The following is a 55596-nucleotide window of genomic DNA, read 5'->3' as shown; positions in this document are numbered from 1 at the left end:
TAAAATGGTTCAACACCACCAAGGGTTTCGGCTTTATCGCACCTGACGGCGGCGGCAAGGACGTTTTCGTCCACATTTCCGCAGTCGAGCGCGCGGGCCTCACCGGCCTCGCAGACAACCAGAAGGTGACCTTCGAAATCGAATCGGGCCGCGACGGGCGTCAGTCCGCCAGCGACATCGCCCTCGCCTGAACGGCGCTTCCGCCCTTGGCGAGACGGTTGAACCGGGCCCCCTTGTGGGGCCCGTTCTCATTTCACGGCCTCGATCAGCGCCGCCACGTGCGGCCCCAGCCCATCGACGATGCGCGCCACGCCCTCTGCGTTGGGATGGATGCCGTCACCCTGAAAGAAACGTTGCAGCGCCGCAGGGTCGCCCTCGCCCAGCCCGGCAAAGAAATCGGGGGCGAGCAGCGTGCCGTGCTTTTCCGCGAGATCGGGGTAGATCGCGTCGAAACCGGCCTTGTAGTCAGCGCCGTAATTGCCCGGCGCGCGCATCCCCACCAGCAGCACCTCCACGTCGCGTTCCGCCGCCTCGGCCAGAATGGTATCGAGATTGGCGCGGCTCACCGCCGGGTCGATCCCGCGCAACAGGTCGTTGCCGCCCAGCGCCACGATCATCGCGTCCACCTCTGGCGTCAGGCTCCAGCCTGCGCGCGCGGCACCGCCCGCCGTGGTGTCGCCCGACACACCGCCATTGATCACCTCCGCGTCGATGTCACGTTCCGCCAGCCACCGCCGCAATTGCGGCACCAGACCGTCCTGCTGCGGCAGGCCATAGCCTTGGGTGAGGCTATCACCCAGCGCCAGCACGGTGACGGGCGCGTCCGCCGCCGCCTCCTCGCCCGCCTGCGCGGGCACGGCCATCCACAGAAAGAGCACGAGCGCCTTGCCCAGGTGCCGGGCCACCCCATATGACAGAAAACACTGGCGAAACAGGCGCAACTCCATGAGCTCTCCCCTTCTTTCCCTGGCCGATGTCGAGCTCTCGCTCGAAGGCAATGCCGGCCCTGTCGAGATACTTCACGGGATCACGCTCGATGTCCACAGCGGCGAGACGATCGGGCTCGTCGGCCCGTCGGGATCGGGCAAGTCCTCGCTGCTCATGCTGATGGGCGGATTGGAGCGCGCGACGGGAGGCACCGTGCGTGCCTTCGGCCACGACCTCGGTGCTATGAACGAGGACGCGCTGGCGCGGCTGAGGCGCGCGCATGTGGGCGTGGTGTTCCAGTCATTCCACCTCATCCCCACGATGACCGCGCTGGAAAACGTGGCAACCCCGCTCGAGCTTGCCGGGCGCCGCGACGCGCGGGCGCGCGCGATGGAAGAGCTTGCCGCCGTTGGGCTCGAGGCGCGGGCGGGCCACTATCCCTCGCAGCTCTCGGGCGGCGAGCAGCAGCGCGTGGCGCTCGCCCGCGCTGCCGCGCCGCGCCCCGCGCTCATCCTCGCCGATGAGCCCACCGGCAACCTCGACAGCACCACCGGTACGGCGATCATCGACCTGCTCTTCGGGTTGCGCGACCGCGACGGGGCGACGCTGGTTCTGGTCACCCACGACCCGGCGCTGGCGGCACGCTGCGACCGGGTGATTTCGCTGGGTGACGGGCGCATTGCCCCGGCAGCCGCAGCATGAGCCTGAGGGTTGCGGCCCGGCTGGCGGGGCGGGAGTTGCGCGGGGGGTTGCGGGGTTTTCGCATCTTTCTCGGCTGCGTAATCCTCGGGGTGGCCGCCATCGCCGCCGTCGGCACCCTGCGCGAGAGCGTGCAGGCCGGGCTCGCCACGCAGGGCGCAGAGCTTTTGGGCGGCGATGCCGAGATCGAGCTAACCTACAGGTTCGCCTCGCGAACCGAGAGGTTGTGGATGGAGGACGCCGCTGCCCGCGTCTCGGAAATCGCCGATTTCCGGTCGATGGCGGTGGCCGGCGAGGCACGCGAACTCACGCAGGTCAAGGCGGTCGACGCGGCCTATCCGCTGGTGGGTCGCGTGGCCCTCGACCCCGATATGCCGCTGGACAAGGCGCTCGCGGGCACGCACGACCTGCCCGGCGCGGTGATGGAGCCGGTGCTGGCCACCCGGCTGGGCATCGGGGTCGGTGACAGTTTTCGGCTTGGAGAACAACGGTTTACATTAACGGCTGAAATCGTGCGCGAGCCCGACCCGTCGCGCGCCGGCTTTGGCCTCGGGCCGCGAACCATCGTGGCGCGGACGGCGCTCGATGGCTCGGGGCTTCTGGCGCCCGGCTCGCTCTTCACCTCTCGCTACCGGCTCGACCTGGCCGATGACGCCGATCTCGACGCCCTCGCCGCCCGCGCCGAGGCCGAGCTTTCCGCCAGCGGCGCGCGCTGGACCGACGCCCGCAACGCCAGCCCGCAGGTGGCCGAATTCGTCACGCGGCTGGGCGCGTTCCTCGTGCTGGTGGGGCTGTCGGGCCTCGCGGTGGGCGGCGTCGGCATCTCGGCGGCGCTGCGGGCCTACCTCGCGGGCAAGGTGCAGGTGATCGCCACGCTGCGCACGTTGGGCGCCGACCAAAGAACTGTTTTTCTGATATATTTCCTTCAGGTCGCGGTGCTGGCACTGCTCGGGATCGCGGGCGGGCTCATCCTCGGCGTAGGGCTGCCGGTGGCGCTGGGCCCGGTGATCGCGGCGCAATTGCCGGTGCCGGCGGTCTTTGCCCCCTACCCCGCGCCGATGATCGAGGCCACGCTCTATTCGGTGCTGAGCGTGCTCATCTTTACGCTGTGGCCGCTGGCACGGGCACGCGAGGTGCGCGCCGCTGCGCTCTACCGCGACGCGGGGATCGGCGGGGCGCGCTGGCCGGGCTGGCCGTGGGTGCTGATCACCGCCGTGCTCTTCGCGCTCCTGGTGATCGCGGCGGCATTGTTTTCCGGCAATGCCCCGCTAACACTCTGGACCGCCGGCGGCATCCTCGGGGCGCTGGCGCTGTTGTGGCTGGCGGCAGCGGCAACCACCCGTGCGGCGCGCGCCCTGCGCCCGCGCCTGCGGGGGCGGCCCGCGCTGGGCTGGGCGCTGGGGGCGATCGGCGGGCCGGGCAATACGGCGGGGCCGGTGATGCTGGCGCTGGGGCTAGGGCTGTCAGTGCTGGCCGCCGTGGGGCAGATCGATGGCAACCTGCGCCGCGCCATCGCCTCCGACCTGCCCGAGCGCGCGCCGTCCTTCTTCTTCGTCGATCTGCAAAAGGACCAGATGGAGTGGTTCCTCGACCGGCTGGAGGGCGACCCGGGCGTCGCCCGCGTCGATCACGCGCCGATGCTGCGCGGAATCATATCCCGCATCAACGACCGCCCCGCGCGCGAGGTTGCCCCCGGCCACTGGGTGGTCGAGGGCGACCGCGCGGTGAGCTATGCCGATAGCTTGCCCGCGCGCACCACGCTCACTGCCGGGGACTGGTGGGGCGAGGGCTATACCGGGCCGCCGCAGCTCAGCTTTGCCGCCGAGGAGGCGGCGGAAATGGGGATCGGCATCGGAGACGATATCACCGTCAACATCCTCGGGCGCGACATCACGGCGCCGATCACCTCGCTGCGCGAAGTGGATTTCTCCAGCGTTGGCATGGGCTTCGTCATGCTGATGAACCCTTCGGCGCTGGCGGGCGCGCCGCACAGCTTCATCGCCACGGTCTATGCCGATAGCGAGGCGACCGAGGAGGCGATCCTGCGCGACGTGACCGACCGCCACCCCAACGTCACCGCGATCAACGTGCGCGACGCGCTGATGCGGGTGACGGACCTGCTGGCCAGCCTCGCGTCGGCCACCTCGTGGGGGGCGTCGGTGACGCTTCTGACCGGGTTCCTGGTGCTGATCGGCGCGGCGGCGGCGGATGCGCGCGCGCGCAGCGTCGAGGCGGCGATCCTCAAGGTTCTGGGTGCCACGCGCGCGCGTATATTGGCGGGGCTGGCCCTGAGGTCGCTGATCCTCGGGGCCGCCGCGGGCATCGTGGCGCTGGGCGCAGGCATCGGCGGTGGCTGGGCGGTGAGCCGGTTCGTGATGGAAACGCCATTCACCGTGATCTGGCCCTCCGCGCTTGCCATCGTCGCGGGCGGCACGGCGATCATGCTGCTGGCCGGGCTGGTCTTTGCCCTCGGCCCGCTGCGCGCCCGCCCCGCAAGGGTGCTGCGCGCCCGCGAATGACACCGCCCCGCTTCATCTTGCCCCAAATATTCGATCCGCACCCGACGACCAAAGCGCCGCGTTGAATTCGTCACGTCCGGCTGGCAATCAACCCCGGCACTCACAGGGAGAGACCATGACCGATTCGTTGCCCATCGCCCTCTCCGCGCCCCTCAGCCCCGCGCAGCAGACCGCGCTGGTCAACCTCGTGCGGCGCGCCGCGCGCACCGAGATCCTGCCGCGCTTTCGCTCGATCACGCGCGCGGAGGCCACGGCCAAGACCGGCCCCCGCGATCTGGTGACCGAAGCCGACCGCGCGACCGAGGCGATGATCGCGCGGGGGCTGCAAAGGCTGTTTCCCCATGCGCTGATCGTCGGCGAGGAGGCCGTCGCCGACCGGCCAGAGCTGCGCGACGAGGTCAGCGAGGCGGAGTTCGCGATCATCATCGACCCGGTGGACGGGACGTGGAATTTCGTTCACGGCCTGCCGCTCTTTGGCGTGATCATAGCTGTCACGCGGTTTGGGCGCCCGGTGCTGGGGCTGCTCTACGATCCCGTGGGCGACGACTGGATCCTCGCCGACGAGACCACCTCCGCAAGGCTCGTCGCGGCCAGCGGGGTCGAGCACGCGGCCACCACGGCGGCGGGCGGTGCGCTGGGCGATCTGCATGGGTATGTGCATGTGTCGCTGATGGGGCAGGCACGGCAGGAGGCGTTCTATCCCCGCCTCGCCGCGCTGGGGCAAGCCACGGCGCTGCGCTGTTCGTGCCACGAATACCGGCTGCTGGCGCAGGGTGCGGTCGATTTCGTCCTGTCGGACCGGCTCAACCCGTGGGATCACGCGGCGGGCGTGCTGATCTGTCAGCGCGCGGGCGGGGTGGCGCGGATGCTCGACGGGCGAGACTATAACACCTCGCTCGGCGAGGGCCTGCTGCTCTGCGCGGGCAGCGAGGCGACATGGACCGCCCTGCGCGATCATTTCGCCGATCTCGCCTGACGTGGAGCCCCACTTGCCTTGAAATTGACACCAGCGGTGTCAATACTGCGCACGATTGGCTGTCAGGATTCAAGGCCCTCGATGACATCACGGCACAACGACGGTCCGGACGCGGCGGGGACGGGCGGCGGCACGACAGTAACGCTGTCCGATGTGGACCGTGCCGAGACCATCGAGAGGCTCTATGACGTGGCGCTCGATCCCGAGCGGTTCGAGGCTCTTCTCGATCATTGGGAGAGCACCGTCGCCCCCTTGCGCGCGCATGTCGATCTCAGCGCGCCGCGCCTGCTCGACGATCCGCAGATTGCCGCGCATTTCAGGCGGGCCACCGCGTTTCTCGACCGCGCCGCGATCGGCGAGGCGGGCACCGGGAGGGACGGGCTCGACGCCATGCTCGCCCCGTTCGAGCGGGTGGCCGCCCTGGTGCTCGACCGTGGTGGCGTGGTGCGCGCCGCCAACCCGGCGGCGCGGCGGTTGATGGGCATCGCCGAGCGGGCAACGATCAGCGATCTGCCGCTGCATGACGACGACCGCCCTGCCCTTGTCGCCGCGCTCTCCATGCTGTTCGCCGACTTAGGCAAGGACACGGCGATGCTGCGTCTGCGCGGTGACGGGCCCGGGCACCTGATGGTGCTGCGGCTGCAACGCTGCAACGCGTCGGACGGCACCGATCTGGTGCTCGCCGCGTCCAACGGGCTACACCTGCCCGAAGGGTTTTGCGATATCCTGCGGCAGGCCTTCGATCTCACGCGGGCGGAGGGCGACATCCTGTGCCACCTCGTCGATTGCCGTTCGATCGCCGAGATCGCGGCGGAACGCGGGCGCTCTCCCGACACGATCCGCGCGCAGATCAAGTCGATCCTCGCCAAGACCGAGACCCATTCGCAGCTGGAACTGGTGCGGCTGGCCCTGTCGATGATCGACATGACGACGGCCACGGTGACATCACCCCCCGCGCGGCAGGGCGTGACCTGCGCGCATCCTGACCACGAGGCATCCGCCGACAGGACGCTTGTCGCGCCGGACGGGCGGCGGGTTGCGTGGACGGTGCTGGGGGACATGGCGGGGCGACCGCTGCTGTACCTGCCGCTGGATTTCGGGCTGGTGCGCTGGCCCGCGAGCGCCGAGGCCGAGGCGCGGGCACGGGGATTACGGGTGATCGTGCCGCTGAGGCCGGGCTACGGGTCATCGGACATGGTGGCGCACGGGGCGGATTACGACGCCGCCCTGCTCGAAGATACCGAGAGGGTGCTGCGTGCCGAGGGCGTGCGGCGCTGTCCCGTGCTGAGCCTCGGAGGCGATGTCTACTACGCCGCGCGGCTGGCCCGGCGCGACCCGGCGCGGATCACCGGCATCCTCGCCTGCGCCGGGATGCTGCCGCTCACCCGACGGGCGCAGTTCGAGCGGATGGACAAGTGGCACCGCTTTATCCTCGCCGGGGCGAAGTATACGCCGCACCTTCTGCCATTCATGGTCAAGGCCGGCTTCCTTCTCGCGCGCCGGATCGGCAAGGGCGGGTTCGCCCGCGCGATCTATGGCGAGTCCGGGGCCGACATCGCCACCTTCGAGGACCCGGAGGTGTACGAGGCAATCGTGGGTGGCTCGGAGGTGGCGCTGTCGGCCACGCATTCGGCGCACGAGGCGTTTGCGCGCCAGCTTGTCGGCGGGCAGCTCGAGGATTGGAGCGGCGATCTGGTGGCGTTGAAGGGGGCGCTGCCGGTGATCCTGATGAACGGCGCGCAGGATCCCCAGGTGCCGCGCGCCACCTACGAGGAATTCCGCCGCGATCACCCGTGGATCGAGTATCACCTGTTCGAGGATGCCGGGCAGCTCGTGTTCTTCCGGCACTGGCGTGCCGCGCTCGACCGGCTGGCGCCGCTTGTCGCGGAGGCGGACGCGAAATAGCCCAATCAGGGTATGACAGACCCGTCTTTTCGCGCTAGCGTGATCTTGCGTGAGGGGACGGTGATCATAGTGAGTGATGGTGCAGCCTCTTCCGACGCGGCCGCGGCCCTTCCGGGGTCCGGTCAATAAAAACAAGGTAATTTCCATCACGGGAGGGGCGGCCAGAATGGCCGTCCCAATTCTTTTTGGCCCGCCCTATTCCGCCGCGTCGGCGTAGTCCTCGAGCGGCGGGCAGGTGCAGACGAGGTGACGGTCGCCATAGGCGTTGTCCACCCGGTTCACCGGCGGCCAGTACTTGTCCACCCGGAACGCGCCGGGCGGGAAGCAGCCCTGCTCGCGGCTATAGGGGCGGTCCCAGTCGCGCACGAGGTCTTCCATCGTGTGCGGGGCATTCTTGAGCGGGTTGTTCTCGCGGTCCATCCGCCCCTCTTCGATGGCGCGGATTTCCTCGCGGATGGCGAGCATCGCGTCGCAGAACCGGTCAAGCTCGGCCTTGGTCTCGCTCTCGGTGGGCTCGACCATCAGCGTGCCGGCCACCGGCCAGCTCATCGTCGGCGCGTGAAAGCCGCAATCCATCAAGCGCTTGGCAATGTCGTCCACGGTGACGCCCGCGCTGTCGGCGAAGGGGCGCACGTCGAGGATGCATTCATGCGCCACGCGGTTGTTGCGGCCCTTGTAGAGCACGTCGTAGGCCCCTTGCAGCCGCCTTGCGATGTAGTTGGCATTGAGGATCGCCACCCGTGTCGCCTGTGTCAGGCCCGCGCCGCCCATCATCAGGCAATAGGCCCACGAGATCGGCAGAAGCGAGGGCGAGCCATACGGCGCGGCGCTGACCGGCCCCTCGGTGCCGCCGGTTGCCGGATGGCCGGGCAGGTGCGGCACGAGGTGTTCCTTCACGCCGATCGGTCCCATGCCGGGCCCGCCGCCGCCATGCGGGATGCAGAAGGTCTTGTGCAGGTTGAGGTGGCTGACGTCGCCGCCCAGATCGCCGGGCCGCGAGAGGCCCACCATCGCGTTAAGGTTGGCCCCGTCGATATAGACCTGCCCGCCGTGGGAGTGGGTGATCTCGCAGACCTCGCGCACCGTTTCCTCGAACACGCCATGCGTCGAAGGATAGGTGATCATGCACCCGGCAAGGTTTTCCGAATGTTTCTCGGCCTTGGCGCGGAAATCGTCGAGATCGATATCGCCGTTCTCCGCCGATTTCACGACTACCACGTCCCAGCCGACCATATGCGCGCTCGCCGGGTTGGTGCCATGCGCGCTCGTCGGGATGAGACAGACGCGGCGGTGCCCCTGCCCTTGCGCGCGGTGCCATGCAGCGATGGTCAAGAGCCCCGCATACTCGCCCTGTGCACCGGAATTGGGCTGCATGGAAATGGCGGCATAGCCGGTGATCTCGCACAGCTTGGCGTTGAGATCGCCGATCATCTCGGCGTATCCCTCGGCCTGATCGGCGGGGGCGAAGGGGTGCAAGAGCGAGAACTCGCGCCAGCTTACCGGCATCATCTCGGCCGCCGAGTTGAGCTTCATCGTGCAGCTTCCCAGCGGGATCATCGCCCGGTCCAATGCCAGATCGCGGTCTGCCAACCGTCGCATGTAGCGCATCATCTCGGTCTCGGCGCGGTTCATGTGAAAGATCGGGTGGGCGAGATACGCGCTTTGCCGCGCAAGGGCCTCGGGCAGGCGGTACTCGGGCGAGAAATCGCGATCCTCCATCACGATACCGAAGGCGCGCCAGACCGCCTCGACCGTCGCCCGGCGCGTGCGTTCATCGAGCGTGATGCCGATCTTCGTGTCACCGACACGGCGCAGGTTCACCCCCTCGCGCACCGCCGATTGCAGCACGCCGCGCTGCAACAGGCCCACGTCCACGGTGATCGTGTCGAAGAACTCGCCGGGCTCGACGTGGAATCCGGCGGCCTCTAGCCCGCGGGCCAGCCGCACCGTCTTGCGGTGGATGCGCTGGGCGATGGCCTTGAGGCCCTTTGGCCCGTGAAACACCGCGTACATCGACGCCATCACCGCCAAGAGCGCCTGCGCGGTGCAGACGTTCGACGTGGCCTTTTCGCGGCGGATATGCTGCTCGCGGGTCTGCAGGCTGAGGCGGTAGGCGCGGTTGCCGTGGCTGTCGACACTCACCCCCACGATGCGCCCCGGCATGGCGCGTTTATAGGCGTCGCGGCAGGCCATGTAGGCGGCGTGCGGACCGCCATAGCCCACCGGCACGCCAAAGCGCTGCGTGGAGCCCACGGCGATATCGGCGCCCATCGCACCCGGCTCCTTGAGCAGGGTCAGCGCCAGCGGATCGGCGATCACGATGCCGATGGCCTTGTGTTCGTGCAGCGCCGCGATCTCATCCGAGAAATCGCGCAGGTGCCCATGCGTGCCGGGATACTGGAAGATCGCGCCAAAGACCTTGTCGGCCTCCATCTCGTCGGGGGCGCCGACGATCACCTCGATGCCCAGCGGCGCGGCGCGCGTGCGCATCACCGCGATGTTCTGCGGGTGGCAGCTTTCGTCCACGAAGAAGCTGGTTGCCTTCGATTTCGACACGCGCTGCGCCATGGTCATCGCCTCGGCTGCCGCCGTCGCCTCGTCGAGCAGCGAGGCATTGGCGATCTCGAGGCCCGTCAGGTCGCTCACCATGGTCTGGAAATTCAACAGCGCCTCGAGCCGCCCCTGGCTGATTTCCGGCTGGTAGGGGGTATAGGCGGTATACCAGGCGGGGTTTTCGAGGATGTTGCGCTGAATTGCCGGAGGCGTGACCGTACCGTGATAGCCCTGCCCGATGAGCGATGTTAGCACCTTGTTCTTGGAGGCGGTCCTGCGCATGTGGTGCAGCAATTCGCGCTCGGACTTTGGCTTGCCGAAATCGAGCGGAGCCTCCTGCCGGATGGATTTCGGCACCGTCTCGTCGATGAGCTGATCGAGGCTGTCGACCCCCAGCACCGCGAACATCTCGTCCATTTCCGAGGGCGAGGGGCCGATATGGCGGCGGTTGGCGAAATCGTAAGGCAGGTAGTCGGTCGGGGTGAAGGGCATCGCTTGGTCCTCGCTATACCGGGCGGCGGCGCGCGCGGCCCCGGTTTCTCCTTGGAAAAATACTCCCGCCGGAGGCGTCCCCGACGGGGAGCGGCTCAGCCGATGAACTTGTTATAGGCCCCCTCGTCCATGTACTCGTCCATCTGGCCGGGCTCCGACGGTTTCATCTTGAAGAACCACGCATCGCCCAGCGGGTCCTCGTTGACCTTGCCGGGTTCATCCACCAGCGCCTCGTTGACCTCGACGATTTCGCCGTCGATGGGGGCGCGGATGTCCGATGCGGCCTTGACGCTCTCGATCACCACGACCTCGTCGTCGCGGGTGACTGTCGTGCCCACTTCGGGCAGTTCGACGAACACCACGTCGCCCAGTTGTTCAGCGGCGTGGCCGGTGATTCCGACGGTGACGACATCGTCTTCGGCACGGAGCCATTCATGTTCCTCGGTGAATTTCATGGTGGGTCTCTCCCTGTTGCTCAGCGTTTGAAATTGGCCGGGGTGAAGGGCAGCGCGACGACCGTAGCCGCCATCCGCCTGCCGCGCACCTCACCGTAAACCGTGGTGCCCTTGGTGGCGCGATCACGCGGGACGTAGCCCATCGACACCGGCCCCTGGATCGTGGGCCCAAAGGCGCCGGAGGTGACGTGACCGACGGCCTCGCCGCCCTCGGGCGCGGCAAAAATCGGCGTGCCCTCGCGCATTGGCGCGCGCCCCTCGGGGCGCAGGCCGACGCGGGCGCGGGGTGCGCCGTCTGTCAGTTCCCGCAGGATGCGCGCGGCGCCGGGAAATCCGCCTGCCCGCGCGCCACCCGCGCGGCGCACCTTCTGAATGGCCCAGGCGAGGCGCGCCTCGACCGGGCTTGTCGTGGTGTCGATATCGTGACCGTAGAGGCACAGCCCCGCCTCCAGCCGCAGGCTGTCGCGCGCACCGAGGCCGATGGGCTCTACCTCCGCGTGCGCGAGCAGCGCGCGGGCAAGCGGTTCTGCCTGATCCGCGGGCACGGAAATCTCGAACCCGTCCTCGCCGGTATAGCCCGAGCGCGAAATCCACAGCTCGCCATGATCCGATGGCAGGACGGCCACATCCATGAACCGCATCTGCGCCACCCCCGGCAGCATTGCCGCCAGCACGCCCTCGGCGGCGGGCCCTTGCAGCGCCAGCAGCGCGCGGTCGGTGATTTCCTCGATCTCGACGCCGGAAAGATGCGCGCGCATATGCGCGATGTCATCCGCCTTGCAGGCGGCGTTGACCACGGCGAACATGTGATCGCCGCGATTGGCCAGCATCAGGTCATCGAGGATGCCGCCGTCGTCGTTGGTGAAAAAGCCATAGCGCTGGCGCATCGTGCCAAGGTCCAGCAGATCCACGGGCACCAGCCCCTCCATCGCGCGGGCCACCTCGGCATGCCCGCCCGGCGCGCGCAGGATCACCTGTCCCATGTGGCTCACGTCGAAGAGCCCGGCGCGGGCGCGACAATGCAGGTGTTCCTTCATGACACCGAGCGGGTACTGCACCGGCATCTCGTAGCCCGCGAAGGGCACCATCCGGGCGCCAAGTTCATGGTGCAGCGCGTTGAGCGGCGTGACGTTCAGATCAGACACCGGACCCTCCTCATGACGACGGGCCGGAGGCTTCGATACGTCCCGGCACCAGTGATGCACGCGCCCGGACCGGGTCGTGCCACGATGCCCCCTCTGTCCTTTCGCCTGAGATCGCTATCCCTTCGGCGCCCCGCGTGCGGGGTCTCTCCAGAGTTGTGTCGGTCGCGCAGGTCCTTGAGCCTGAGAGTTTCCGGGGCGGTTGCTCCTTCGGCACTGGCGTGGCCAGTTCTCCCTGCCGCGACGTGGTGGACGCTAGTATACCGCGCGAGCGCGATCAAGCCCGTTTGGCGCAAGGCGGCGCTGAAAAGATCGCGAGCAGGGTGTCGTTGTCGCAGACCAGCGCATCGAGCGTCACGTCGTCGAGCCGCCGGTAGAACGCCTCGACCGCGTCGGTCAGCGCCGCGCGCAGGCGGCACCCGGCCTTGAGCGGGCAGGTATTGTCGACATCGGCAAAGCATTCCGCGACCGGCACGTTCTCCTCGAGCTTGCGAAACACCTCGCCCACGGATATCTCGGCCATCGGGCGGCCCAGCGCCACCCCGCCGGTGCGCCCACGCTGCGTGTGCAGGAAGCCCAGTTGTCCCAGCCGGTTGACGATCTGCGCCAGGTGGCTCTCGGAGATGTTGCACCGTTCCGCGATCTCGGTCTTGGTCACCAGCCGGTCGGGATTGAATGCGCAGAACATCAGGAGCCTGATAGCGATATTGGTGCGTTTCGTGATCCGCATGAGCCTGCCTTCGGTTGCAATTGCCCGAGTTTCGCCAGACTGTGAGCGCGGACCTTGATGCAAATCAAGCGGAGGCAAAAAAACCTTGGTTCGACATGCATATTTCTTTGGCTATGGCAGCCTCGTGAACCGCACGACCCACGGCTTTGGGGGGGCGCGCCCCGCGCGCCTGTCGGGGTGGCGGCGGGTGTGGCGGCACACCACGCTGCGCCCGGTGGCCTATCTGACGGTGGTCCCTGACGACGATGCCGAGATCGACGGGCTGATCGCGCCGGTGCCGGGTGCGGACTGGCCCGCGCTCGACGCGCGCGAGGCCGCGTATGTGCGCGCACCGGCCGCCGATCAGGTGCGCCATGACCTGCCCCACTCCCCCGAAATCGCCGTCTACACCATCCCCGAGGGCCATCACGGCGCGCCGACGGCGGCGCACCCGATCCTACTGAGCTATATCGACGTGGTGGTGCAGGGCTATCTGCACGAGTTCGGCGAAGATGGGGTGGCGCGGTTCTTTGACACGACAGGGGGCTGGGACGCGCCGGTGCTCGACGACCGCGCCGCGCCGCGCTATCCGCGCCACCGGGGGCTGAGCGATGCCGAGCGCGCGCTCACCGATGCGCACCTTGCCTGCGTCGGTGCCCCGCGCATCGCGGCGACGGGCTGAGAAAAGGCGAATGATCCAGGGCGGAGGCTAATGGGCGGCCTGGCCCTCGCTCAGACCAGTTCGACCGCGTAGCTTTCGATCACGGTGTTGGCGAGCAGCTTCTCGCACATCTGAGTCACCGTCTCGCGGGCCTTGTCGGCGTCGGTCTCGGCGAGGTCGAGCTCGATCACCTTGCCCTGCCGCACGCCTTCGACACCGTCGAATCCGAGCGACCCGAGGGCGTGGCGCACCGCCTCGCCCTGCGGGTCGAGCACGCCGGTTTTCAGCATCACGTGAACGCGGGCCTTCATCCTCGCACTCCTTCAGTTGATGAGCGTGGGGCGCGTCATGGGCGTCGCGCCCTTGGGCATGACGCCGAGGCGGTTGGCCACCTCGGTATAGGCGTCGGTGAGCGAGCCCAGATCGCGGCGGAACACGTCCTTGTCGAGCTTCTGCCCGGTCTTGATGTCCCACAACCGGCAGCTATCGGGGCTGATCTCGTCGGCAACGATCAGGCGCTGGAAATCGCCCTCGTAGACGCGGCCAACCTCGATCTTGAAATCCACCAGACGGATGCCCACGCCATACATCACGCCGGACATGAAATCGTTGACCCGCAGCGCGAGGCTGAGGATGTCGTCCATGTCCTGCTGCGTGGCCCAGCCAAAGGCGGCGATATGTTCCTCGGTCACCAGCGGATCGCCAAGCGCATCGTCCTTGAGGCAGTATTCGACGATCGGGCGCGGAAGCTGCGTGCCTTCGTCCATGCCCAGCCGTTTGGCCATCGTGCCGGCGGCATAGTTGCGCACGATCACTTCGAGCGGGACAATCTCGCAGGCGCGCACGAGCTGTTCGCGCATGTTCACGCGGCGGATGAAATGCGTGGGCACGCCGACGGCATTGAGCCCGGCCATGAAGTATTCCGACAGCATGTTGTTCAGCACGCCCTTGCCCTCGATCACCGCCTTCTTCTCGGCGTTGAAGGCGGTGGCGTCATCCTTGAAATACTGGATGATGGTGCCCGGCTCGGGGCCTTCGTAGAGAATCTTGGCCTTGCCTTCGTAGATTTTCTTGCGCCGTGCCATGCAGTCTCCGTCGCTGGGCTGGGGGGCGTGGGGAAGTCACGCCGATGCGTTCTCATAGTGCAAGCCCCGCGCGGTCGCAAGGTGTCGCATCGGGGCAGAGCCTCTTGCCCTTGCGGGGCGCAGAGGGCATATCGGACACGAATGCAATCAGTGCAAGGGGACCGGCCCGATGACCACCTTCGACGAACGTGAAAGCGCCTTCGAGAACAAGTTCGCCCATGACGAGGAAATGAAATTCCGTGCCGAAGCGCGGCGCAACAAGCTCCTGGGTCTGTGGGCGGCCGAGTTGCTGGGCAAGACCGGCGAAGCAGCCAACGAATATGCCATCACGGTGGTCAAGGCCGATTTCGAGGAGGCCGGGCACGAGGACGTGGTGCGCAAGGTGGCCGCCGACCTGGGCGACATCGCCGATGCCGACACGATCCGCGCCAAGATGGACGAGCTGCTCAAGGTGGCCAAGGATCAGCTCGTCAAGGAACACTGAGCGGGCGCGATTCAAGCGCGCCTCACGTTCTTGATGAGGATTTCTGGTTTGCATTCCGGAGCGGGCAATGGCATCGCTTCCGGTCTTAGAGTTTGCGGGAAGCGCGATATGACCGACGCCCTCACCAAGATGCTCGCCGGGCGCGAGTGGATTCTCGCAGACGGTGCCACGGGCACAAACCTGTTCAACATGGGCCTGCAATCCGGCGATGCGCCGGAACTGTGGAACGAGGATCACCCGGACCGTATCCGCGCACTTTATCAAAGCGCGGTGGACGCGGGCAGCGACCTGTTTCTGACCAATTCCTTTGGCGGCAACGCCGCGCGGCTCAAGCTGCACGGTGCCGAGAAGCGCGCGCGACAGCTCTCGCAGATCGCCGCAGAGATCGGGCGCGACGTGGCCGACCGCTGCGACCGCCCGCTGGTGGTGGCGGGCTCGGTCGGGCCGACGGGCGAGATCATGGCGCCGATGGGGGCGCTGACGCATTCGCTCGCGGTGGAGATATTCCACGAGCAGGCCGAGGGTCTCAAGGAAGGCGGGGCCGACGTGCTCTGGCTCGAGACGATCAGCGCGCCCGAGGAATACAAGGCCGCGGCGGAGGCATTCGCGCTCGCCGGGATGCCGTGGTGCGGAACCATGAGCTTTGACACGGCGGGGCGCACCATGATGGGGCTGACCTCGGAAGACATGGCGAAAATGGTGGAAAAGCTGCCCAACCCGCCCATCGCCTATGGTGCGAATTGCGGCGTGGGGGCATCGGACCTGTTGCGCACGGTGCTGGGATTCGTGGCGCAGGGATCGGAACGGCCGATCATCGCCAAGGGCAACGCCGGCATCCCCAAATACCATGACGGGCACATCCATTACGATGGCACGCCGGAACTGATGGCCGAATACGCGGTGCTGGCGCGCGACGCGGGTGCGCGCATCATCGGCGGCTGCTGCGGCACGATGGGCGATCACCTGCGCCTGATGCGTGCCGCGCTGGAAGAGCGCCCCTTGGGGCCGCGCCCCACGCCCGAGCAGATTACCGACAAGATCGGGCCGTTCTCATCGCCCTCCGACGGGACCGGCGAGGATGCGGCACAACCCCGCCGCACGCGCCGCCGCCGCGCCTGAACCGGGCTCAGACCCCCAGCGCGCGCAGCACCTGCGGCATGGTCTCGGGCAGATCCTCGGCGATGAGGCCGGGACCGAACCTGCGGGCAGCCTCGACATGGAGCCAGGCGGCGGCCTCTGCTGCCTGTGCCGGGCCGATGCCCCGCGCTATCATTCCGGTCACAAGCCCCGCCAGCACATCACCCGATCCGGCGGTTGCCAGCCACGGGGCCGCGCGGTCGTAGTGCGCGGCGTGGATGCAGCACCGCCCGCCGGGCGCGGCAATCACGGTGTCCGGCCCCTTGAGCAGCACCACGCAGCCTGCCCGTTCCGCTGCTGCGCGCGTGGCATCCACTCTGGAACAGGCGGGGCCCTTGGTGGCGGGCGCGTTCAGCGTCTCTGCAATATCCGGGAACAGCCGCGCGAATTCGCCCGCGTGCGGTGTCAGGATGCAGCCGGCATGCAGCATCTCGAAGAGGGTCTCCGGCGCGTCTTCAAAGGCCGTCAACGCATCGGCATCGAGCACCACGCCGGGCGCGTGTGCAGCCCTTAGCGCCACCGGCACCAGCGCCCGCGCCCGCGCGATCCCCAGCCCCGGCCCGAGGCAGAGCGCGGTAAGGCGCCGGTCCTCCAGCGCGGCGGCCAGCCCCTCGGCCCCATCCACGCGGGCCAGCATCAGCGCGGTGATCTGCGCGGCGACCTCCATCTGTGCCGATCCCGGCACGCCCAGCGTCACCAGCCCCGCCCCGACCCGGAGCGCCGCCCGCGCGGCGAGCCGCGCGGCCCCCGTGCGTCCGGCCCCGCCGGTCAGCACCAGCGCATGACCGTGGCCGTATTTGTGCGCCCCTGCCCCCTTGGCAAGTCGCGCCGCGCCGGGGGCGGGGCACAGCGTGATCGCACCCGCCACGTCGCCGTCGCGCAGGCCGATATCCGCAACCGCGAGAGCGCCGCAATGGCCGGGGCCGTCCGCCAGGTAATGACCCTGCTTGGCGGAGTGAAAGGTCACGGTGAGATCGGCGCGCATCGCCGCACCGAGCACGCGCCCGCTATCGGCGCAGAGCCCCGAGGGAATATCGACGGCCACGCAGCGCGACGCGGGACGCGCGACCAGATCGGCCCAAACCCCCTCGAGCGGGCGCGTGAGCCCGGTGCCGAACAGCGCATCGACCACCAGCGCGGCATCCCCGGCCGCCGCAGCCGCGCGCGCGTCGTCGATCGGGCGGGTGGTGCCGAGCGCAGACCACCGCCGTTGGTTGGCCCGCGCATCGGGCGGCAGCCGCTCGGGATCGCCCAGGAGGAACGCCTGCACGTCCCAGCCCCACTCCTTCAGGAGCCGCGCCACGACAAAGCCGTCGCCGCCGTTGTTGCCCGGTCCGCACAGCACCAATGCGCGCTGCGGCGCGCGCGAGAGATCGGGCCAGTGTGCGAACGCGGCCTCTACCACACCGCGCCCCGCGCGCTCCATCAGCTCCAGCCCCGTCACCGCGCCCGACTCGATGGCGGCGGTTTCCTCGGCCCGCATCTGCGCAGCGGTGAGCAGATTGTTCATCGGCATCGGCCCTCCTGTCCCCGGCGCGATTCAATTTCGCCCGGTTTTGTGGCATTTTGCACATTTTTTAGGCATAAGCATCAAAACCGGCGGCGCGAACGCCCAAATTCCAGCCTATCCGATTGTCGGTGCCCGCGGGAAGTGGTCTGAGCGGGGTCGAACACGGTCAGGGAGCTCTTTTGCCATGAAAAAGATCGAGGCGATCATCAAGCCATTCAAGCTGGACGAGGTGAAAGAAGCCTTGCAGGAGGCCGGTATCCAGGGTCTCTCGGTGATCGAGGTCAAGGGATTTGGCCGCCAGAAAGGGCATACCGAACTGTATCGCGGGGCGGAATACGTCGTCGACTTCCTGCCCAAGGTCAAGATCGACGTGGTCGTCGATGACGATCAGGTCGAGGGCGCGATCGAGGCCATTGTGGACGCGGCGCGCACCGACAAGATCGGGGACGGCAAGATCTTCGTCAGCCCCATCGAGCACGCCATCCGCATCCGCACCGGCGAGACCGGGCCGGACGCGCTCTGACCCGCCCTCGTCACCCACATCTCTTCACAGCAACGAACACATCAACGAAAGGGACCAGCGCATGAGCACAGACGCGCTTCTCAAGCAGATCAAGGACGAGGATATCGAGTATGTCGATATCCGCTTCACCGACCCGCGCGGCAAGCTGCAGCACGTGACCGTGATGGCCGATCAGGTCGATGAGGATTTCCTCGAGGAAGGGTTCATGTTCGACGGCTCGTCGATCCAGGGCTGGAAATCCATCGAGGCCTCGGACATGAAGCTCATGCCCGACACCGAAAGCGCCTATGTCGATCCGTTCTACGCCGAGAAGACGCTTTGCGTGCACTGCTCGGTGGTCGAGCCCGACACCGGCGAGCCCTATAATCGCGACCCGCGCGGCACCGCGGAAAAGGCCGAGGCCTACCTGAAATCGAGCGGCATCGGCGACACGGCCTTCTTCGGGCCGGAGGCGGAGTTTTTCATCTTCGACGATGTCCGCATCAGCAACAAGATCAACAAGGTGTCCTACGAGGTCGATGCGATCGACGCCTCCTGGAACACCGATACCGAATACGAGATGGGCAACACCGGCCACCGCCCCGGCGTCAAGGGCGGCTACTTCCCGGTCAACCCGATTGATGACGGGCAGGACATCCGCTCGGAAATGCTCTCGACCATGAAACGCCTCGGCATGAAGGTGGACAAGCACCACCACGAGGTGGCGTCGTGTCAGCACGAGCTGGGCCTGATCTTCGACAGCCTGACCAAGCAGGCCGACGAGCTTCAGAAATACAAGTATGTCATCCACAACGTCGCGCAAGCCTATGGCAAGTCGGCCACCTTCATGCCCAAGCCGATCTATGGCGACAACGGCACCGGCATGCATGTCAACATGTCGATCTGGAAGGACGGCAAACCGCTTTTCGCGGGCGACAAGTATGCCGATCTGAGCCAGGAGGCGCTGTGGTTCATCGGCGGTCTGCTCAAGCATGCCAAGACGCTCAACGCCTTTACCAACCCCTCGACCAACAGCTACAAGCGGCTGATCCCCGGCTTCGAGGCACCGGTGCTGCGGGCCTATTCGGCGCGCAACCGTTCGGGTTGTATTCGTATCCCGTGGACCGAGAGCCCCAAGGCCAAGCGCGTCGAGGCCCGTTTCCCCGACCCGTCGGCCAACCCCTACCTGTGCTTTGCCGCACTGCTGATGGCCGGGCTCGACGGGATCAAGTCGCGCATCGACCCGGGCGAGGCGATGGACAAGAACCTCTACGACCTGCCGGCCGAGGAGCTCGAAGGCATCCCCACGGTCTGCGGCAGCCTTCGCGAGGCAGTGGACGCGCTCGCGGCCGATCACGAATTCCTGCTCGCGGGTGACGTGTTCACCAAGGATCAGATCGATGGCTATATCGAGCTCAAGATGGACGAGATCGAGCTCTACGAGCACACGCCGCACCCGGTTGAATTCCTGATGTACTACAGCTGCTGAGGCAGCGGCGGCACAATCCCGCCAGACTTGCAACCATGAGGCGTCCCGCTTGCGGGGCGCCTTTCTCTTTGCGTGCGGGTCGTTTCGTGTAGCGCGCCAATATGCCCATTCCAGACACTTTGCCTAAATGTATCCGCATTTGAAACAAACTGGTTGCCATATTTCCTGCCAGTTAGATGGCTGAACAGCAACCGACGGGTGCCACCATGACCGATACAATGCAAAAGGTTCAGGCAGGACTAGTGTTCTTGGGTAAGAAGTCCTTTGATATTGCCGCGATCACCTGCGGCATTGCCGACGCGCTTGACCGTCTGGGCGAGCGGGTAGAGGAACGGCGCTGCGAAAGCGACACGCAGGCAACGGTGCGCGCGCGCGGACTTGTCTGCCGGGTGCGGATCACCGAGGGTCGGCCACTGCCGCGAATCGACACCAACCCGGCGCATATCCTCGAGCTGAGCCTTGGGCGCGGGGCGGACGAAGAAGCGCGCGCGCAGACGTCCTCCGAGACGCTGATCGCGCATCTGCTCGCCGGGCTTCAGGCGACGCTTGTGCCCGATTACGTGCAATGGACCGACCCACGTGCAGTGCTGACGCGGGCCGAGTTCCGCACAGCCGTGGCCAACACCGCCGCGATGCCCGCGCCGGTGCGCCCCGCGCCCGCAGCGACCGACCGCCGCCGCAAGCGGCTGCCCGATGTCGAGACAGCCTATGCACAATTGCGCGCACAGATGCCCGGCTTTGGCCGCGACCGGAGCGAAGAAGAGCGACTCGATGCGCTGCGCGCCGCGTTTCGCGACCCCGACCCGGCAGAGGTCGAGGCCATATCGCAACCCGACGATATCCGCGAACCGACCGCGCCGTTGCGGCTCAGCGTCTGGATGTTGACCTTTGCCATCGGTCTCTTCGCCCTGCCGGTCGCCGCGGCGCTCACGGTCGTCAACCTGCTGCGTGGCGAGAATATGCGCCTCGCCTCGCAGACGGCAGCGCTGACCGGCACGTTCATGGTGCTGGCCACGCATGGGCAGATCGCACAGGCGGCCAACCTGATCGTGGCCCTGGGCGGATGACACGCGCGCGCCCCGCAGCCGCACCCGCGAGGGGCCTTGTCCCACCGCAGTGGCGCGGTATGGCGGCACCGTGTGTGCACCGAGGGGGAGAGTGACGATGCAAGGCAAGCCGACAGCCGCCGCGCCGCGCCTCGCGGCCTTGGGCCTTTGGACTGCCACGCTGCTAATCGGCACCGGGGCGGCATGGGCTGCCGAATGCGGCAACAGTGCGCAGGGCTTCGAGGCGTGGAAACGCGATTTCGCACGACAAGCCGCCAACGCGGGTGTCGATCAGCGCGGGATAGAGGCGCTGCGCGGGGCCACCTATGCGCGATCCACCATCGCCGCCGACCGCAATCAGAAGAGCTTTCGCTACAGCTTCGACAAGTTCATGGAAATCCGCGGCGCGTCGGTCATCGTGGCGCAGGGCCGCAAGCGGCTGGCACGCAACGCGGCCTTCTACCAATCGCTCGAGCGGCATTATGGCGTGCCCGCCGGCGTGCTGATCGCGATCCACGGGATGGAGACGGGATTCGGCCGCTTCATGGGCGACAGTTCGGTGGTCTCGGCCATCGTCACGCTGACCTATGATTGCCGCCGGTCGGATTTCTTCCGTCCCCATGCCATCGGTGCCCTGAAACTGGTGGACCGGGGCGCGATCACCCCCGAGACGCGGGGGGCCCGGCATGGCGAACTGGGTCATACCCAGTTCCTGCCCGGAAACGCGCTGCGTTATGGCGTGGATGGCGATGGTGACGGGCGGGTGGATTTCTATGACCTCGCCGACGCCATGGCCTCGACCGCCAATTACCTGCGCGCCAAGGGCTGGCAGCGGGGCAAGGGCTATCAGGAGGGCGAGCCGAATTTCGCGGTGATCCAGGAATGGAACGCCGCCGGTGTGTATCAGAAGGCGATCGCCATCATGGCGGCACAGATCGACCGGGACTGAGACGGCCCGCGGCCCGGAACGGGGCCAAGCGTGACGGGCGGGATGTGTGCGAAGAGACGGAGAGATAGGTGTAAACGGTGCATATGGTTTCCATCCGCTTCAAGACAGGAGCAAGCCGAGAGGCAAATCATGAGCAGGCAGACATACGGCGAAATCGCCGCACTGGAATATCACGGCCCGCCGGGGATGGAATTTCCCGACATCGTCGAGGAGTTTGACATCGCCTCGCACGGGTTGGCCACGCAGGTGCGCCGCCTGACATGGGACGGCGAAGACATCGCGCTCATCGACCGTGAATGCGTGCGCATCGCGCTTGGCTGGCTGCCGCCGGAGCGCAAGGATCGACCGCATTACCTCGTCATCGCCATCGGCCCGCCGCCGCGGAAAAAGCGCCTTGGCACCGGCTTCGACCCGGGCGCCTACGGCGTGCTGCTGGAGCGCGCGCTGGAGCGGGTGGGCAGCTACCTGCCCTATGATGCGCTTTTGCGCGGCCCGTCCGCGCAGGCGGTCGGCACGGCGCTCCTGGACCGGACATTTGACCTGCTGGGCGCGACCGCGCCTCGGCTGCGGCCCGAGGACATCGAGACCGGCCACCGCAAGCGTGTCGAGGCGCGCGAGGGCGGGTGGCAGCGCGACGCGGTCGAGCCCGAGGCCCTGCCCGCGATCCCGTCGCAGCCGCTGCGCCTGACGGTGGTGACGCTGGGAATGACTCTGTTCCTGCACGCACCACCCGTGGGGGCCGCCCTGCTCGCCTACACCGCCCTGCGCGAGGCTCAGCCGCTTATCAGCGGCTGAGGCCCCGGCTCTCTGATACGAAGCTGTTGCACCCCGTTGACAGCGCGGGTGCCAGTCCCTACTTCGCACCATCATGGGACGCAGGCCCCCGCCGTTCGCGAGGCCGCGCGCCCTTGGTGAAGTCCTGTGAGATATTTTCCCGTTTTCTGACCTTGGGTCACGAACCGGATGACAATGCGAACATCGTCCCGTCGACGCGACCCGCAGGACAGAAACCATGACCAACACGACACTTCCGAATCGAGGCGCACTCAAGGATCACGCCAGGCGCCTGCGTGCCACTCTGGCCGATCAGGGCACCGCCCTCAGTCACAGCGCAGCGCTTGAAACGATCTCGCGGCAATGGGGCTTTCGCGACTGGAATACGCTCTCGGCAGCGCTTGGCAATGCGCCAGCGCCGCGCTGGCAGGTGGGACAGGCCGTCTCGGGCCGCTATCTGGGCCAGGGCTTTACCGGGCGGATCAAGGCGGTGCGTGAGGCCATCGGTGGCCATCAGCATCTGACCATCGTCTTCGACCGGCCCGTCGATGTGGTGCGCTCCGACTGGTTCAGTTCGTACCGGCGGCAAATCAACTGCATCGTGAATGACGCTGGACGCACACTGGCCAAGACGTCCGACGGGCAGCCCCACGTGGTGCTCGACGCAGCCTGAATCATGAAAGGGGGCGTGATCGCGCCCCCTACCGCGCCAAGACGTAGGTGTGGATCGAGAACACGCAGGCGCGCGTGCGCGGCAGGCGCAGCACGCATTGCCGCTCGGAGCGCAGGTAGGGCAGGTCCGCGGTCTCGCTCGGCTGCACGCGCGAGCGCGGCTGGTGCAGCACCGGATCGACATAGTTGAGCGCGTTGAACCGCCACAGGGGCCGCCCCGGCTGCACCCCGTCAAAGAGCCGCTGCACGCGCCGCGCGAGGCCGGCGTCATACTCGGGCACCGGGACGTGGATCGCGGTGAGCGGGCGGCCAATCTTTTCCGCCAACCGCCAGCTTGCCGGAAAGCACAGCACCGCGGCGGTGAGCACATGCTCCTCCCCGCGCTTTTCCATCAGGCATAGGTCCTCCTGCACCAGGTGGCCCAGCGTGCCCATCGGGTCGGCGCGATCGAGGGGCACGGTGACGCCATCGGGCCGCCGCACCTCTTTCTCGGAAATGTCGTAGCCATCGCCGTGCGCGGCCAACCAATCCAGCACGAACTGCAACAGCTCGTCCACCGCCGGACCGGCCCCCTCGGTGACGGCGATCACATCGTCGCGCTGCCCGGCCAGAAGCCGAGCACGCTCCGCCATCTGCGCGGCGAATGCCTCGTCCACGCGAAGCCATGTCGCCGGGTCGAGCGGCGCGATACCGGGTAGCGGGCGGCGCTCCGCCATTTCACGAGGCAGGCTCTGTTGCAGGATCGCGGTCATCTGTCCTCCGGGGTGTAGATCGTCATCATGCGATAGTCCTTGCGCGGGCCGCGCACCGCCCAAGTGACGGTGAATCCCGGCCAGCGACTGAAATCATAGGCCCCGTCATACTGATCGGGGTCGCACCAATGAGCGGTTTCCCCTCCCTCGGGAGGAACGTGGTGAAAGAACCGGCCATCCGCGAAATACACGCGCGGTCCCTCCTCCCAGCGATAGCGCCGCTCCACCCGCATCGGGGCCGCACCCGTCAGGCGCATCTCGCCGGTTTCGACATATTCGAACCCGGTTCCATCCCGCATCCAGATGGCACGGCCCGTCACCACGGCCTCTTGCCCCCCGGCATGGGTGATCCGGCGCTCGAACGCCCACGCCCCCTCGAAATCCTGCAATCGCCTTGCCGTCATCGCGCCCCTCCTTGCCGCGCCCTGCCCATGGCTCTACAAGCGCGCCGAGACCGATACCACCCCATCCGATTGAGGACGACAAGATGATCCCGCGATATTCCCGCCCCGAGATGACCGCCATCTGGGAACCCGCCACCAAATTCCGCATCTGGTACGAGATCGAGGCCCATGCCTGCGACGCAATGGCAAATCTCGGCGTGATCCCGCGCGAGAATGCCGAGGCCGTGTGGAAGGCGAAGGACGTGGAATTCGACGTCGCCCGCATCGACGAGATCGAGGCCGAGACACGCCACGACGTGATCGCGTTTCTCACCCACCTCGCGGAACATGTGGGTAGCGACGAGGCGCGCTTCGTACACCAGGGCATGACAAGCTCGGACGTGCTCGATACCTGCTTCAACATCCAGCTCACCCGCGCCGCCGATATCCTGATCGCGGACACGGAGGCGCTGCTCGGCGCGCTCAAGCGCCGCGCTTTTGAGCACAAGGACACGATTCGCATCGGGCGCAGCCACGGCATCCATGCCGAGCCGACGACGATGGGCCTGACCTTTGCCCGCTTCTACGCCGAGATGGACCGCAACCTCGCCCGCCTGCGTACCGCGCGCGACGAGATCGCCACCGGCGCGATTTCGGGCGCGGTCGGCACCTTCGCCAATATCGACCCGGCGGTCGAGGAGCATGTCTGCGCGCAGCTTGGCCTGAGCCCTGAACCGATCAGCACGCAGGTGATCCCGCGTGACCGGCACGCGGCGTTCTTTGCCGCGCTCGGCGTGGTGGCCTCCTCGGTCGAGAACGTGGCCGTGGAAATCCGCCACATGCAGCGCACCGAGGTGCTGGAGGCGGCCGAGTTCTTCTCGATGGGGCAGAAGGGCTCTTCGGCCATGCCGCACAAGAAGAACCCGGTGCTGACCGAGAACCTGACGGGGCTTGCGCGCATGGTGCGCTCGATGGTCATCCCGGCGATGGAAAACGTGGCGCTCTGGCACGAGCGCGACATTTCGCATTCTTCGGTCGAACGCATGATCGGGCCTGATGCCACCGTGACCCTCGATTTCGCCCTCGCCCGTCTGACCAATGTCATCGACAAGCTGATCGTCTATCCCGAGAACATGATCCGCAACATGAACCGCTTCCCCGGCCTGGTGATGAGCCAGCGCGTCCTCTTGGCCCTCACGCAGGCCGGTGTCAGCCGCGAGGACGCCTATCGCCTCGTGCAGCGCAACGCGCTCAAGGTCTGGGAGACGGGCGTCGATTTCAAGGCCGAGCTGCTCAATGACCCCGAGGTAACCGCTGCTCTCAGCCCCGGCGAAATCGAGGAGAAATTCGACCTCGGCTATCACACCAAGCACGTGGACACGATCTTTGCCCGGGTTTTCGGCGACTGAACGCGACCGGGCGGGAGAATCCCCCGCCCCGGCTTCATCTTTCCATAAATACTCGGTCCCGGTTTCGCCCGCTCAGGCCGGCATCCGCTCCTCAACGATGCCCGCCCACCAGCTACAGCCAGCGGGAATGGCCTCGTCGTTGAAATTGTACTCGGGGTTGTGAACCATCGCCGTATCGCCGTTGCCCACGAGGATATAGGCGCCGGGGCGTTCCTCTAGCATGAAGGCGAAATCCTCGCCGCCCATCACCAGCGGGGCCTCGTCGCAATTGCCCGCGACCCTCGCCGCCACAGAGGCGGCGAAATCGGTCTGGTCCTCGTGGTTGACCATGACCGGGTAGCCGCGGTGATAGGTCACCTCGGCGCTGCCGCCAAAGCCCGCCGTCACATGCTCGCACAGCGCGCGGATGCGCGTCTCGGCCAGGTCGCGCATGGCGGTGCTCATGGTGCGCACCGTGCCCCTGAGATGCACCGAGGCGGGGATCACGTTGAACGCGTTCGAAGAGGTCTGAAACGAGGTGACCGACACCACCACCTGGTCCACCGGGTCGGCGTTGCGGCTGGCGATGGTCTGCAGCATCGTGACCAGATGCGCGGTCATCACCGTGGGGTCCACCGTCTCGTGCGGCTTGGCGGCGTGACCGCCGCGGCCCGTCACCTCGATGTCGAACTGGTCGGTGGCGGCAAAGAAGGCACCGGGACGTATCGCGAAGCTGCCCACCGGTTTGCCCGGCCAGTTGTGCATCCCGTAGACCTCCTGGATGCCAAAGCGTTCCATCATCCCGTCGTCGCACATTTCCTTGCCGCCGCCGCCGCCCTCTTCGGCGGGCTGGAAGATCACCACGGCGGTGCCGTCGAAATTGCGCGTCTCGGCAAGGTAGCGCGCCGCGCCGAGCAGCATCGCGGTGTGCCCGTCGTGGCCGCAGGCATGCATCGCACCGGGGGTTTTGCTGGCATATTCCACCCCGGTGGCCTCGTGGATAGGCAGCGCGTCCATGTCAGCGCGCAGGCCGATCACCTTGCCCGATCCGGTGGATTTGCCGCGAATCACGCCGACCACGCCGGTGCGGCCGATGCCGGTTACCACCTCGTCGCAGCCGAACTCCTTGAGCTTGTCGGCCACCAGCGCGCTGGTGCGATGGGTTTCGTAGAGAATCTCGGGGTTCTGGTGGATGTCGCGTCGCCAGGCGGTGATTTCGTCGTGCAACTCGGCAAAGCGGTTCCTGATGGGCATGAGCCTCTCCTGTTCGCGGGTTCGGGAATGCGCGGAGGTTGGACTAAAGCGCGGGCGGCGGCAAGGGGCCGCGACCTCACCCCGCCGCGAGCCGGTCCACGAGGCTGCGCATGAAGCCATGTCCGGCCTCGAATTGCGCGCGCGTGATGAACTCGTCCGGCTGGTGCGCCTGCGCGATGTCACCCGGCCCGCAGATCGCCGCCGAGTAGCCTGCCGCCTGGAACTGTCCCGCCTCGGTGCCATAGCTGACGACATGGGCCGCGTTGTCACCGGTGACCTGCCGGATCAACGCCTCGGCGGCACCGCCCTCCTCTGGGCGCAGCCCCGGTACGGTGAAGCGGCGCGTGGCGTCGATGCCCGTGTCGGAGCGCACCGTCTGCATTTCGGCCTCGATCTTGCGCACCTCTTCGAGGAACCGCGCGCCCCACTCCTCGGGATCTTCGCCCGGCACCACGCGGAAATCCATGCCGAAACGGCAGTTTCTGGCTGTGATGTTATGCGCGGTGCCGCCCTCGATCTGGCCCACGTGCAGTGTTGTCCAGGGGGGCTCGAACATGGCGGCGAGGTTCGAGGGCTCCCTGGCGCGATTCTCGGCATTCATCCGGTTGGCCCAGTCGATCAGCGGGGCGGCGGCCATGATCGCATTGACGCCCCGGTGCATGAGCGAGGAATGCACCTCGTAGCCGCGCACCTGCACGTCATAGCCCAGCCCCCCCTTGTGGCCGGTCACCGCCTGCATGGTTGTAGGCTCGCCGATGATGGCCAGATCGGCGCGCGGCACCACCCCCTGCATCGCGTCGATCATCGGCGGCGCGCCAAGGCAGCCCACCTCCTCGTCATAGCTGAGTGCCAGTTGCAACGGGCGGACGACGCCGCGGCGGTGCGCCTCGACCAGCGCCCAGATGGCCAGCGCGTCGAATCCCTTCATGTCGGCGCAGCCGCGCCCGAAATACTTGCCCTCGCGCTCGGTCACGGTGAAGGGGTCGGTGCTCCACGCCTGCCCGTCCACCGGCACCACGTCGGTGTGCCCCGACAGCACCACGCCGCCTTCGACCGGCGGCCCGGCATGGGCAAAGAGCGCGGCCTTCTGCCCGGTCTCGTCGGGGTGGCGATGCGCCGTGATGCCATGCCCGGCGAGGTAGTCCTCGACCCAGTCCACGAGGTCGAGATTGCTGTCGCGGCTGACCGTGGGAAAACCCACCAGCCGGGCCATGATCGTCTCGGGCGAAAGGTGTTCCATGCTCAGTACCCGCTGTCGGAGGTCAGCACGAAATGGCCAGGATCGACCTCTTTGTAAACCGACGGCCCGGGCTCGTGCCCGACGGGGTGGATGGGCGAGGGGATCGGTTTGAAATTGAGGTCTTTTTCCGACTTGCGCTTGCGCGGATCGGCGATCGGCACGGCCTTCATCAGCGCTTGCGTATAGGGGTGTTGCGGGTTTTCGAACACGGCGGCACGCGGCCCTAGCTCGACGATGCGGCCCAGGTACATCACGCCCACATCGTGGCTGACGCGCTCGACCACCGCCATGTCGTGGCTGATGAACAGGTACCCGAGGCCGAGATCGGCCTGCAATTCCATCATCAGGTTGATCACCTGCGCCTGCACGCTCACGTCGAGCGCACTCACCGCCTCGTCGGAAACTATCAGCTTGGGATTGAGCGCCAGCGCCCGGGCGATGGCCACGCGCTGCCGCTGGCCGCCCGACAGCTCGTGCGGGAAGCGACGCAGGAACGAGCGCGGCAGTTCCACCCGGTCGAACAGCATCGCCACCCGATCCTCCATCTCCGACTGGCTGACGAGGCCATAATTCTTCATCGGCTCAGCCACTTGCGCGGCGAGCTTCATCTGCGGGTTGAGGCTGGCGAACGGGTCCTGGAAAATCATCTGCATGTCCACCCGTGCGCGGCGCAGGTCGCGGGAACGGAGCGACATGATGTCGGTGCCATCCAAGACCACCTCGCCCGCCATCGGCTCGACCAGCCGCAGGATCGAGCGCCCGGCGGTGGACTTTCCGCAGCCCGACTCGCCCACGAGGCTGAGCGTGCGCCCCTTCTTGAGCGTGAACGACAGGTCCTCGACCGCGTGGACATTGGCCACCGTGCGGCGAAAGAAGCCGCCGGTGACGGGAAAGCGCGTGGTCAGTCCCTTGACCGTGAGCAGCGTCTCGTCGCTGCCCTTGATCGGCTTGATCTCCTGCCCCTCGGTGCCCAAGAGCTTCATCGGCTCGGGCCAGGCCTTGCCGCGCATCTCGCCAAGCTTCGGGACAGCGGCCAGCAGCGCGCGGGTGTACTCGTGCTGGGGTGCTTCGAAAATCTCCTCGACCGGGCCCTCCTCGACCTTGTTGCCGCGGAACATCACGACCACGCGATCGGCCATCTGCGCGACCACGGACATGTCGTGGGTGATGAAGATGACGGCGGTGCCGGTCTCGCGCTTCAAGCGGTCCATGAGGGCCAAGATTTCCGCCTGGATGGTGACATCGAGCGCGGTGGTGGGCTCGTCCGCGATCAAGAGCCGTGGCTTGCAGGCCAGCGCCATGGCAATCACAACCCGCTGCCGCATGCCCCCCGACAGTTCGTGCGGATACTGGTTGAGCCGCCGTTCCGGCTCGGGGATGCGGACCTCGCGCAGCAATTCCAGCGCGCGGGCACGGGCCTTGGCCTTGTCCATGCCGCGATGCACGCGCAGCCCCTCGGAGAGCTGCCGACCCACGGTAAAGACCGGGTTGAGCGCGGTCATCGGCTCCTGAAAGATCATGCCGATCTCGTTGCCGCGGATGGTCCGCATCAGGCTCTGGTCGGTTTTCGCGAGGTCGATCTCGCCACCTTCCTTGCGGTCGAACAGCATCCGCCCACCCGCGATGGTGCCGCCGTCATATTCGATGAGTCGCATCAGCGACAGCGACGAGACCGACTTGCCCGATCCCGATTCGCCCACGATGCAGACCGTCTCGCCCGGATCGACGGAAAAGGACACGTCCTCGACGCCCACGACGCGACCGTCGCGGGTCTCGAATTCGACGCGGAGATTCTCGATCCTCGCCAGCGGTTTGTCGAGCATGACGCGCCTCGCTTTGCATATCGCCCAAGCCCAAACGCTACGCACAAGCGCGGCAGGCTGTCAAACGCCGAACGAAAGCGAACCGCAAGTGCGTTCCATTGACGCCCGCGCTCTTGCTTTTTGACGCAATCCAGTCTGTGATGGCCGCACCGGTTGGGGCCGGGACGGGCAACGCTCTCCCGGCTACCCCGACAAAACGGAACCACAGATGGCCGCAGAGCCATCGCAACAGCGGAGGAAACGCACCGTTATGACCCTCAAACCGATTCTCTTGGGCGCGACCGCACTCGTCGGTCTCGCCTCGATGGCGATGGCCGAACGCGGCTCGGACGGCCACGTGAACCTGATCTACTGGCAGGCGCCGTCGATCATGAACCCCTATCTGACCGGCGGGACCAAGGAGCGCGAGGCCGCGAGCCTCGTGATCGAGCCGCTCGCACGCTATAACGAAAAGGGCGAGTTGGTACCCTACCTGTCCGACGGTATTCCCACCGTCGAGAACGGCGGCGTGGCCGAGGACCTCAAGTCGATCACCTGGAAGATAAAGCCGGGAATGAAATGGTCGGACGGCACGCCCTTCACCGCGAAGGACGTGAAATTCACTGCCGAGTACTGCATGAACCCCGAGGGCGGCTGCGCGCAGCTCGCCAAGTTCGAAGGCGTGTCCGAGGTCGAGGTGGTCGATGACCTGACCGTGACCGTGCATTTCGACGGACCGCAGCCCAACCCGTATGGTCCTTTCACCGGCGGGACATCGCCAATCATCCAGGCCGCACAATATGCCGAGTGCACCGGCGCGCGCGCCTCGGAATGCGCCGATGAAAATTTCCATCCCATCGGCACCGGGCCCTTCGTGGTCGATGAGTTCCGCCCCAATGACGTGATCTCGCTCTCGGCCAACGAGAACTATCGCGATCCCGACAAGCCGGCCTTTGCCACCATGACCTTCAAGGGCGGCGGCGATGCCACCTCGGCGGGCCGTGCGGTGCTGGAGACCGGCGAATTCGACTACGCCTGGAACCTGCAGCTTGCCCCCGACGTGATCGCCAACATGGAAGAGGCAGGCCAAGGCGAAGCAATCGCAGCCTTCGGCACCCTGGTCGAGAGGCTCGAAATGAACCTCACCGATCCCTCGACTGACCTGCCCGATGGCGAACGCGCCACCACCAAGCATCCGCACCCGTTCCTGACCGACCCGGCAGTGCGCAAGGCGCTGTCCATGGCCATCGACCGCGTATTGCTCACCGAGATCGGATACGGCAAGGCGGGCAAGCCGACCTGTGACTGGGTGCCCGCCCCCGAGATCTACGCCGCAAATAACACCCATTGCCTCGAGCAGGACATCGAGGGGGCCAAGGCGCTTCTGGAAGAAGCGGGCTGGACCGACAGTGACGGCGACGGCGTGCGCGAGAAGGATGGAATGAAGCTGTCCGTCCTCTACCAGACTTCGACCAACGCCGTGCGCCAGGATTTCCAGGCGCTCATCAAGCAGTGGTGGGGAGAGATCGGCGTCGAGACCGAGCTGCGCAATATCAATGCGAGCGTCTTTTTCGGCGGCGATCCGGGCAGTCCCGACACCTTCGTCAAGTTCTACGCCGATGTCGAGATGTATGCCAACAACTTCGATGGCACCGACCCGCAGAGCTATCTGGCGTCGCGCACCTGCGAGAAAATTCCGCGCCCCGCGACGCAATGGCAGGGCGAGAACATCAACCGGTATTGCGACCCGGAATATGATGCGCTGATCAAGGAGCTGGGCGGCACCGCAGAACTGTCGAAGCGAGGGGAGATCGCCATCAAGCTCAACAACATGGTCACCAAGGACAGCAATGTGATCATCCCGCTGGTCCATCGTGGCCGCGTTTCGGCCAAATCCAACACGCTCGGCGGTGTGGTGATGAACACCTGGGATACCGAGCTGTGGAACGCGGCTGACTGGTACCGCATCAAGGAGTGATCCGGTTCGCGCCGGATAGGGGCCGGGCATTTGCCCGGCCCCACTTGTCCCAAGATACCCCGTTGAGGCGCCGCGCATGCTGACTTATACGATCCGACGGCTCGTGCTCTCGATCCCGACGCTGCTGTTCATCAGCCTCGTGATCTTCCTGCTGCTGGAGCTCGCCCCCGGCGACCCGATGGCGCAGGTGCCGCTCACCGTGCCGCCCGAGGTCAAGGAACGGATGCGCGATGCGCTTGGCCTCGGCGAGCCGACTCATATCCGCTTTGGCAAGTGGATGTGGCAGTTCTTCGTGGTCGAACCGATGATCTTCACCGATCACCTCCTGGGGACCGCACTGGCCGAGGGCCAACAGCGCGTTCTTAGCTGGCAGTTCCGCTCGCCGGTAATGGACGTGATCGTGCAGCGCATGCCTCAGACGCTGTGGGTGGTGGCGATGTCCTACGTGGTGGGCATCCTGATTGCCTTGCCCATCGGCATCTATTCGGCCTACCGGCAGTATTCGCTGTTCGATCAGGCGGGCACCTTTGTCACCATGGTAGGCTATTCGGTGCCGCCGTTCTTCTCTGGTGTGCTGGTGATCGTGATATTCTCGGTGCAGCTTGGCTGGCTACCGTCGATCTACGACACCACGCTAGAGGTGGTGGGCTGGGAAACGTTCAAGCTGCAGCTGATGCAGATGGTCATGCCGGTTATGGTGCTGGCCCTGCAAACCACGGCACAAATCAGCCGCTTCATGCGCGCCTCGATGCTCGACAATCTCAACCAGGACTACGTGCGCACCGCCCGCGCCAAGGGGCTGTCGGAATGGACCGTGGTGATGGTGCATGTGCTGCGCAACTCGATGATCCCGGTCATCACGGTGATCGCGCTCGGCGTTCCGTATATCTTCGGGGGGGCGATCATCACCGAGCAGATATTCAAGGTGAACGGGCTCGGCCAGCTTCTCATCACCGCCATCCAGGCCAATGACCTGCCGATGGTGCAGACCGTGACCTTCATGATCGCGGTGCTGATCGTCATGTTCAACATCGTCGCCGACGTGCTCTATGGCGTGCTCGACCCAAGGATCCGTTATGACTGAGAGCCCCGATCCAAAGCCCATCGCCGCGCTGGCCGACGAGGGCCCCACCGCGCCGCCGCGCAGCCATTGGCGCGATGTCTGGGACCAGTTCAAGACCCATCGCGGCGCGCTCGCGGGTGGCATCGTGCTGTTGTTCATCATCCTCGCGGTATTCATCGGACCATATCTCTGGCCCTATGATGCCACCTTCATCGACATCCGCGCGCGCAACCAGGGACCCAGCCTCGCGCATCCGTTCGGCACCGACCAGCTTGGCCGCGACACGCTGGCGCGCATGATGGCGGGCGGGCAGACGTCGATCTCGGTGGGGTTGACGGCGATGCTTCTGGCGCTGGTTCTGGGCTCGCTCATCGGGGTTCTCGCGGGGTTTTTCCGCCGTCTCGACGGGCCGCTGATGCGCTTCACCGACCTGTTCCTGTCACTGCCCCTCTTGCCGCTTCTGCTGGTGATGGTGCTGCTGTTTCGCGAGGCGCTCAACAGTACGTTCGGCCCCGAGAAGGGCATCTTTATCCTGATCGTGGTGGCCATCGGCGTGACAAGCTGGATGCCCACGGCGCGGATCGTGCGCGGCGACGTGCTGGCATTGAAGGAGCGTGAGTTCATCCTCGCCGCGCGCTCCATCGGGACAACGAATTTCAACCTGATTACCCGGCACATCCTGCCCAACGTTATGTCGCCGATCATGGTCTCGGCGACGCTGGGCATCGCCAACGCAATCATCACCGAGAGCGCGCTTTCCTTCCTCGGCCTCGGGTTTCCGCCCGACTTCCCGACATGGGGACGGCTGTTGAACGACGCGACGCAATACCTGCAGGACTATCCCGAACGGGTGTTCTGGCCCGGCCTCGCGATCTCGCTCACGGTGCTGGCGATCAACTACATGGGCGACGGGCTGCGCGACGCGCTCGACCCGCGCATCCGGGGGCGCTGAGGCCCCCGGGGCTGCTCACAACGCGCGCACCGCGAACCGCCCCGGCCCGAAACTTGCCGAGACCTGCGCCACCTCGATCCGCTTTCCCGCCTGCGGCCCGTCTTGGGCGCGGGCGCTGGCGGTGTAGGGCCATTCCGGCCCGGACACCGACATCTCGCGCAACACCTGCGCCCCGCGTCGCACGCGCACCACGTAAGTCTCGCTCTCCTCGCCCAGCGGCACCTCCGGCGTCTCCCACCTGTCGCCGCCGATCCGCGTTCGCCGCACCCATGTGACGCGCAGGTCGCCCGCCGCCTCGGCCACACGCAGGTGCACCGGCGCATAGGGCCGCAAGCCCAATCCGTCAAAGGCCAGCACCGCATGGCCGAAACTCGGGTCATCCACCGGACGCCCCCCGGCCCGATCCGGTAATGCCGCGCCTGTCCGCGCTGCGCCTCGGTGAGCCCGATCTGGCGCGGGATACCGTCCATCCGCACCACGATGGATCCTACCGGCCACGTCCCGGCTCCCTCGGTTCCCAACTGCCCGCGCAACCGGTGGCGCAGGATATAGGTCTCGGGCGCCACCAGCTCGGCATCGCGAAACTGGAAAAGCTCCCAACCGTCGGGCGTGCCGTCGCCGATGGCACACAGATTGCCGCCGTTCAGGAACGCCAGGTCGCTCACGCTCTCCAGCGTGCCGTGGCGCATCCGAACGAAGAGACCCGCGCCCCGGTCGATCCGCCCCGGCGCGGCGGGGAGAAGCGATGCCTCGGTCACCCCCACCGTCGCCTGCGCGGCGACGAGCGTGTCGAGCGTGTAATTGGCATCCTCGTCCGCGGAATAGAGCGTCACCGTCCCCGGCCACGGATCGGCGATCACCGCGATGTGCGGCGCGTGCGGCACCTCCTCGCCGGTCATGAGCGGCAGGTCGAGGAACAGCGGCGTCACCGGCGCAGGCGCCACAAACGGCGTGATCCGCGCGGATATCTCGCTCAACAGGATGGGCCGAAAGCTCTCGGGATCGGTGCGCGTGGCCTCGATGCGCTGCATCGCGCCCATCTGCTCGGCCCGGTCGATGCGAAACCGCCCACCGCCCTCCGCATCGGGCAACGCGATCACGTCCCCCGCCCCGACCGCGATTTCCGAGGGCAGCAACGACAGGCGCAGCGTGTCGACCGACAGCCGCGCCTCCGACAGCCACCGCTCCACCACCTGACGCCCCTCGGCGCGGGTCAGCGACAGCGACAACTCAGACATCGCGACCGCGTGCGTTGCCTCGTCTGGCAGGATCGCCTCCTCGGCCACCGCTTCATAATCACCGTCTGCCTCGACGAAACGAAGCCGCACGCGGCCCGCCAGTTCCAGGTCACTACCGCGCGTTTCCTCGATTACACCGCCAAGCTCGGGGTCGCGCACCAGCCGGTCATAGACGGCGGCAAAATCCGCCCGCCCGTTGCGCACACGAAAGCTCAGACCGCCATCGCGCTCCACCGCGTCCGCGCCATAAGCCAGCAAGAGCGGCTGAAGCGATGCGCGTGCCGGGCCCACCTCGTCCACGGTATAGCCCCGCACGAAGCCGGTGGCCGGTGCGCTGTCGGGCGGCGCAAGCCCCGCGCGGCCCGTGATCTCGTCGATCACCTCGGCCAGCCTGCGCCCGCTCACCCGGCCCGTGATCCAGTGCCCACGGGCGTAATTGTCGCCATCGGACCACAGCGTACCATTGGCCGGAAACCACGGATATGGCCGGGCGTCCCAAGCCCAGACATAGGCCCGATCCATGTCGAGCATCGGCCCCCCGTATTCCGGCGAGACCGGGTTATGCGACGGATCGCGCCAATAACCCGCCATCGCACGCAGATACTGCATCTGGATCAGCTCGTCCCGCTGCCCCGTCGAATGGCGGGGCAAGCGCGATTCCGAGGATTTCGGATCGAGAAACTTGTTGGGCTGGCTGGTGCCCTTGTCCACCGCCGCGCAGCCATACTCGGTAAAGCGGATGGGCTTAGACTTCGGCACCCATGCGCTCGGCTCGGGCGCGCGCACACCGTCCACCCGGTCGAAGTGCCGATTGGCCCACCAGTTACGCAGGTCCTTGAACCGCCAGATCCAAGGCTCGTCATAGGCATCGTCGGTGATCGGCACCCGCCTTTGTGCTGCGCGTGCCTCGGGCGACGGATAAAACCAGTCATACCCCTCGCCGCCCTCGATATTGGATTGCAGGTAGTCGAGATCGTAAATCGACGGCCACGCCTCGGCGTCGAGATGCTCATACCCCTCCCGCCAATCCGACAGCGGCATGTAATTGTCGATCCCGATGAAGTCGATATTGTCATCGGCCCAGAGCGGATCGAGATGAAAGAACCGGTCGCCATTCCCCGGCTGATACCCGAAATATTCGGACCAGTCGGCGGCATAACTGATCTTTACCTCCGGCCCCAGCAGCGCGCGCACTTCCGCCGCCAGATCAACGAGCTGCGTCACCGCCGGAAAGCTGTTTCCCGCGCCCCTGATCTGCGTCAGGCCGCGCATTTCCGAGCCGATGCAGAAGCTCTCGACGCCCCCCGCCGCCGCGCAGAGCGCCGCCTGGTGCAGGATGAAGCGGCGAAAGGACCATTCGTCGGGGCCGTGATAGGCGACCGGGCTCGCCTTGACCTCTCCGCCGAAACTCAAAGATATAGGGCAGCGCCAGCAGCTCACCCTCGCTCAGGGCATCGAGGAACTCGTGCCGTGCATCGTGCCCTTGCGAGACGATCCATGCGGCACCGGATCTCAACCCGGGCGGCGTCGAAGTCGATGGCGTAGCCGTGGACGATGCCACGCTCGTGTTGTCTGCGTTTTTCAAGCTGTGCCTCCATTTCAATTGCGATCTTGAGCCATTGACGGATTTCCGTCGTGGCCCGCGTCGCGTTTTTCAATTCGTCCAGTTCCCCGGCCCGTATCCGCCGATAAAGCGCCTCGAGCTCCCCGCGCATGTCCGCAAGCTGCTCTTCAAGCGAATTGATCGCACTGGTCAGGCCCGAAGGCCCCTCCTCCGGGGTGATCAGAACCATGCGTGTCGCTGCCTCATGCCGTTTCCCTTCTCGCGATGCCCCCCGCCCGCGCCGACATGAAAAGGCGGCCTCCGGGGGTGTCCCGGGGCCGCCTGCCCATCTCGCTCAGCATGACACAACCTATACGAGAAAACGCGCGGTGAGTCAAATCCGCGCGCACGCCAACTACCCGTTATATTTACATTTTCTTAAGGTTTTGGTGCCCCGCCCTCACGCCACGCGGCCCAGTCCTCGGGCGTGTCGAGATCGGTCACCGCGCGGCAGCCCGACAGCGCGACGCGCGCTACATCATGCGCCGCAAGGATCACCCGCGCACCTTCGTCCCCCCGCAGCGCCGCCATCTCTGGCAATAGCCGCGCCGGGAACACCACCGGATGCCCCGCCCGTCCATCCTCGGCGGTCGCGCGCAGGATGCGCTGCCCGTCAAAGGCGTCCCACACCGCGCGCAGATCGGCCCCGGTCAGGTCCGGCAGATCCGGCAGCAGCACCATCAGCGCCCCCGCCCCGCGCGCCTCGGCCCATTCCGCCCCCCGGCGCAGCGACGCCGCCATCCCCTCGCCCGCATCCGGCACCTCCTCGACCCACAGCCTCGGCCCCATCAGCGGGGCCAGCGCCTGCGCGCGCGCCGCCCCCCCGGGCGGCACCGTCACCAGCACATCGGCATCAAGGTCCAGCGCCACCGCCACACGATCGGCCAACAGCGGCCGCCCCCGCACCTCTTCCATCAGCTTGTCGCGCCCCCGCATCCGCCGCGACGCGCCCGCCGCCGGCACCAGGATCGCCACCGCCCCCGTCACCGGATGACGTTGAGCCGCAGCCGCAGCCCACGCCGCGCCTCCTGCGGCAGGTGCCGGTTGAGGTGCCGGTTCACCACGCCGAAAATCCCGATGATGACCAGCGTCAGCAGGATGAAATAGCCCGCGAGGATCGGATAGGGCACAAAGGGGTTGAAGGTCTTGTCGGCGAAGTAATTGGCGTAATACAGCGCGTCGCCCCGCTGTTGCCACGCCGGAAAGCCCGAGAAGAACACCAGCGTTGTCGAGTGGAACAGAAAGATCGCCTCGTTGGTATAGGCCGGCCACGCGAGCCGCAGCATCGTCGGCCACACGATCTTGCGAAACCGCCGCAGCCCCGAGAACCCGTAAGCATCCGCGGCCTCGACGTCGCCCTTGGGGATCGAGCGCAGCGCACCGTAGAATATCTCGCCCGAATAGGCGGCAGTGTTCAGAAACAGCACGATAAGCGCCCCCAGCCACGCGGAGGTGAATGCGTCAAAGACCGGGCTGACCGATTTCAGCGACAGAAACAGGAAATAGGCGAAAAAGAACTGGATGAAGAGCGGCGAGCCGCGAAAGATGAATATGAACCACTCCGACGGCTTTCTGATGAGCGGATTGCGCGCGCCCTTTCCCAGTGCCACGACCGTGGCGAGGAAAAACCCCGCGAAAAGCGCCAGCGCCCCGAAATACACGTTCCAGATCAGTCCCGACCCGATCAGCGTGAAATGCTCGCACAGCGTGTATCCGTCGCGTGGCAACAGCCGCTCGCCATGGCCGAGACTGCGCAGCGCGTAATCCTGAACCGTCTGCCAGCAGCTCATGCGCCCGCCCTCCGCTGCGCTTCGCCGCCCGTCGTCGCCTGCCCGTGGCTCAGCCGCACCATCACCCGCTCCAGCGCCACCTCCGACACCTTGGTCAGCCCCAGGTAAAACACCAGCAGCGCGAGGAAATACCACATCCGCCAGTCACCGTGCGGATACTCGGTAAAGCGCGGCAGCGCCGTGCCGCCCATCTCGCGCGCCCAGTAGACGATATCCTCTATCCCCAGCAGGAACAGCAGTGGCGTGGCCTTGGTCAGCACCATCCACAGGTTGCTGAGGCCGGGCAGCGCATAGACCCACATCTGCGGCACGAGGATGCGCCAGAAACTCTGGCGCCGCGACATGCCGTAGGCCTCCGCGGTTTCAAGTTGCGCATGCGGCACCGCGCGCATCGCGCCATAGAGCACGTTGGCCGCGAACGCGCCGAACACGATGGCAAAGGTCAGAACAGCGACGAAGAATCCATAGGTGTCATGCACCCATTGCGGCGAATTGCCCAACGGCAGCTTGGCCGCCTGGCACACCACGAAATCGCTCCCCTGCCATATCTCGTCGGGCCAGTCGGGGCATTTGATCTTGTGGCGGATCACCTCGAAAATCTGGTCGAGCGCGATCACGAAGAACAGGAAAAAGGCAATGTCCGGCACACCCCGCACGATGGCGATATAGCCCTTGCCGAACCACGACAGCGGCCAGATGCGCGACCGCGCCGCCATCGCGCCGCCAAACCCGAAGGCAAGCGCCGCGGGCGCGGTGATCGCCAGAAGCAGCAGCACCGTGCCCACCGCGATGTAGAGATTGGCATGCTTTACCGTGGTGAGGTAGCACGCCAGCCACCGCGCACCGTCGAGTGTCGCGGGATCGGAGCAAAACGAAAACATCAGGGCCGCCCCCGAAAGATCGGCCCGCGCGCCGCATGGCGCGCGGGGATGAAAGCAGTCACTCGAAGGTGGAGGACACTTCCCACTTCTCGATCATCGTGTTGAGCGTGCCGTCATCCTTCATCGACTGGATCGCCGCGTCGAAGGTCTCGCGCAGCTCGCCGTCGGATTCGCGCACGCCCATGCCGACGCCGCCGCCCAGGGGCACATCGTCACCCACGAACATCAGGCCCGGGTCCTCTTGCGCGATCGGCGCGAGATAGGACTTGTCGGCAAGCACCGCGTCGGCCTCGCCGTTGCGCACCGCGGCGATGGTTTCCTCGGGTGTGGCGAATTCCAGCAGGGTCGCGCCCGATTCGGCCACGTAGCCCGCCTGGATCGTGCCGGTCTGCGCGGCGATCACGCCGCCCGAGAGGTCAACGTCGTCGGACATGGCCAGATAGGCGGACGGGTCCGGCGGCGTATAATTCTGGGTAAAATCAATCACCTGGTCGCGCTCGTCGGTGATCGACATGCCAGCGATGATGGCGTCGTAGTTGCCCGAAACGAGGTTCGGAATGATGCTGTCCCAATCGTTCGTCACCCACTCGCAGTTGAGCTCGGCGCGCTTGCACAACTCGTCGCCCAACTCGCGCTCGAAGCCATCGACCTCGCCCGCATCATTGATGAAGTTCCACGGCGGATAGGCACCCTCGGTGCCCAGCCGCACGACGTCCTGCGCCATCGCCATGCCGGCCATCATGGCCACGGCGGCGGTGGAAACGAGTAGTTTCTTCATGGTCTTCTCCCTCCTGGTTGGTAACTATCAAGCGGCCATCGTGGAGCTGAGAAAGCCCCGCAACCGCTCTGATTTCGGTGCGCCGAACAATTCGTCGGACGCGCCTTCTTCCTCGATCAGGCCCTGGTGCAAGAACACCACGTGATCGCTCACGTCGCGGGCCATGCTCATGTCGTGGGTAACGAGCATCATCGTGCGCCCCTCGTTCGCGAGGTCCTTGATGACGCGGATCACCTCCTGTTCCAGCTCGGGATCGAGCGCGGAGGTGGGCTCGTCAAAAAGCAACGCCTCGGGTTCCATGCACAGCGCCCGCGCGATCGCCGCGCGCTGCTGTTGCCCGCCCGATAGCTGCGCAGGGTATGCATCGCACTTGTCGCCGATACCCACCTTGTCGAGATAGCCGCGCGCCGCGTGCTCCGCCTCCGCCCGGTCGCGCCCCAGCACCGTCACCGGTGCCTCCATCACGTTTTGCAGGATGGTCATGTGCGCCCACAGGTTGAACTGCTGGAACACCATGCTGAGATTCGTGCGGATGCGCAAAACCTGTTTGGCGTCAGCGGGATGACGACCCAATCCCTCGCCCTTCCACTTCACCGGCTCGCCATTGAACAGGATGTCGCCCTGCTGGCTATCCTCCAGCAGGTTGGCACAGCGCAGGATGGTGGACTTGCCCGATCCCGACGACCCGATGAGCGAGATGACATGGCCCCTGGGGGCGGTGATATCGACGCCCTTGATGACCTCAAGCGCGCCATAGGCCTTGTGCAGGTTTCGGATTTCGATCACCGGCGTTTCGGTCACGCGCGTCCCCCTGTCGGACTCTGGCATTGCGACGTCTTCGTGACAATAGGGCCGAAAATTCTGCGCGATGCAACTTGCAATGCGGCGGAACAGGCCGCTTGCCTGCCGAATTGACGCCCGGTCAGGTCAATTCGGAGGCAGGCGGTGCCGGGATCGGCAGCGCGAGATAGGCCTCAGGCGCGACCTCGAGCAGCCCGGAAATCCCCAGCGTGTCGCGATCCTCCGGCGGCATCGCGAGCAGCGCCGCCGACAGCGCGGCGCGGATCGGGGCGGGGTCGCGCGTGGCGGCGGTGATCCAGGGCAGCGCCGGGGTGGGATCGGTGCGCCCGATCACTCGCAGCGCATCCGCAAACCTGTCGGTTCGCGCCATGAACCTCCAGCTTAGCGCGTCCAGCGCGGCGATATCCGCACGCCCATCGGCCACCGCCTGCGCCGAGGCCGCGTGCGCGCCCGTGCGCAGCGTTTCGGTGAAGGCAAAACCCCGCGCCGCCGCCCAGGCCTGCGGCGCGGCCCAGCCCGATTGCGACAGCGGCTCGTTATACGCCAGCACCGCCTGGGCATAGGCCTGCGGATCGTCGCGCGGATCGTCGCGACGCGCAACGAAGACGCTGTAGTACTGCCCCGGCGGGCAATCCGGCAGGTCGCAGACAGGCGTGCCGACAAGGTTCACCTTGTCGTAAAGCCTTGACCGATAAGGCAAACCACAGGTCTGAGACAAGAGCAGATCGGGGCTTTGCCACTGCGTCCAGAGGTCTCCCTCACGGGTGAGGCACTCCGGCCCCTCGCCCAGCCGCGCCCGCACCGCCTGCCACAGCCGGTCATTGGCCGCCGCCGTCTCGGGCCGGTCATACATCGGCAGGCTGGCGATCATCCGCGCGTTATCCGCTGGCGCGCAAGGGCGCTTTCCTTGTCGGTCAGGCCCAGCAGGCTTGTCACCAGCCGGATAAGCGAATCCTCGTGCGCCTCGCGCGCGCCGTCGGCCAGCGCCACTTGCCATAGTGCCTCTATCACCTCGGCGCGGGCCTCGTGCGGCACGGCATCCTTGATCGCGCGGGTGAAACGGACAGTGTCAGGTGCCTCCGCCTCCAGCGCCTCGGCGTCGCCGCGCAGCGCTTCGGCTCCGGCCTCGTCGAGCCCGTAGCGCCCCGACAGGATGCCGGTGATGCGCGCGCGTTCATCGGCATCGTAATGGCCATCGGCGCGCGCAAGGCGCACCATCAGCGCCGACAGCGCAAGCCGCGCGTCCGCGTCAGGCAGGGTCTCGGGGGCGGGGGCCAGAAGCCGGCTGAGCAAATCTCCAAACATGCTGTCCGATATAGACCGCCCGCGCGCCCGCGCCAATGCCCCTACTTACTGCGCGCTCCAGCCGCCATCGACGCTGATCGTCGTGCCGGTGACTTGCGCCGCTGCGTCCGAGCAGAGATAGAGCACGGTCCCGGCAAGCTGCTCGACCGTGACGAATTCCTTGGACGGCTGCTTGGCGAGGATCACCTCCTCGATCGCGGCATCCTCGGAAATGCCGTATTGCTTGGCCGTGTCGGGAATTTGCGCCTCCACCAGCGGCGTGAGCACGTAGCCCGGACAGACCGCGTTGCAGGTGATCGGCTCTTTCGCGGTCTCGAGCCCTACCGTCTTTGTCATGCCGACGACACCGTGCTTGGCGGTGACATAGGCAGCCTTGTAGGGCGAGGCGCGCAGCCCGTGAGCGGAGGCAATGTTGACGATCCGGCCCCAGCCCGCCTTGCGCATCAGCGGCAACGCGGCGGCGGTGGTATGAAAGGCCGAGTTCATGTTGATCGCGATGATCGCATCCCACTTGTCCTGTGGAAACTCGTCAATCGGCGCGACATGCTGGATCCCCGCGTTGTTGATAAGGATATCGCAGGTACCCGCCTGCTCGATCAGCGCGCGGCACTCGTCGGGTTTCGACATGTCGGCCTTGATGTAGCGCACCTGGCTGCCGGTCTCTTCGGCGATTCGGCGGGCCAGCGCGTGATCCTCGTCCGAATCGGTGAACGAGTTCAGCACCACGTTCGCCCCGGCGCGTGCCAGTTCCTCGGCGATGCCGAGGCCGATGCCAGAATTCGACCCGGTGATGACGGCGGTCTTGCCCTTCACACTCATGCTCTGTCTCCCAATGTGTACTGCGCATGCAGCATAGATGCCGCGTCGCGGAATTGCACGCGGGCTCTGCGGTCACGTCGCCGTGAGCCGCCGGAACGCGGACAAAAAAAACCCCGGCTCAAGGCCGGGGTCTAGTCATTGAGGCAGGTTTCATACAGGCAAGAAACCTATCGAGCAGTGACCCCTTTATAAGCAATCCTGCGGTTCAGTCCAAGCTAAAAGTTTGAAAAGACGTGAATCCGGTCTTAGGCTTGGCGTCAAGAAAACAAGGCAGAGCAGGAATTGTCGCCAAAATGACACCGGATTTTTTCTCCACATTGCGCGGCGCGCTGGCGGCGCTCGTGGTCGCGCTGGCGGCCCCGCCGACAAGTGCTGAGCCCGCGCATGGCATAGCTATGTATGGCACCCCCGCCCTGCCACCTGATTTTGTGTCGCTACCCTATGCCAACCCGGATGCGCCCAAGGGCGGGCGCATCGTCACCGGCAATGTCGGCAGCTTCGATTCGCTCAATCCCTTTATCATTCGCGGCACCGCGCCGTGGCAGATCGCGCATCTCACGCACGAGACGCTGATGGGCCGCTCGTATGACGAACCGTTCACGCTGTACGGCCTGCTGGCCGAATCGGTCGAGACCGATGCAGCCCGATCCTGGGTGGAATTCACCCTGCGGCCCGAGGCCCGATTCTCCGACGGCTCGCCGGTGACGGTAGACGACGTGATCTGGTCCTTCGAGGCGCTGGGCACACGCGGTCACGCCCGCTATCGCAGCTTCTGGCAGAAGGTCGCCTCCATCGAGGCGACCGGCGCGCGCAAGGTGCGCATCACCTTCAACGAGGCCGATCGCGAGCTGGCGCTGCTGGCCGGGATGCGCCCGATCCTGCAAAAGGCACAATGGGAGGGACGCGACATCGCCGAAGGCGGGCTCGACGACGTGCCCCTCGGCAGCGGACCCTATGTCGTCGCCGACTACGAGCCGGGCCGCTTCGTGTCGCTCCGGCGCGACCCGGATTACTGGGGCCGCGACCTGCCCTATCGGCGCGGCACGCATAATTTCGACGAGATCAGGATCGAGTTCTACGGCGACGACACGGTGCTCAAGGAGGCGTTCAAGGGCGGGCTGCTGAGCTATGTGCGCGAGTTCAACGCCGAGGCCTGGGCCAATCAGTATGACTTTCCCGCCGTGGAGCGCGGCGAGATCGTGCTGTCGGAAATCCCCCACGAGCAGCCCTCGGGGATGACCGGCTTCGTGATGAACACCCGGCGCGCACCGCTCGATGACTGGCGGGTGCGCGAGGCGCTCATCACCGCGTTCAACTTCGAGCATATCAACGACACGCTCACCGGCGGGCGGCAGCCGCGCATTACCTCGTATTTCTCGGGCTCCGAACTGGCCATGCGGCCCGGCCCTGCCGAGGGTCGCGTGCGAGAGCTGCTCCTGCCCTTCGGGGACACACTGCTGCCCGGCGCGCTCGACGGCTACGACCTGCCGGTGAGCGACGGCACGGCGCGCAACCGCGCCGGGCTGCGCCGGGCGATGCGTTTGCTGGGTCAGGCCGGCTGGCAGGTGCAAGAGGGCCGGCTGGTGAATGACGCGGGCCGCCCGCTGGAGCTGACCGTCCTGCTGCAACAGGACGGGTTGATCGCGCAGGCGGGCGCGATGATGGACATATACACCCGTGCGCTGGCGCGGTTGGGCATCGCGCTCACCATCGAGACGGTGGACAAGGCGCAATATTCCGAGCGCGCGGCGCAGTTCGATTTTGACCTGACGATGATGCGCCGGTCACTGTCACTGAGCCCGGGTAACGAGCAGCGCTTCTACTGGGGGGGGGATCATGCCGACGAGCCCGGCAGCCGCAACCTGATGGGCATGCGCTCGGAGGCGGCCGAGGCGATGATCGACGCCATGCTCGCCGCACCCGACCGCGAAGGCTTTATCGCCGCCACCCGCGCGCTCGACCGGGTGCTGACGACCGGGCGCTATGTCATCCCCATCCACCGCTATGCGGTGGGCCGTATTGCCCACAGGGCAGATTTGACCTATCCTGTGGATAACCTGCCGATCTACGGTGACGGAATTCATTTCCTGCCGACGGTCTGGTGGGACAAGAAGAGCGAAGAGCCTTAAGGCTACGCCGTCACACGAGCAGAGCAACCAAGCACAGGCAGACACATGCGCAAACTGATTGCCCTCGCCCTCATCGCCGGGCTGGCCGGGTGTGCCACCGTCGATGGCATCGGGCGCGACATCTCCGGCGCCGCGCGCGGCGTCCAGAGCTGGTTCTGACGCGGTCGCGGGCGGCGCGGCGCTCATGGCTCGCGCCGGTAAGCGCGGGGCCTGCTTTCCTCTTGACGCCCCCGTCCTGACTGTCAAAACCCATGTCATGAGCACCGCCACCCTCACCATCGACCTCGACGCCATCGCCGCCAACTGGCGCGCGCTCGACGCCGCCAACACGGGTGAGACGGCAGCAGTGGTCAAGGCCGATGGATATGGGCTCGGGGCGGCCCGCGTCGCCCGCAGGCTGGTGCGCGAGGGCGTGCGCAGCTTCTTCGTGGCCATCGCCGAGGAGGGGGCCGCGCTGCGTGACGTGGTGGGGCCGGAGGCGGCGATCCACGTATTCTCGGGCCACATGTCCGGCGATGCCGACATGATCGCGGACTGCGGCCTCGTGCCGATGATCAACTCGGTCGACCAGATGATCCGCCACGCCGAGGCGCTTCCCGGCCGCGCCTTTGGCATCCAGCTCGACAGTGGCATGAACCGGCTGGGGATGGAGCCCGCGGAATGGCAGGCGGTGCGCGAGATTGCGCTGACGCAGGGGCTGCGGCTCATCATGAGCCACCTTGCCTGTGCCGACGAGGCGGATCACGCGATGAACGCGCAGCAGTTGCGCGCCTTCCGCGAGATGACCGAGGGGTTGGATATCCCGCGCAGCCTCGCCAATACCGGCGGCATCCTGATGCACCCCGATTACCATTTCGACCTCGCGCGTCCCGGGATCGGGCTTTATGGCGGCGCGCCTTTCACGGACGCGCGGCCGGTGGTCACGCTTGACCTCCCCGTCATCCAGTGCCGCGACCTGGAGGCAGGCGAGACGGTGGGCTATGGCAACGATTTCGTGGCCGCCCGCCCCACCCGGATCGCCACCGTATCGGCGGGCTATGCCGATGGAATCCTGCGGGGCATGGGGCCGCGCACGTCCCTTTATGCCGAGGAGACGCCCTGCCGCATTGCAGGCCGTATCTCGATGGACCTGATCGGGGTGGACATCACCGACCTGGGCCACGATCCGTCGAGCCTGCGGCTGCTCGGTCCCGAGCAGGGCATCGACGTACTGGCCGACAACGCGAGCACCATCAGCTATGAAATCCTGACCTCGCTGGGGGGGCGCTACACGCGGCGCCTTGTCGGCGCGTGAGTGCGCTCGCGCGCCTCCTCGCGGCCATCGGGCGCGCGGTGATCGCCGCGCTGGCCGGGGTCGGGCGGGTGACGCTCTATGCCACCGACGCGGTGAGCCATCTCGCGCGCCCGCCCTTCTATTGGCGCGAGTTCGGCCATGCACTGATACAGATCGGCTGGCTGTCACTGCCCGTGGTGGGCATGACGGCGCTTTTTACCGGCGGGGCGCTGGCCTTGCAGATCTACGCCGGCGGCGCGCGCTTCAACGCCGAGACAGTGGTACCTTCGATCGTGGCCATCGGCCTCACGCGCGAGCTTGGCCCGGTTCTCGGCGGGCTCATGGTGGCCGCGCGCGTGGCCTCAAGCATCGCCGCCGAGATCGGCACGATGAAGGTAACCGAGCAGATCGACGCGCTGACCACGCTGTCCACCAACCCGATGAAATACCTCACCCTGCCCCGGGTCCTGGCCGCCACGCTGGCGCTGCCGCTGCTGGTGGCAGTGGGCGACGCCATCGGCATCATGGGCGGGTTCATGGTGGGCGTCGGGCGACTCGATTTCGGGGCGGGCACCTATCTCAAGACCACCATCGACTTTCTCGAGACATGGGACGTGGTCTCGGGTCTCATCAAGGGGGCGGTATTCGGCTTCATCGTGGCGCTGATGGGCTGCTATCACGGGATGAATTCGGGCCGCGGCGCGCAGGGCGTGGGCCGCGCCACGAAATCGGCGGTGGTGGCGTCGTCGGTGCTGATCCTCGCCGCCAATTACGTGCTGACCGAGGTATTCTTTTCCGCATGATCGAGCTTACGGACGTTCACAAGGCCTTTGGCGAGAACCGTGTGCTGCGCGGGGTGAACCTGACGATCCCGTCCGGCACGTCGATGGTCGTCATCGGCGGCTCGGGCACCGGCAAGTCGGTGGCACTCAAGTGCATTCTCGGGCTGATCCGGCCCGACAGCGGCGAGATCACGCTCGACGGGCGCGACGTGACCAAGGGTGACCGCGACGCCTTTCTCGCGCGGTTCGGGATGCTGTTCCAGGGCGGGGCGCTGTTCGATTCGCTGCCGGTGTGGCAGAACGTGGCCTTTCGCCTGCTGCGTGGCTCGCTCAAGCGGCCGAAGGCCGAAGCGCGCGAGATCGCCATCGAGAAGCTGCGCCGCGTGGGGCTGAAACCGGATGTGGCGGATAACTTCCCGGCAGAATTGTCGGGCGGCATGCAGAAACGCGTGGGCCTCGCGCGGGCCATCGCCGCGGAACCGGAAATCATCTTCTTCGACGAGCCGACAACGGGTCTCGATCCGATCATGTCAGGCGTCATCAACGAGTTGATCCGCGAGATCGTGGTAGAGATGGGCGCGACCGCCATGACCATCACCCACGACATGACGAGCGTGCGCGCCATCGCCGACAACGTGGCGATGCTGCATGACGGGGTGATCCAATGGACCGGGCCGGTGGGGGAAATGGACACGTCGGGCGATCCCTATCTTGACCAGTTCATCCACGGGCGCGCCGAGGGGCCGATCGAGGCAGTGCGTTAAGGGGCGGACTGCCTGAAGGGAGCGTTGAAAAACGGAATCTTGAAAAGATTCCGTTCAAGAACGTTTTAAACTTTCTTGACCTTGCCTTGCTGTGAGGGTCACCCGACACTGACGGCCTACGGCGGCTCTAGGCCATGACCTGCCCGGACGCACGCCGCCCCGTCAGTAGTGCCCGGCCACGTATTTCGCGATGGCGCCGCCACGGGAATTGACCTCGAGCTTCTGGTAGATCGCCTTGAGGTAATATTTCACCGTGTTCTCGGACAGACCGAGCCGCGCGCTTATCTGGAAATTCGTGAGCCCGTCGGTGAGCAGGCCAAGTATCTCGTGCTCGCGGCGCGACAGGGTCTCGGCCCGTTCGCCGGTCAGGCGGCGCATCACGTCCACCGGCAGGATGCAATGCCCCTCCACCAGCCGCCCGAGTACCTTGGGCAGGGAGGTCAGGACCTGCCCCATCAGGCAGACCGAGTTGGCACCCGCCTTGACCGCCGTGCGGATGAAGGCGAATTCGCTCTCCTCGACCACCACCACCACGAGCACCGAGGCGTGATCGCGCCGCAGCATCTCGAGCACACGGCCGAGATCGGCATCGGCGAGCCGCACGCCGAGGATCACGATGCAGGGACCGCGTCGCGCCGCCAGTGCCTTGCGCAGGCTCGCCTGATCGGTGGCGAACGGCCCGAGCCGCACCTGCGCCATCTGCGCCACGAGCGAGCCCAGCCCCTGACAGACAATAAGATGCCTGTCCGCCACGATTACCTCGGGCAAACCATGTTCCGCGTCCTGAGCGGTCGCATCCACCATGTCGCGCATGGCCTCCTCCTCCTGATCCGCCATCAAAGACAAAGGAAATGCATGAAATCAAACGATTTTTTTGCATACAGACGTATGCCGCCCCTGCGGCGCCGGGTAGGGGCGCCCTACCCGGCGGGGCGAAACACCCCCCTCTTGGCCGCGCTTTCCATGCACGCGGGCGTTCCCGGGCGGCGCGCGACCGGCGACAAGAGGTCAACCGAAGAGGAGGACCAAATGAACGGCAACACCCATCTATTCATCCCCGGCCCCACCAACGTCCCCGAGGAAGTGCGCCGCGCGATGAACCTGCCCATGGAGGACATGCGCGCGCCCGATTTCGGCGATTTCATCCTGCCGCTGCTCGCTGACCTGAAAAAGGTGTTTCGCACCGAGACCGGCCGCGTGTTCGTCTTTCCCGGCTCAGGCACGGGCGCGTGGGAGGCCGCAATCACCAACACGCTGAACAGTGGCGACCGCGTGCTGATGTCGCGTTTCGGCCAGTTTTCAATGCTTTGGGTGGATATGACCGAGCGGCTCGGCCTCGATGTCGAGGTGATCGACGTGGAGTGGGGCAAAGGCGTGCCCGTGGAGGATTACGCCGCGCGCCTCGCCGCCGACAAGGCGCATGAGATCAAGGCCGTCTTTGCCACCCATAATGAGACGGCCACCGGCGTGACGTCCAACGTCGCCGCCATCCGCACCGCGCTCGACGCCGCCGGGCACCCGGCGCTTTTGTTCGTGGACGGGGTGAGTTCCATCGGCTCTATCGAGTTCGAGATGGAGGCCTGGGGCGTCGATCTTGCCGTCGCGGGCTCGCAGAAGGGTTTTATGCTGCCCGCCGGCCTTGGCCTGCTCGCGGTCAGCGAAAAGGCTCTCGCCGCCCATGAGCGCGCCAAAATGCCGCGCTGCTATTTCAGCTTTTCGGACATGATCCGGCTGAATGACACCGGCTATTTCCCGTACACACCCCCGACGCAGCTCCTGCGCGGCCTGCGCGTGTCGCTCGACATGCTGCTCGGGGCCGGGCTCGAATCGGTCTGGGAGCGGCATCATCGCCTCGCCTCGGGCGTGCGCGCCGCCGTAGCCGAATGGCAAGGCTGCCGCCTCGTGGCCGACGCGCCAGAATGGCATTCCGACACCGTGTCCGCGATCTACGCCCCCGAGGGCATCGACGCACGCCAGGTGATCGAGACCGCCTATCACAAGTATCAGACCTCGCTCGGCTCGGGCCTTGCCAAGCTTGCCGGTCGTGCCTTCCGCATCGGCCATCTCGGCTCACTCAACCCGGTGATGCTGTGCGGCGCGCTGTCGGCAGCGGAAATGGCGCTGCGCGACGCGGGGGCGGCCATCAGCCCCGGCCAGGGCGTCGCCGCCGCGCAAGAGGTGTTTCGCATGACGGCCCCGCCAGTACAGACCCGCAGCGCCGCGCGCGCCGCCTGAAAGGACAGATGACATGAGCTACACCCTTCACCCGCTCAAGAAGCAGCGCCTGCAACGGTCGGAACTGGCCGTGCCCGGCTCCAACCCCTCGATGATCGAGAAGGCAGCGGAGTCAGAGGTCGATTACATCTTCTTCGATCTCGAGGATGCCGTCGCGCCCCCCGACAAGGTGCAGGCCCGCGCCAACATCATCCAGGCGCTCAACGACATCGACTGGAAAGCTAGGGGCAAGACCGTCTCGATTCGCATCAACGGGCTCGACACGCATTACATGTATCGCGACGTGGTCGAGATCGTGGAACAGGCGGGTCAGCATCTCGACACGATCCTGGTGCCAAAGGTGGGCGTGCCAGCGGATCTCTACACCGTGGAAACCATGGTGAGCCAGATCGAGGAAGCCATGGGCTTCACCCACCAGATCGGCCTCGAGGCACTGATCGAGACCGCCCTCGGCATGGCCAATGTCGAGGCCATCGCCGCGGCCCCCGGACGGCTTGAGGCGCTGCATTTCGGCGTCGCCGATTACGCCGCCTCGACCCGCGCGCGCACCGTGGTGATCGGCGGGCTCAACCCCGATTACCCGGGCGACCAGTGGCATTTCGCGCTGAGCCGCATGACCGTGGCCTGCCGTGCCTACGGGCTGCGCGCCATCGACGGGCCGTTCGGCGATTTCTCCGACCCGGATGGCTATATCCTGTCGGCAAAACGCGCCGCCGCGGTGGGGATCGAGGGCAAATGGGCCATCCACCCCAGCCAGATCGCGCTGGCAAACGAGGTGTTCTCGCCCCCCGAGGCAGAGGTGACGCGCGCGCGGCGCATCATCGAGGAGTTGCGCAAGGCCGAGGCCGAGGGCCGCGGCGCCGCGAGCCTCGACGGCAAGATGATCGACGCGGCATCAGAGCGGATGGCCAACAACGTGCTGAGCGTGGCCGACGCCATCGCCGCCAAGGGATAAGGGAGGAAATCAAATGGATATCCACGAATTCCAGGCCAAGGACCTGCTGAGGCGCTTTGGCGTGCAGGTGCCGCGCGGCGGCATCGCCTATAGCCCCGAACAGGCCGTATACCGCGCGTCGGAGTTGTCGGGCGACAAGTGGGTGGTCAAGGCGCAAATCCATTCCGGTGCCCGCGGCAAGGCGGGCGGCGTGCGCATCTGCGAGTCGGAGAAAGAGATCAGCGAAGCGGCAAGCTGGATGCTGGGCCGGATGCTGGTCACGCACCAGACCGGCCCGCAGGGCAAGCTGGTGAGCCGCCTCTATGTCGAGGAAGCCACCGATATCGCGCAGGAAATCTATCTCGCCTTCGTGATGGACCGCAAGGAAGAGCGCGTGGTCGTCGTGGCCTCGGCGCAGGGCGGCATGGAGATCGAGGAAATCTCGGCTGAGGAGCCCGAGTCGATCATCCGCTCGGTGGTCGATCCGGCGGTGGGAATGCAGGCGTTCCAGGCGCGCGAGATCGCGTTTTCGCTCGACCTCGACCCGCCGCTCATCCCGCAGGCGGTCAAGACCATCATCGGCTGTTACCGCATGATGGAAGAAACCGACGCCAACATGGTAGAGATCAACCCGCTGGTCGTCACCGGCGCGGGCGAGATCGTGGCGCTGGACGCCAAGGTGAGCTTTGACGACAACGCCCTTTTCCGCCGCCCCGAAATCTCGGAGCTGCGCGACAAGAGCCAGGAGGATTCGCGCGAGACCTTCGCCTCGGATCGCGGGCTGAACTATATCGGACTCGACGGGGAGATCGGCTGCATCGTCAACGGCGCGGGTCTCGCCATGGCGACACTCGACATGATCAAAATGGCCGGGGGAGAGCCCGCCAACTTTCTCGACGTGGGCGGTGGGGCAAGCCCCGAGCGCGTGCTCATGTCGTTCCAGGCGGTGCTGAACGATCCCAATGTCGAGGCGATCCTCGTCAACATCTTTGCGGGTATCAACCGCTGCGACTGGATCGCCGAGGGGGTTATCCGCGCGGTGCGCGAGCTGGAGCTGACCATGCCGCTGGTGGTGCGGCTGTCGGGCACCAATGTCGAGGAGGGCCGCCGCCTCATCGCCGAGAGCGGCCTGCCCATCCAGACCGCCGAGAGCCTCGCCGACGCCGCGGAAAAGGTGGTTGCGGCGTGGTCTGCTGCCCACAAATCGGAAAAGGGAGCCGCCTGATGGCCATTCTCATCGACACATCCAGCCGCGTGCTCGTCACTGGCCTGACCGGACGCATCGGCAGCTTTCACGCCGCCGACATGATCAAGCACGGCACCAACGTCGTGGGCGGCGTGACCCCGGGCAAGGGCGGGACCAAGCATGACGGCCTGCCGGTTTTCAACACCGTCAAGGGCGCCGTGGCCGAGACCGGCGCGGATCTGGTGATCTGCTTCGTGCCCCCCCCGTTCGCCGCCGACGCGATCATGGAGGCGGCGGATGCGGGGATCAAAACCTGCGTCTGCATCGCCGACGGCATCCCGGCGCGCGACATGATCCGCGTGAAACGCTATATGCGCCGCTACAAGGCCGAGCGCCGGATGCGCCTGATCGGCCCCAACTGCGCCGGGATCATCACGCCCGGGCAGGCCTTTGCCGGGCTCATGCCGCCGCATATCTACATGCCGGGACGCGTGGGTATTGTCGGGCGGTCAGGCACGCTCGGCTACGAGGCCGCGAGCCAGATGAAGGAGCACGGTATCGGCGTCTCGACCTCGGTCGGCATCGGCGGTGACCCGATCAACGGATCAAGCTTCCGCGATATCCTGGAGTTGTTCGAGAACGACCCCGAGACCGACGCCGTGGTGATGGTGGGCGAGATCGGCGGCCCGCAGGAGGCCGAGGCCGCCGCCTATATCCGCGACCATATGACCAAGCCGGTTGCGGCCTACATTGCCGGTCTCTCGGCGCCCAAGGGGCGGCGCATGGGCCATGCCGGCGCCATCGTGTCGGCGTTTGGCGAATCGGCGCAGGAAAAGGTGGAGATCCTCGGCGATGCCGGCGTGACCATTGTACCTACGCCCTCGTCCTTCGGCGAGGTGGTAGCGAAGATGGTGGCCTGACCCCCTACGCGCCGGGGCCTCACCCGGCGCGCAACCGCCCCGCCGCGAACGCCGAGACAGCGATCATCGCGCTGGCCGTGCCCAGCATCAGCGGCAACCCGCCCGCCTGGTAGGTCAGCCCCGAGAGTACCGTGCCCAAGAGACGCCCGCCGGCGTTGGCCATGTAGTAGAAGCCCACATCCATCGTCACCCGTTCCGCCCGGCTGAAGGCGAGGATCAGGTAGGAATGGAGCGCGGAATTCACGGCAAAGACCGCGCCGAAGGCCAGAAGGCCCGTCACCAGCGTGATCGTGAGCCATGTCTGCGGCCCACCCGCCAGCAGTGCCGCAACAGTCAGCGCCACCGGCACCGCGAGCAAGGCCAAAGCCCAACCCCGCGCGGCGCGGATCATGTCGCCCTCGGGTCGGATGCCCGCGCGCATCAGGCTTGGTGCGCCCGCCTGCACCGCGCCGTAGAGGATGATCCACCCCGCCATGAAGCTGCCGATCATGAAGAACGCCGCGCGGTTCCCGACCTCGGAACCGTCCGACAGCACGCCGTAGAAATAGACGGGGATGCCCACCACGAACCACACGTCGCGCGCACCGAAGAGGAACACGCGCGCTACGCTGAGCCAGTTGACGTTGGCGGATTTCGAGAACACCTCGGAGAATTTCGCGCCCTTGCGCCCCGTGGGGAGGCCCGGCGGCATGGCGAGCGCCACGGCCACGAGGATCAGTGCCAGCACCCCCGCCATCGCCCAGACCGCGCCGTTGAAACCGATCCCGGCCAACAGCGCCGCACCCAGCAGGAAACCCAGCCCCTTGACGGCGTTTTTCGATCCCGTCAGCGTCGCGACCCAGCGGAACAGCCCGCCGTCTTGCGCTGGTGCGAGCAGCTTGACGGCGGATTTCGAGGACATCTTGGCCAGGTCCTTGGCCACTCCGCTCGCTCCTTGCACCGCCATCACGTAGGCCACCGAAAGCGCGACGGTCCAGTCCGGATCGAGCTGCGCCAGCGCGATGAGTGCCAGCACCTGCAATCCCAGCCCCGCGTAGAGCGTCGAGGTTAGCCCGAACCGTGCCGCGATCCAGCCTGCCGAGAGGTTCGTCACCATCCCCGCGATCTCGTAGAGGACAAACAGGTAAGCCAGCTGCACCGGACTGAACCCGAGCGTGTGAAAGTGCAGCAGCACCAGCATCCGCAGCGCGCCATCGGTCAGCATGAAGGCCCAATAGGCCGCCGTGACGGCGATATAGGCCGAAAGGCCCTCGGGGCGTGGGCTCACAATGATGCTCCCACCATGCACGCCACATCGACCAGCCGATGCGCATAGCCCATCTCGTTGTCATACCAGACATACACCTTCACCTGCGTGCCGTTCACCACCATGGTGGAGGGCGCATCGACGATGCCGGAGCGCGTGTCGTTGGTGTAGTCGGCGCTGACCAAGGGTCGCGTCTCGTAGCCGAGGATACCCGCGAGCGGCCCCTCGGCTGCGGATTTGAACAGGGCGTTCACCTCCTCCGTAGAGGTCTCCCGCTCCATCTCGAACACGCAATCGGTGATCGAGGCATTGAGCAGCGGCACGCGCACGGCGTGGCCGTTGAGACGGCCCTTGAGTTCCGGGTAGATCAGCGTGATCGCCGTGGCGCTGCCCGTGGTGGTGGGGATCAGTGAATTGAGCGCGGAGCGCGCGCGGCGCAGGTCCTCGGCGGGGCGGTCCACGATGGTTTGCGTGTTGGTCACATCGTGAATCGTGGTGATCGAGCCGTGCTTGATGCCAATGGACTCGTGCAGCACCTTGACGACGGGCGCGAGGCAATTGGTGGTGCAGCTTGCCGCCGTGACGATGCGGTGGCGGGCGGGATCGTAGATGTCGTGGTTGACGCCGTAGACGATATTGGCGACGTCCCCGTCCTTGACCGGGGCAGAGACGACGAGTTTTTTTACCCCGGCGTCGAAGTAAGGGGCCAGTTTTGCCCCGGTCTTGTAGACGCCGGTGCAGTCGATCACCACGTCGACACCGTCGAGCGGCAGGTCGCCAAGGTCGCGCGTCCCGATGAACGGCAGGCGCGTCCCGTCGATGGTGATGCCGCCCTCATCATGCGAAAACGCCGCATCCCACCGCCCGTGCACCGTGTCGAACTCCAGAAGATGCGCGTGCATCTCCGCATCGCCCACCGCGTCGTTGATCCACGCCACCTGCGCGCCACGCGCCAGCAGCGGCTTGAGGATCAGCTTGCCGATCCGGCCCAACCCGTTGATGGCGTAGACGGTCATGCTTCGGCCTCGTCGGCCTTGCGCCCGATGTCGTCCACCCGGGCCTGAAGGCTCACCTTGTCCAGCGAGTCGAAAGGCAGCGCCGCGAAGATCATGATCCGGTTGCGCAGCGCGCCATAGGCGTGCTGGAAGGCGAGCGCCTTTTCCGCCTCGGTGCCCTCGGCGCTGACCGGGTCGGGTGTGCCCCAATGGGCGGTGACGGGTTGCCCTTCCCAGGCCGGGCACTCCTCGTTCGCGGCCCGGTCGCAAACGGTAAAGACGAAGTCCATCACCGGGGCGTTCGGCCCCGTGAATTCTGTTACGTTCTTGGCGCGCAGGTCAGAGTTGTCGTGCCCCTTGGATTTCAGCACTTCCAGCGCGAAGGGATTGAGTTCGGAAAAGGGCCGAGTTCCAGCGGA

At 66.4% G+C, this 55596-nt stretch carries 53 protein-coding genes, 1 pseudogene and 1 riboswitch (2 of these 55 cut by a window edge); of the genes and pseudogenes, 27 read left to right on the top strand and 27 right to left on the bottom strand.

The genetic code is table 11. The features are described 5' to 3' along the window. Positions 1-191, top strand: the 3' portion of a protein-coding gene (locus tag C6W92_RS05890; RefSeq protein WP_104016983.1) for a cold-shock protein. 16 nt of this gene lie to the left of the window's left edge; the window shows 191 of its 207 coding nt (coding positions 17-207); the start codon falls outside the window, past its left edge; its stop codon occupies positions 189-191. A 57-nt stretch (positions 192-248) separates the two neighbouring features. Here the strand turns inward: C6W92_RS05890 and C6W92_RS05885 are convergent, their stop codons facing one another. Further along, positions 249-947, bottom strand: a complete 699-nt coding sequence (locus C6W92_RS05885; RefSeq protein WP_129432095.1) for an arylesterase — start codon at positions 945-947, stop codon at positions 249-251. Here C6W92_RS05885 and C6W92_RS05880 point away from each other — a divergent pair. The 4 genes from C6W92_RS05880 to C6W92_RS05865 all read left to right on the top strand — a co-directional run bounded on the left by C6W92_RS05880 (position 946) and on the right by C6W92_RS05865 (position 7026). Beyond that, positions 946-1629 carry an ATP-binding cassette domain-containing protein gene (locus C6W92_RS05880; protein ID WP_129432094.1) on the top strand — a complete coding sequence of 228 codons (684 nt, stop codon included), beginning with the start codon at positions 946-948 and terminating at the stop codon, positions 1627-1629. The two genes, C6W92_RS05885 and C6W92_RS05880, sit on opposite strands and share 2 nt — an antisense overlap. Then, complete coding sequence (locus C6W92_RS05875) at positions 1626-4145, top strand: FtsX-like permease family protein (RefSeq protein ID WP_129432093.1); 2520 nt, start codon at positions 1626-1628, stop codon at positions 4143-4145. The genes C6W92_RS05880 and C6W92_RS05875 overlap by 4 nt, the downstream gene beginning before the upstream one ends. A 115-nt stretch (positions 4146-4260) precedes the next feature. Next, positions 4261-5121, top strand: coding sequence for an inositol monophosphatase (locus tag C6W92_RS05870; protein WP_129432092.1), 861 nt, complete (start codon positions 4261-4263; stop codon positions 5119-5121). Between the two features lie 81 nt (positions 5122-5202). Then, positions 5203-7026 (top strand): LuxR C-terminal-related transcriptional regulator, encoded by a 1824-nt coding sequence (locus C6W92_RS05865; protein WP_129432091.1) that lies wholly within the window; start codon positions 5203-5205, stop codon positions 7024-7026. A 195-nt stretch (positions 7027-7221) separates the two neighbouring features. Here C6W92_RS05865 and gcvP read toward each other — a convergent pair whose 3' ends face one another. From gcvP to C6W92_RS05845, 4 genes are all read right to left on the bottom strand, one after another. After that, positions 7222-10071, bottom strand: coding sequence for an aminomethyl-transferring glycine dehydrogenase (gene gcvP, locus C6W92_RS05860; RefSeq protein ID WP_129432090.1), 2850 nt, complete (start codon positions 10069-10071; stop codon positions 7222-7224). Positions 10072-10166: 95 nt separating this feature from the next. Then, positions 10167-10526, bottom strand: a complete 360-nt coding sequence (gene gcvH, locus C6W92_RS05855; RefSeq protein WP_129432089.1) for a glycine cleavage system protein GcvH — start codon at positions 10524-10526, stop codon at positions 10167-10169. 20 nt (positions 10527-10546) lie between these two features. Beyond that, entirely contained in the window at positions 10547-11671 is a 1125-nt protein-coding gene (gcvT, locus tag C6W92_RS05850) for a glycine cleavage system aminomethyltransferase GcvT (protein ID WP_129432088.1), read from the bottom strand. Between the two features lie 83 nt (positions 11672-11754). Further along, positions 11755-11832, bottom strand: a riboswitch (glycine riboswitch). Between the two features lie 113 nt (positions 11833-11945). Then, positions 11946-12398: an Rrf2 family transcriptional regulator gene (locus tag C6W92_RS05845; RefSeq protein WP_104016992.1), complete on the bottom strand. Its 453-nt coding sequence runs from the start codon at positions 12396-12398 to the stop codon at positions 11946-11948. Positions 12399-12483: 85 nt separating this feature from the next. On the opposite strand from C6W92_RS05845, the gene C6W92_RS05840 reads away from it, so the two are divergent. Next, the gene (locus tag C6W92_RS05840) at positions 12484-13059 is read left to right on the top strand and encodes a gamma-glutamylcyclotransferase family protein (protein ID WP_129432087.1); all 576 of its coding nucleotides are present in this window, start codon (positions 12484-12486) and stop codon (positions 13057-13059) included. A 50-nt stretch (positions 13060-13109) separates the two neighbouring features. On the opposite strand, the gene purS is transcribed toward C6W92_RS05840, so the two are convergent. Both purS and purC read right to left on the bottom strand, forming a co-directional pair. Then, positions 13110-13349, bottom strand: a complete 240-nt coding sequence (gene purS / locus C6W92_RS05835; protein WP_104016993.1) for a phosphoribosylformylglycinamidine synthase subunit PurS — start codon at positions 13347-13349, stop codon at positions 13110-13112. Between the two features lie 12 nt (positions 13350-13361). Further along, positions 13362-14123, bottom strand: a complete 762-nt coding sequence (gene purC, locus C6W92_RS05830; RefSeq protein ID WP_104016994.1) for a phosphoribosylaminoimidazolesuccinocarboxamide synthase — start codon at positions 14121-14123, stop codon at positions 13362-13364. A 169-nt stretch (positions 14124-14292) separates the two neighbouring features. Here purC and C6W92_RS05825 point away from each other — a divergent pair, with 169 nt between their 5' ends. Beyond that, a complete protein-coding gene (locus C6W92_RS05825; RefSeq protein ID WP_129432086.1) occupies positions 14293-14607 on the top strand; it encodes a DUF1476 domain-containing protein in 315 nt (104 codons plus the stop codon). Positions 14608-14715: 108 nt separating this feature from the next. Next, positions 14716-15726: a betaine--homocysteine S-methyltransferase gene (gene bmt / locus C6W92_RS05820; protein ID WP_129432085.1), complete on the top strand. Its 1011-nt coding sequence runs from the start codon at positions 14716-14718 to the stop codon at positions 15724-15726. Positions 15727-15733: 7 nt separating this feature from the next. Here the strand turns inward: bmt and C6W92_RS05815 are convergent, their stop codons facing one another. Then, positions 15734-17254 (bottom strand): NAD(P)H-hydrate epimerase, encoded by a 1521-nt coding sequence (locus C6W92_RS05815; protein ID WP_129432108.1) that lies wholly within the window; start codon positions 17252-17254, stop codon positions 15734-15736. Positions 17255-17438: 184 nt separating this feature from the next. Here C6W92_RS05815 and C6W92_RS05810 point away from each other — a divergent pair, with 184 nt between their 5' ends. From C6W92_RS05810 to C6W92_RS05785, 6 genes are all read left to right on the top strand, one after another. Then, positions 17439-17777, top strand: a complete 339-nt coding sequence (locus C6W92_RS05810) for a P-II family nitrogen regulator (protein ID WP_104016997.1) — start codon at positions 17439-17441, stop codon at positions 17775-17777. A 61-nt stretch (positions 17778-17838) separates the two neighbouring features. After that, positions 17839-19245: a type I glutamate--ammonia ligase gene (gene glnA, locus C6W92_RS05805; protein WP_129432084.1), complete on the top strand. Its 1407-nt coding sequence runs from the start codon at positions 17839-17841 to the stop codon at positions 19243-19245. A 176-nt stretch (positions 19246-19421) separates the two neighbouring features. Further along, the gene (locus C6W92_RS05800) at positions 19422-20312 is read left to right on the top strand and encodes a hypothetical protein (RefSeq protein ID WP_129432083.1); all 891 of its coding nucleotides are present in this window, start codon (positions 19422-19424) and stop codon (positions 20310-20312) included. Positions 20313-20409: 97 nt separating this feature from the next. After that, positions 20410-21240, top strand: coding sequence for a lytic murein transglycosylase (locus tag C6W92_RS05795; protein ID WP_129432082.1), 831 nt, complete (start codon positions 20410-20412; stop codon positions 21238-21240). 129 nt (positions 21241-21369) lie between these two features. Then, entirely contained in the window at positions 21370-22035 is a 666-nt protein-coding gene (locus C6W92_RS05790; RefSeq protein ID WP_129432081.1) for a hypothetical protein, read from the top strand. Between the two features lie 217 nt (positions 22036-22252). Then, a complete protein-coding gene (locus C6W92_RS05785; protein ID WP_129432080.1) occupies positions 22253-22687 on the top strand; it encodes a glyoxalase superfamily protein in 435 nt (144 codons plus the stop codon). Positions 22688-22715: 28 nt separating this feature from the next. Here the strand turns inward: C6W92_RS05785 and C6W92_RS05780 are convergent, their stop codons facing one another. Both C6W92_RS05780 and C6W92_RS05775 read right to left on the bottom strand, forming a co-directional pair. After that, positions 22716-23438 carry a DUF3445 domain-containing protein gene (locus C6W92_RS05780; protein WP_129432079.1) on the bottom strand — a complete coding sequence of 241 codons (723 nt, stop codon included), beginning with the start codon at positions 23436-23438 and terminating at the stop codon, positions 22716-22718. Then, complete coding sequence (locus tag C6W92_RS05775; RefSeq protein ID WP_129432078.1) at positions 23435-23842, bottom strand: DUF6314 family protein; 408 nt, start codon at positions 23840-23842, stop codon at positions 23435-23437. The genes C6W92_RS05780 and C6W92_RS05775 overlap by 4 nt, the downstream gene beginning before the upstream one ends. 83 nt (positions 23843-23925) lie before the next feature. Here C6W92_RS05775 and purB point away from each other — a divergent pair, with 83 nt between their 5' ends. Continuing rightward, positions 23926-25230, top strand: a complete 1305-nt coding sequence (gene purB, locus C6W92_RS05770; protein WP_129432077.1) for an adenylosuccinate lyase — start codon at positions 23926-23928, stop codon at positions 25228-25230. A gap of 72 nt (positions 25231-25302) precedes the next feature. Here purB and C6W92_RS05765 read toward each other — a convergent pair whose 3' ends face one another. The 3 genes from C6W92_RS05765 to C6W92_RS05755 form a co-directional block, all read right to left on the bottom strand. After that, positions 25303-26463 (bottom strand): M20 aminoacylase family protein, encoded by a 1161-nt coding sequence (locus C6W92_RS05765; protein ID WP_129432076.1) that lies wholly within the window; start codon positions 26461-26463, stop codon positions 25303-25305. A gap of 76 nt (positions 26464-26539) precedes the next feature. After that, complete coding sequence (gene argE, locus C6W92_RS05760) at positions 26540-27703, bottom strand: acetylornithine deacetylase (protein WP_129432075.1); 1164 nt, start codon at positions 27701-27703, stop codon at positions 26540-26542. A gap of 2 nt (positions 27704-27705) precedes the next feature. Continuing rightward, positions 27706-29526, bottom strand: a complete 1821-nt coding sequence (locus tag C6W92_RS05755; RefSeq protein ID WP_129432074.1) for an ABC transporter ATP-binding protein — start codon at positions 29524-29526, stop codon at positions 27706-27708. 250 nt (positions 29527-29776) lie between these two features. Here C6W92_RS05755 and C6W92_RS05750 point away from each other — a divergent pair, with 250 nt between their 5' ends. The 3 genes from C6W92_RS05750 to C6W92_RS05740 all read left to right on the top strand — a co-directional run bounded on the left by C6W92_RS05750 (position 29777) and on the right by C6W92_RS05740 (position 33498). Then, the gene (locus tag C6W92_RS05750) at positions 29777-31483 is read left to right on the top strand and encodes a peptide ABC transporter substrate-binding protein (protein ID WP_129432073.1); all 1707 of its coding nucleotides are present in this window, start codon (positions 29777-29779) and stop codon (positions 31481-31483) included. A gap of 76 nt (positions 31484-31559) precedes the next feature. Continuing rightward, positions 31560-32567 (top strand): ABC transporter permease, encoded by a 1008-nt coding sequence (locus tag C6W92_RS05745; protein WP_129432072.1) that lies wholly within the window; start codon positions 31560-31562, stop codon positions 32565-32567. Next, positions 32560-33498 (top strand): ABC transporter permease, encoded by a 939-nt coding sequence (locus C6W92_RS05740; RefSeq protein WP_241691079.1) that lies wholly within the window; start codon positions 32560-32562, stop codon positions 33496-33498. The genes C6W92_RS05745 and C6W92_RS05740 overlap by 8 nt, the downstream gene beginning before the upstream one ends. Positions 33499-33513: 15 nt before the next feature. Here C6W92_RS05740 and C6W92_RS05735 read toward each other — a convergent pair. The 10 genes and pseudogenes from C6W92_RS05735 to C6W92_RS05690 form a co-directional block, all read right to left on the bottom strand. Beyond that, positions 33514-36122 (bottom strand): annotated as a pseudogene (locus C6W92_RS05735) (glycoside hydrolase/phage tail family protein); the annotation flags it as partial. A 50-nt stretch (positions 36123-36172) separates the two neighbouring features. Beyond that, positions 36173-36529, bottom strand: a complete 357-nt coding sequence (locus C6W92_RS05730; protein WP_129432070.1) for a hypothetical protein — start codon at positions 36527-36529, stop codon at positions 36173-36175. A gap of 188 nt (positions 36530-36717) precedes the next feature. Further along, positions 36718-37314: a nucleotidyltransferase family protein gene (locus C6W92_RS05725; RefSeq protein WP_277815882.1), complete on the bottom strand. Its 597-nt coding sequence runs from the start codon at positions 37312-37314 to the stop codon at positions 36718-36720. A gap of 8 nt (positions 37315-37322) precedes the next feature. Then, positions 37323-38129: an ABC transporter permease subunit gene (locus tag C6W92_RS05720; RefSeq protein WP_129432069.1), complete on the bottom strand. Its 807-nt coding sequence runs from the start codon at positions 38127-38129 to the stop codon at positions 37323-37325. Beyond that, entirely contained in the window at positions 38126-39010 is an 885-nt protein-coding gene (locus tag C6W92_RS05715; protein WP_129432068.1) for an ABC transporter permease subunit, read from the bottom strand. Before C6W92_RS05715 ends, C6W92_RS05720 begins: the two co-directional genes overlap by 4 nt. Before the next feature lie 58 nt (positions 39011-39068). Next, on the bottom strand, positions 39069-39788 hold the full coding sequence (locus tag C6W92_RS05710; protein ID WP_129432067.1) for a transporter substrate-binding domain-containing protein: 720 nt from the start codon (positions 39786-39788) through the stop codon (positions 39069-39071). A gap of 27 nt (positions 39789-39815) precedes the next feature. After that, positions 39816-40616 carry an amino acid ABC transporter ATP-binding protein gene (locus tag C6W92_RS05705; protein ID WP_104017032.1) on the bottom strand — a complete coding sequence of 267 codons (801 nt, stop codon included), beginning with the start codon at positions 40614-40616 and terminating at the stop codon, positions 39816-39818. Positions 40617-40710: 94 nt separating this feature from the next. Then, entirely contained in the window at positions 40711-41460 is a 750-nt protein-coding gene (locus C6W92_RS05700) for a PhnD/SsuA/transferrin family substrate-binding protein (RefSeq protein ID WP_129432066.1), read from the bottom strand. Further along, positions 41457-41894 (bottom strand): TerB family tellurite resistance protein, encoded by a 438-nt coding sequence (locus C6W92_RS05695; protein ID WP_129432065.1) that lies wholly within the window; start codon positions 41892-41894, stop codon positions 41457-41459. Before C6W92_RS05695 ends, C6W92_RS05700 begins: the two co-directional genes overlap by 4 nt. Before the next feature lie 45 nt (positions 41895-41939). Then, complete coding sequence (locus tag C6W92_RS05690) at positions 41940-42713, bottom strand: 3-hydroxybutyrate dehydrogenase (RefSeq protein ID WP_129432064.1); 774 nt, start codon at positions 42711-42713, stop codon at positions 41940-41942. Between the two features lie 293 nt (positions 42714-43006). On the opposite strand from C6W92_RS05690, the gene C6W92_RS05685 reads away from it, so the two are divergent. The 5 genes from C6W92_RS05685 to C6W92_RS05665 all read left to right on the top strand — a co-directional run bounded on the left by C6W92_RS05685 (position 43007) and on the right by C6W92_RS05665 (position 47661). After that, positions 43007-44842 (top strand): extracellular solute-binding protein, encoded by a 1836-nt coding sequence (locus C6W92_RS05685; protein ID WP_129432063.1) that lies wholly within the window; start codon positions 43007-43009, stop codon positions 44840-44842. Positions 44843-44887: 45 nt separating this feature from the next. Next, on the top strand, positions 44888-45001 hold the full coding sequence (locus C6W92_RS05680) for an entericidin EcnA/B family protein (RefSeq protein ID WP_104017037.1): 114 nt from the start codon (positions 44888-44890) through the stop codon (positions 44999-45001). A 97-nt stretch (positions 45002-45098) separates the two neighbouring features. After that, positions 45099-46136, top strand: a complete 1038-nt coding sequence (gene alr, locus C6W92_RS05675) for an alanine racemase (RefSeq protein ID WP_129432062.1) — start codon at positions 45099-45101, stop codon at positions 46134-46136. Further along, entirely contained in the window at positions 46133-46918 is a 786-nt protein-coding gene (locus C6W92_RS05670; protein WP_129432061.1) for an ABC transporter permease, read from the top strand. The genes alr and C6W92_RS05670 overlap by 4 nt, the downstream gene beginning before the upstream one ends. Continuing rightward, positions 46915-47661: an ATP-binding cassette domain-containing protein gene (locus C6W92_RS05665; RefSeq protein WP_129432060.1), complete on the top strand. Its 747-nt coding sequence runs from the start codon at positions 46915-46917 to the stop codon at positions 47659-47661. The genes C6W92_RS05670 and C6W92_RS05665 overlap by 4 nt, the downstream gene beginning before the upstream one ends. Before the next feature lie 162 nt (positions 47662-47823). On the opposite strand, the gene C6W92_RS05660 is transcribed toward C6W92_RS05665, so the two are convergent. Continuing rightward, a complete protein-coding gene (locus C6W92_RS05660; RefSeq protein WP_241691078.1) occupies positions 47824-48498 on the bottom strand; it encodes a response regulator transcription factor in 675 nt (224 codons plus the stop codon). Between the two features lie 192 nt (positions 48499-48690). On the opposite strand from C6W92_RS05660, the gene C6W92_RS05655 reads away from it, so the two are divergent. From C6W92_RS05655 to sucD, 4 genes are read left to right on the top strand one after another with little or no spacing between them, the layout of a single operon-like run. Next, positions 48691-49896 carry an aminotransferase class V-fold PLP-dependent enzyme gene (locus C6W92_RS05655; RefSeq protein WP_129432059.1) on the top strand — a complete coding sequence of 402 codons (1206 nt, stop codon included), beginning with the start codon at positions 48691-48693 and terminating at the stop codon, positions 49894-49896. A gap of 13 nt (positions 49897-49909) precedes the next feature. Then, positions 49910-50851 carry a CoA ester lyase gene (locus C6W92_RS05650; protein WP_129432058.1) on the top strand — a complete coding sequence of 314 codons (942 nt, stop codon included), beginning with the start codon at positions 49910-49912 and terminating at the stop codon, positions 50849-50851. 13 nt (positions 50852-50864) lie between these two features. Continuing rightward, the gene (locus C6W92_RS05645; RefSeq protein ID WP_104017043.1) at positions 50865-52055 is read left to right on the top strand and encodes a malate--CoA ligase subunit beta; all 1191 of its coding nucleotides are present in this window, start codon (positions 50865-50867) and stop codon (positions 52053-52055) included. Continuing rightward, positions 52055-52936 carry a succinate--CoA ligase subunit alpha gene (gene sucD, locus C6W92_RS05640; protein ID WP_129432057.1) on the top strand — a complete coding sequence of 294 codons (882 nt, stop codon included), beginning with the start codon at positions 52055-52057 and terminating at the stop codon, positions 52934-52936. The genes C6W92_RS05645 and sucD overlap by 1 nt, the downstream gene beginning before the upstream one ends. A 19-nt stretch (positions 52937-52955) precedes the next feature. Here the strand turns inward: sucD and arsJ are convergent, their stop codons facing one another. The 3 genes in view from arsJ to C6W92_RS05625 are tightly spaced (each overlapping or abutting the next) and all read right to left on the bottom strand, a layout consistent with a single transcriptional unit that may run on beyond the window. Beyond that, positions 52956-54203, bottom strand: coding sequence for an organoarsenical effux MFS transporter ArsJ (arsJ, locus tag C6W92_RS05635; RefSeq protein ID WP_129432056.1), 1248 nt, complete (start codon positions 54201-54203; stop codon positions 52956-52958). After that, positions 54200-55198 carry an ArsJ-associated glyceraldehyde-3-phosphate dehydrogenase gene (locus tag C6W92_RS05630; RefSeq protein ID WP_129432055.1) on the bottom strand — a complete coding sequence of 333 codons (999 nt, stop codon included), beginning with the start codon at positions 55196-55198 and terminating at the stop codon, positions 54200-54202. Before C6W92_RS05630 ends, arsJ begins: the two co-directional genes overlap by 4 nt. After that, positions 55195-55596, bottom strand: the 3' end of a protein-coding gene (locus C6W92_RS05625; protein WP_129432054.1) for a helix-turn-helix domain-containing protein. 438 nt of this gene lie beyond the right edge of the window; only the last 402 of its 840 coding nucleotides appear in the window; the start codon falls outside the window, past its right edge; the stop codon is at positions 55195-55197. Before C6W92_RS05625 ends, C6W92_RS05630 begins: the two co-directional genes overlap by 4 nt.

Origin of the sequence: Roseovarius sp. A46, assembly GCF_004126395.1 — a bacterium.
Lineage (GTDB): Bacteria > Pseudomonadota > Alphaproteobacteria > Rhodobacterales > Rhodobacteraceae > Roseovarius > Roseovarius nitratireducens.
The sequence above is the reverse complement of the archived record's forward strand: the minus strand, read 5'-3'. Positions and strand labels throughout refer to the sequence as shown.

What these genes read in the sequence shown, in the direction of transcription:
- C6W92_RS05655 (WP_129432059.1), top strand. Translation starts at nt 48,691, where the DNA reads ATGAACGGCAACACCCATCTATTCATCCCCGGCCCCACCAACGTCCCC.
- C6W92_RS05750 (WP_129432073.1), top strand. Translation starts at nt 29,777, where the DNA reads ATGACCCTCAAACCGATTCTCTTGGGCGCGACCGCACTCGTCGGTCTC.
- C6W92_RS05645 (WP_104017043.1), top strand. Translation starts at nt 50,865, where the DNA reads ATGGATATCCACGAATTCCAGGCCAAGGACCTGCTGAGGCGCTTTGGC.
- C6W92_RS05695 (WP_129432065.1), bottom strand. Translation starts at nt 41,894, where the DNA reads ATGTTTGGAGATTTGCTCAGCCGGCTTCTGGCCCCCGCCCCCGAGACC.
- C6W92_RS05730 (WP_129432070.1), bottom strand. Translation starts at nt 36,529, where the DNA reads ATGGTTCTGATCACCCCGGAGGAGGGGCCTTCGGGCCTGACCAGTGCG.
- C6W92_RS05665 (WP_129432060.1), top strand. Translation starts at nt 46,915, where the DNA reads ATGATCGAGCTTACGGACGTTCACAAGGCCTTTGGCGAGAACCGTGTG.
- C6W92_RS05715 (WP_129432068.1), bottom strand. Translation starts at nt 39,010, where the DNA reads ATGTTTTCGTTTTGCTCCGATCCCGCGACACTCGACGGTGCGCGGTGG.
- C6W92_RS05680 (WP_104017037.1), top strand. Translation starts at nt 44,888, where the DNA reads ATGCGCAAACTGATTGCCCTCGCCCTCATCGCCGGGCTGGCCGGGTGT.
- purC (WP_104016994.1), bottom strand. Translation starts at nt 14,123, where the DNA reads ATGGCACGGCGCAAGAAAATCTACGAAGGCAAGGCCAAGATTCTCTAC.
- C6W92_RS05785 (WP_129432080.1), top strand. Translation starts at nt 22,253, where the DNA reads ATGACCAACACGACACTTCCGAATCGAGGCGCACTCAAGGATCACGCC.
- sucD (WP_129432057.1), top strand. Translation starts at nt 52,055, where the DNA reads ATGGCCATTCTCATCGACACATCCAGCCGCGTGCTCGTCACTGGCCTG.
- C6W92_RS05740 (WP_241691079.1), top strand. Translation starts at nt 32,560, where the DNA reads ATGACTGAGAGCCCCGATCCAAAGCCCATCGCCGCGCTGGCCGACGAG.
- C6W92_RS05780 (WP_129432079.1), bottom strand. Translation starts at nt 23,438, where the DNA reads ATGACCGCGATCCTGCAACAGAGCCTGCCTCGTGAAATGGCGGAGCGC.
- C6W92_RS05630 (WP_129432055.1), bottom strand. Translation starts at nt 55,198, where the DNA reads ATGACCGTCTACGCCATCAACGGGTTGGGCCGGATCGGCAAGCTGATC.
- C6W92_RS05720 (WP_129432069.1), bottom strand. Translation starts at nt 38,129, where the DNA reads ATGAGCTGCTGGCAGACGGTTCAGGATTACGCGCTGCGCAGTCTCGGC.
- C6W92_RS05880 (WP_129432094.1), top strand. Translation starts at nt 946, where the DNA reads ATGAGCTCTCCCCTTCTTTCCCTGGCCGATGTCGAGCTCTCGCTCGAA.
- C6W92_RS05800 (WP_129432083.1), top strand. Translation starts at nt 19,422, where the DNA reads ATGGCTGAACAGCAACCGACGGGTGCCACCATGACCGATACAATGCAA.
- C6W92_RS05710 (WP_129432067.1), bottom strand. Translation starts at nt 39,788, where the DNA reads ATGAAGAAACTACTCGTTTCCACCGCCGCCGTGGCCATGATGGCCGGC.
- C6W92_RS05815 (WP_129432108.1), bottom strand. Translation starts at nt 17,254, where the DNA reads ATGAACAATCTGCTCACCGCTGCGCAGATGCGGGCCGAGGAAACCGCC.
- C6W92_RS05790 (WP_129432081.1), top strand. Translation starts at nt 21,370, where the DNA reads ATGAGCAGGCAGACATACGGCGAAATCGCCGCACTGGAATATCACGGC.
- argE (WP_129432075.1), bottom strand. Translation starts at nt 27,703, where the DNA reads ATGGAACACCTTTCGCCCGAGACGATCATGGCCCGGCTGGTGGGTTTT.
- C6W92_RS05845 (WP_104016992.1), bottom strand. Translation starts at nt 12,398, where the DNA reads ATGCGGATCACGAAACGCACCAATATCGCTATCAGGCTCCTGATGTTC.
- C6W92_RS05755 (WP_129432074.1), bottom strand. Translation starts at nt 29,526, where the DNA reads ATGCTCGACAAACCGCTGGCGAGGATCGAGAATCTCCGCGTCGAATTC.
- C6W92_RS05810 (WP_104016997.1), top strand. Translation starts at nt 17,439, where the DNA reads ATGAAAAAGATCGAGGCGATCATCAAGCCATTCAAGCTGGACGAGGTG.
- C6W92_RS05660 (WP_241691078.1), bottom strand. Translation starts at nt 48,498, where the DNA reads ATGGCGGATCAGGAGGAGGAGGCCATGCGCGACATGGTGGATGCGACC.
- C6W92_RS05690 (WP_129432064.1), bottom strand. Translation starts at nt 42,713, where the DNA reads ATGAGTGTGAAGGGCAAGACCGCCGTCATCACCGGGTCGAATTCTGGC.
- C6W92_RS05650 (WP_129432058.1), top strand. Translation starts at nt 49,910, where the DNA reads ATGAGCTACACCCTTCACCCGCTCAAGAAGCAGCGCCTGCAACGGTCG.
- gcvH (WP_129432089.1), bottom strand. Translation starts at nt 10,526, where the DNA reads ATGAAATTCACCGAGGAACATGAATGGCTCCGTGCCGAAGACGATGTC.
- C6W92_RS05875 (WP_129432093.1), top strand. Translation starts at nt 1,626, where the DNA reads ATGAGCCTGAGGGTTGCGGCCCGGCTGGCGGGGCGGGAGTTGCGCGGG.
- C6W92_RS05775 (WP_129432078.1), bottom strand. Translation starts at nt 23,842, where the DNA reads ATGACGGCAAGGCGATTGCAGGATTTCGAGGGGGCGTGGGCGTTCGAG.
- alr (WP_129432062.1), top strand. Translation starts at nt 45,099, where the DNA reads ATGAGCACCGCCACCCTCACCATCGACCTCGACGCCATCGCCGCCAAC.
- C6W92_RS05885 (WP_129432095.1), bottom strand. Translation starts at nt 947, where the DNA reads ATGGAGTTGCGCCTGTTTCGCCAGTGTTTTCTGTCATATGGGGTGGCC.
- purS (WP_104016993.1), bottom strand. Translation starts at nt 13,349, where the DNA reads ATGAAGGCCCGCGTTCACGTGATGCTGAAAACCGGCGTGCTCGACCCG.
- glnA (WP_129432084.1), top strand. Translation starts at nt 17,839, where the DNA reads ATGAGCACAGACGCGCTTCTCAAGCAGATCAAGGACGAGGATATCGAG.
- bmt (WP_129432085.1), top strand. Translation starts at nt 14,716, where the DNA reads ATGACCGACGCCCTCACCAAGATGCTCGCCGGGCGCGAGTGGATTCTC.
- C6W92_RS05685 (WP_129432063.1), top strand. Translation starts at nt 43,007, where the DNA reads ATGACACCGGATTTTTTCTCCACATTGCGCGGCGCGCTGGCGGCGCTC.
- gcvP (WP_129432090.1), bottom strand. Translation starts at nt 10,071, where the DNA reads ATGCCCTTCACCCCGACCGACTACCTGCCTTACGATTTCGCCAACCGC.
- C6W92_RS05870 (WP_129432092.1), top strand. Translation starts at nt 4,261, where the DNA reads ATGACCGATTCGTTGCCCATCGCCCTCTCCGCGCCCCTCAGCCCCGCG.
- C6W92_RS05825 (WP_129432086.1), top strand. Translation starts at nt 14,293, where the DNA reads ATGACCACCTTCGACGAACGTGAAAGCGCCTTCGAGAACAAGTTCGCC.
- C6W92_RS05865 (WP_129432091.1), top strand. Translation starts at nt 5,203, where the DNA reads ATGACATCACGGCACAACGACGGTCCGGACGCGGCGGGGACGGGCGGC.
- purB (WP_129432077.1), top strand. Translation starts at nt 23,926, where the DNA reads ATGATCCCGCGATATTCCCGCCCCGAGATGACCGCCATCTGGGAACCC.
- C6W92_RS05795 (WP_129432082.1), top strand. Translation starts at nt 20,410, where the DNA reads ATGCAAGGCAAGCCGACAGCCGCCGCGCCGCGCCTCGCGGCCTTGGGC.
- C6W92_RS05700 (WP_129432066.1), bottom strand. Translation starts at nt 41,460, where the DNA reads ATGATCGCCAGCCTGCCGATGTATGACCGGCCCGAGACGGCGGCGGCC.
- C6W92_RS05705 (WP_104017032.1), bottom strand. Translation starts at nt 40,616, where the DNA reads ATGCCAGAGTCCGACAGGGGGACGCGCGTGACCGAAACGCCGGTGATC.
- C6W92_RS05745 (WP_129432072.1), top strand. Translation starts at nt 31,560, where the DNA reads ATGCTGACTTATACGATCCGACGGCTCGTGCTCTCGATCCCGACGCTG.
- C6W92_RS05765 (WP_129432076.1), bottom strand. Translation starts at nt 26,463, where the DNA reads ATGCCCATCAGGAACCGCTTTGCCGAGTTGCACGACGAAATCACCGCC.